This is a genomic window from Fulverythrobacter fulvus, from assembly GCF_037154085.1.
Classification (GTDB): domain Bacteria; phylum Pseudomonadota; class Alphaproteobacteria; order Sphingomonadales; family Sphingomonadaceae; genus Andeanibacterium; species Andeanibacterium fulvum.
The window spans coordinates 1017582-1073011 of the sequence record NZ_JBANRM010000001.1 but is presented as its reverse complement, the minus strand read 5'-3'; the positions used below and the strand labels follow the sequence as shown (position 1 = coordinate 1073011).

The 55430-nt window shown below is 64.0% G+C and carries 56 protein-coding genes and 1 pseudogene (1 of these 57 only partly in view); 26 read left to right on the top strand and 31 right to left on the bottom strand.

The features are described 5' to 3' along the window. Both WFP36_RS05255 and WFP36_RS05250 read right to left on the bottom strand, forming a co-directional pair. Positions 1-1237, bottom strand: partial view of an amidohydrolase family protein gene (locus WFP36_RS05255; RefSeq protein WP_336978480.1) — the 5' portion only. Its footprint begins 173 nt before the window's first position; only the first 1237 of its 1410 coding nucleotides appear in the window; the start codon lies at positions 1235-1237; the stop codon falls past the left edge of the window. Then, on the bottom strand, positions 1237-2049 hold the full coding sequence (locus WFP36_RS05250; RefSeq protein ID WP_336978478.1) for a TauD/TfdA dioxygenase family protein: 813 nt from the start codon (positions 2047-2049) through the stop codon (positions 1237-1239). Before WFP36_RS05250 ends, WFP36_RS05255 begins: the two co-directional genes overlap by 1 nt. Positions 2050-2189: 140 nt before the next feature. Here WFP36_RS05250 and WFP36_RS05245 point away from each other — a divergent pair, with 140 nt between their 5' ends. From WFP36_RS05245 to WFP36_RS05205, 9 genes are all read left to right on the top strand, one after another. After that, positions 2190-2522 (top strand): ArsR/SmtB family transcription factor, encoded by a 333-nt coding sequence (locus WFP36_RS05245; RefSeq protein ID WP_336978476.1) that lies wholly within the window; start codon positions 2190-2192, stop codon positions 2520-2522. A gap of 10 nt (positions 2523-2532) precedes the next feature. Then, positions 2533-3054 carry an arsenate reductase ArsC gene (locus tag WFP36_RS05240; RefSeq protein WP_336978474.1) on the top strand — a complete coding sequence of 174 codons (522 nt, stop codon included), beginning with the start codon at positions 2533-2535 and terminating at the stop codon, positions 3052-3054. Next, the gene (arsB, locus tag WFP36_RS05235) at positions 3051-4124 is read left to right on the top strand and encodes an ACR3 family arsenite efflux transporter (RefSeq protein ID WP_336978472.1); all 1074 of its coding nucleotides are present in this window, start codon (positions 3051-3053) and stop codon (positions 4122-4124) included. The genes WFP36_RS05240 and arsB overlap by 4 nt, the downstream gene beginning before the upstream one ends. Beyond that, positions 4121-4864 (top strand): arsenical resistance protein ArsH, encoded by a 744-nt coding sequence (arsH, locus tag WFP36_RS05230; RefSeq protein ID WP_419716611.1) that lies wholly within the window; start codon positions 4121-4123, stop codon positions 4862-4864. Before arsB ends, arsH begins: the two co-directional genes overlap by 4 nt. 176 nt (positions 4865-5040) lie before the next feature. Further along, entirely contained in the window at positions 5041-5307 is a 267-nt protein-coding gene (infA, locus tag WFP36_RS05225) for a translation initiation factor IF-1 (protein WP_336978470.1), read from the top strand. 44 nt (positions 5308-5351) lie between these two features. Then, positions 5352-5504 (top strand): hypothetical protein, encoded by a 153-nt coding sequence (locus WFP36_RS05220; RefSeq protein WP_336978468.1) that lies wholly within the window; start codon positions 5352-5354, stop codon positions 5502-5504. 110 nt (positions 5505-5614) lie between these two features. After that, entirely contained in the window at positions 5615-5995 is a 381-nt protein-coding gene (locus WFP36_RS05215) for a hypothetical protein (protein WP_336978466.1), read from the top strand. Beyond that, complete coding sequence (locus WFP36_RS05210) at positions 5964-6173, top strand: cold-shock protein (RefSeq protein ID WP_336978464.1); 210 nt, start codon at positions 5964-5966, stop codon at positions 6171-6173. Before WFP36_RS05215 ends, WFP36_RS05210 begins: the two co-directional genes overlap by 32 nt. 79 nt (positions 6174-6252) lie before the next feature. Continuing rightward, complete coding sequence (locus WFP36_RS05205; RefSeq protein ID WP_336978462.1) at positions 6253-6492, top strand: hypothetical protein; 240 nt, start codon at positions 6253-6255, stop codon at positions 6490-6492. Here the strand turns inward: WFP36_RS05205 and WFP36_RS05200 are convergent. The 11 genes and pseudogenes from WFP36_RS05200 to WFP36_RS05150 all read right to left on the bottom strand — a co-directional run bounded on the left by WFP36_RS05200 (position 6489) and on the right by WFP36_RS05150 (position 12556). Then, a complete protein-coding gene (locus WFP36_RS05200; RefSeq protein WP_336978460.1) occupies positions 6489-6851 on the bottom strand; it encodes a hypothetical protein in 363 nt (120 codons plus the stop codon). The genes WFP36_RS05205 and WFP36_RS05200 overlap by 4 nt on opposite strands. A 12-nt stretch (positions 6852-6863) precedes the next feature. Continuing rightward, positions 6864-7433, bottom strand: coding sequence for a tetratricopeptide repeat protein (locus WFP36_RS05195; RefSeq protein WP_336978458.1), 570 nt, complete (start codon positions 7431-7433; stop codon positions 6864-6866). An 11-nt stretch (positions 7434-7444) separates the two neighbouring features. Next, positions 7445-7678: pseudogene (locus WFP36_RS05190) on the bottom strand (sigma-70 family RNA polymerase sigma factor); the annotation flags it as partial. A 167-nt stretch (positions 7679-7845) separates the two neighbouring features. Further along, complete coding sequence (gene fliE / locus WFP36_RS05185) at positions 7846-8166, bottom strand: flagellar hook-basal body complex protein FliE (protein ID WP_336978456.1); 321 nt, start codon at positions 8164-8166, stop codon at positions 7846-7848. Then, positions 8163-8582: a flagellar basal body rod protein FlgC gene (flgC, locus tag WFP36_RS05180; RefSeq protein ID WP_336978454.1), complete on the bottom strand. Its 420-nt coding sequence runs from the start codon at positions 8580-8582 to the stop codon at positions 8163-8165. Before flgC ends, fliE begins: the two co-directional genes overlap by 4 nt. Next, positions 8582-8926 carry a flagellar basal body rod protein FlgB gene (locus WFP36_RS05175; RefSeq protein WP_336978452.1) on the bottom strand — a complete coding sequence of 115 codons (345 nt, stop codon included), beginning with the start codon at positions 8924-8926 and terminating at the stop codon, positions 8582-8584. The genes flgC and WFP36_RS05175 overlap by 1 nt, the downstream gene beginning before the upstream one ends. Before the next feature lie 12 nt (positions 8927-8938). Beyond that, positions 8939-10060, bottom strand: a complete 1122-nt coding sequence (gene flgI / locus WFP36_RS05170; RefSeq protein ID WP_336978450.1) for a flagellar basal body P-ring protein FlgI — start codon at positions 10058-10060, stop codon at positions 8939-8941. Further along, the gene (locus tag WFP36_RS05165) at positions 10060-10638 is read right to left on the bottom strand and encodes a flagellar basal body L-ring protein FlgH (RefSeq protein WP_336978448.1); all 579 of its coding nucleotides are present in this window, start codon (positions 10636-10638) and stop codon (positions 10060-10062) included. The genes flgI and WFP36_RS05165 overlap by 1 nt, the downstream gene beginning before the upstream one ends. Further along, complete coding sequence (locus tag WFP36_RS05160; RefSeq protein WP_336978447.1) at positions 10635-11075, bottom strand: hypothetical protein; 441 nt, start codon at positions 11073-11075, stop codon at positions 10635-10637. Before WFP36_RS05160 ends, WFP36_RS05165 begins: the two co-directional genes overlap by 4 nt. A gap of 3 nt (positions 11076-11078) precedes the next feature. After that, entirely contained in the window at positions 11079-11849 is a 771-nt protein-coding gene (locus WFP36_RS05155) for a flagellar hook-basal body protein (RefSeq protein ID WP_336978445.1), read from the bottom strand. Beyond that, a complete protein-coding gene (locus WFP36_RS05150; RefSeq protein WP_336978443.1) occupies positions 11846-12556 on the bottom strand; it encodes a flagellar hook-basal body protein in 711 nt (236 codons plus the stop codon). Before WFP36_RS05150 ends, WFP36_RS05155 begins: the two co-directional genes overlap by 4 nt. A gap of 423 nt (positions 12557-12979) precedes the next feature. Between WFP36_RS05150 and WFP36_RS05145 the strand changes: the two genes are divergently transcribed. From WFP36_RS05145 to WFP36_RS05120, 6 genes are all read left to right on the top strand, one after another. Further along, positions 12980-14344: an MFS transporter gene (locus WFP36_RS05145; protein ID WP_336978441.1), complete on the top strand. Its 1365-nt coding sequence runs from the start codon at positions 12980-12982 to the stop codon at positions 14342-14344. A 99-nt stretch (positions 14345-14443) separates the two neighbouring features. Then, the gene (locus tag WFP36_RS05140; RefSeq protein WP_336978439.1) at positions 14444-16072 is read left to right on the top strand and encodes a sensor histidine kinase; all 1629 of its coding nucleotides are present in this window, start codon (positions 14444-14446) and stop codon (positions 16070-16072) included. Beyond that, positions 16069-16695 carry a response regulator transcription factor gene (locus tag WFP36_RS05135; RefSeq protein ID WP_336978437.1) on the top strand — a complete coding sequence of 209 codons (627 nt, stop codon included), beginning with the start codon at positions 16069-16071 and terminating at the stop codon, positions 16693-16695. The genes WFP36_RS05140 and WFP36_RS05135 overlap by 4 nt, the downstream gene beginning before the upstream one ends. 46 nt (positions 16696-16741) lie before the next feature. Beyond that, positions 16742-18541 (top strand): tetratricopeptide repeat-containing sulfotransferase family protein, encoded by a 1800-nt coding sequence (locus tag WFP36_RS05130; protein WP_336978434.1) that lies wholly within the window; start codon positions 16742-16744, stop codon positions 18539-18541. A 137-nt stretch (positions 18542-18678) separates the two neighbouring features. Then, complete coding sequence (locus WFP36_RS05125) at positions 18679-21081, top strand: TonB-dependent receptor (protein WP_336978433.1); 2403 nt, start codon at positions 18679-18681, stop codon at positions 21079-21081. Between the two features lie 23 nt (positions 21082-21104). Then, entirely contained in the window at positions 21105-22391 is a 1287-nt protein-coding gene (locus tag WFP36_RS05120) for an APC family permease (RefSeq protein ID WP_336978431.1), read from the top strand. 145 nt (positions 22392-22536) lie between these two features. On the opposite strand, the gene WFP36_RS05115 is transcribed toward WFP36_RS05120, so the two are convergent. Continuing rightward, positions 22537-23136: a TetR family transcriptional regulator C-terminal domain-containing protein gene (locus WFP36_RS05115; protein ID WP_336978429.1), complete on the bottom strand. Its 600-nt coding sequence runs from the start codon at positions 23134-23136 to the stop codon at positions 22537-22539. Between the two features lie 36 nt (positions 23137-23172). Here WFP36_RS05115 and WFP36_RS05110 point away from each other — a divergent pair, with 36 nt between their 5' ends. Together WFP36_RS05110 and WFP36_RS05105 are read left to right on the top strand one after the other, a co-directional pair. After that, positions 23173-24336 carry an aromatic ring-hydroxylating oxygenase subunit alpha gene (locus WFP36_RS05110; protein ID WP_336978427.1) on the top strand — a complete coding sequence of 388 codons (1164 nt, stop codon included), beginning with the start codon at positions 23173-23175 and terminating at the stop codon, positions 24334-24336. Between the two features lie 105 nt (positions 24337-24441). Next, entirely contained in the window at positions 24442-26037 is a 1596-nt protein-coding gene (locus WFP36_RS05105) for a phytoene desaturase family protein (protein ID WP_336978425.1), read from the top strand. Here WFP36_RS05105 and WFP36_RS05100 read toward each other — a convergent pair. Then, positions 26034-26558 (bottom strand): hypothetical protein, encoded by a 525-nt coding sequence (locus WFP36_RS05100; protein WP_336978423.1) that lies wholly within the window; start codon positions 26556-26558, stop codon positions 26034-26036. The genes WFP36_RS05105 and WFP36_RS05100 overlap by 4 nt on opposite strands. 408 nt (positions 26559-26966) lie before the next feature. Next, positions 26967-28247 carry a metal-dependent hydrolase family protein gene (locus tag WFP36_RS05095; protein WP_336978421.1) on the bottom strand — a complete coding sequence of 427 codons (1281 nt, stop codon included), beginning with the start codon at positions 28245-28247 and terminating at the stop codon, positions 26967-26969. 152 nt (positions 28248-28399) lie between these two features. Between WFP36_RS05095 and WFP36_RS05090 the strand changes: the two genes are divergently transcribed. Next, a complete protein-coding gene (locus WFP36_RS05090) occupies positions 28400-29419 on the top strand; it encodes a hypothetical protein (RefSeq protein ID WP_336978419.1) in 1020 nt (339 codons plus the stop codon). Between the two features lie 10 nt (positions 29420-29429). On the opposite strand, the gene WFP36_RS05085 is transcribed toward WFP36_RS05090, so the two are convergent. From WFP36_RS05085 to WFP36_RS05065, 5 genes are all read right to left on the bottom strand, one after another. Continuing rightward, positions 29430-30518 (bottom strand): FUSC family protein, encoded by a 1089-nt coding sequence (locus tag WFP36_RS05085; RefSeq protein WP_336978417.1) that lies wholly within the window; start codon positions 30516-30518, stop codon positions 29430-29432. Positions 30519-30779: 261 nt separating this feature from the next. Continuing rightward, positions 30780-31775, bottom strand: coding sequence for a dihydroxyacetone kinase subunit DhaK (gene dhaK / locus WFP36_RS05080; RefSeq protein ID WP_336978415.1), 996 nt, complete (start codon positions 31773-31775; stop codon positions 30780-30782). Positions 31776-31822: 47 nt separating this feature from the next. Then, entirely contained in the window at positions 31823-32488 is a 666-nt protein-coding gene (gene dhaL, locus WFP36_RS05075) for a dihydroxyacetone kinase subunit DhaL (RefSeq protein WP_336978413.1), read from the bottom strand. A gap of 14 nt (positions 32489-32502) precedes the next feature. After that, positions 32503-33228 (bottom strand): HAD-IA family hydrolase, encoded by a 726-nt coding sequence (locus WFP36_RS05070; RefSeq protein ID WP_336978411.1) that lies wholly within the window; start codon positions 33226-33228, stop codon positions 32503-32505. A gap of 12 nt (positions 33229-33240) precedes the next feature. Beyond that, on the bottom strand, positions 33241-34119 hold the full coding sequence (locus tag WFP36_RS05065) for a class II fructose-bisphosphate aldolase (RefSeq protein ID WP_054530495.1): 879 nt from the start codon (positions 34117-34119) through the stop codon (positions 33241-33243). 305 nt (positions 34120-34424) lie between these two features. Here WFP36_RS05065 and WFP36_RS05060 point away from each other — a divergent pair, with 305 nt between their 5' ends. Continuing rightward, on the top strand, positions 34425-34910 hold the full coding sequence (locus WFP36_RS05060; protein ID WP_336978408.1) for a (2Fe-2S)-binding protein: 486 nt from the start codon (positions 34425-34427) through the stop codon (positions 34908-34910). After that, a complete protein-coding gene (locus WFP36_RS05055; protein WP_336978405.1) occupies positions 34903-37113 on the top strand; it encodes a xanthine dehydrogenase family protein molybdopterin-binding subunit in 2211 nt (736 codons plus the stop codon). Before WFP36_RS05060 ends, WFP36_RS05055 begins: the two co-directional genes overlap by 8 nt. A gap of 103 nt (positions 37114-37216) precedes the next feature. On the opposite strand, the gene WFP36_RS05050 is transcribed toward WFP36_RS05055, so the two are convergent. Then, the gene (locus tag WFP36_RS05050; RefSeq protein WP_336978403.1) at positions 37217-37813 is read right to left on the bottom strand and encodes a nucleotidyltransferase family protein; all 597 of its coding nucleotides are present in this window, start codon (positions 37811-37813) and stop codon (positions 37217-37219) included. Further along, complete coding sequence (locus WFP36_RS05045; protein WP_336978401.1) at positions 37810-38685, bottom strand: XdhC family protein; 876 nt, start codon at positions 38683-38685, stop codon at positions 37810-37812. Before WFP36_RS05045 ends, WFP36_RS05050 begins: the two co-directional genes overlap by 4 nt. 86 nt (positions 38686-38771) lie before the next feature. Here WFP36_RS05045 and WFP36_RS05040 point away from each other — a divergent pair, with 86 nt between their 5' ends. Continuing rightward, entirely contained in the window at positions 38772-39767 is a 996-nt protein-coding gene (locus WFP36_RS05040) for an ABC transporter substrate-binding protein (RefSeq protein WP_336978399.1), read from the top strand. A 242-nt stretch (positions 39768-40009) separates the two neighbouring features. Here WFP36_RS05040 and WFP36_RS05035 read toward each other — a convergent pair whose 3' ends face one another. After that, on the bottom strand, positions 40010-41467 hold the full coding sequence (locus WFP36_RS05035) for an NAD-dependent succinate-semialdehyde dehydrogenase (protein ID WP_336978397.1): 1458 nt from the start codon (positions 41465-41467) through the stop codon (positions 40010-40012). A 125-nt stretch (positions 41468-41592) separates the two neighbouring features. Here WFP36_RS05035 and WFP36_RS05030 point away from each other — a divergent pair, with 125 nt between their 5' ends. Both WFP36_RS05030 and WFP36_RS05025 read left to right on the top strand, forming a co-directional pair. Then, positions 41593-42627 (top strand): amidohydrolase family protein, encoded by a 1035-nt coding sequence (locus WFP36_RS05030; protein WP_336978395.1) that lies wholly within the window; start codon positions 41593-41595, stop codon positions 42625-42627. A gap of 115 nt (positions 42628-42742) precedes the next feature. Next, positions 42743-43867, top strand: a complete 1125-nt coding sequence (locus WFP36_RS05025) for a CaiB/BaiF CoA transferase family protein (RefSeq protein ID WP_336978393.1) — start codon at positions 42743-42745, stop codon at positions 43865-43867. Positions 43868-44112: 245 nt separating this feature from the next. Here the strand turns inward: WFP36_RS05025 and WFP36_RS05020 are convergent, their stop codons facing one another. From WFP36_RS05020 to WFP36_RS04990, 7 genes are all read right to left on the bottom strand, one after another. Then, a complete protein-coding gene (locus tag WFP36_RS05020) occupies positions 44113-45009 on the bottom strand; it encodes a hypothetical protein (protein ID WP_336978391.1) in 897 nt (298 codons plus the stop codon). Positions 45010-45146: 137 nt separating this feature from the next. Beyond that, positions 45147-46187 (bottom strand): hypothetical protein, encoded by a 1041-nt coding sequence (locus WFP36_RS05015; RefSeq protein WP_336978390.1) that lies wholly within the window; start codon positions 46185-46187, stop codon positions 45147-45149. A 70-nt stretch (positions 46188-46257) separates the two neighbouring features. Next, complete coding sequence (locus WFP36_RS05010) at positions 46258-47100, bottom strand: class III extradiol dioxygenase subunit beta (protein ID WP_336978388.1); 843 nt, start codon at positions 47098-47100, stop codon at positions 46258-46260. Between the two features lie 4 nt (positions 47101-47104). After that, on the bottom strand, positions 47105-47506 hold the full coding sequence (ligA, locus tag WFP36_RS05005) for a protocatechuate 4,5-dioxygenase subunit alpha (RefSeq protein WP_336978386.1): 402 nt from the start codon (positions 47504-47506) through the stop codon (positions 47105-47107). A 69-nt stretch (positions 47507-47575) separates the two neighbouring features. Then, positions 47576-48229 (bottom strand): hypothetical protein, encoded by a 654-nt coding sequence (locus WFP36_RS05000; RefSeq protein ID WP_336978384.1) that lies wholly within the window; start codon positions 48227-48229, stop codon positions 47576-47578. Positions 48230-48248: 19 nt separating this feature from the next. Then, a complete protein-coding gene (gene acs, locus WFP36_RS04995) occupies positions 48249-50213 on the bottom strand; it encodes an acetate--CoA ligase (RefSeq protein ID WP_336978382.1) in 1965 nt (654 codons plus the stop codon). Between the two features lie 51 nt (positions 50214-50264). Next, positions 50265-50675: a MarR family winged helix-turn-helix transcriptional regulator gene (locus tag WFP36_RS04990; RefSeq protein ID WP_336978380.1), complete on the bottom strand. Its 411-nt coding sequence runs from the start codon at positions 50673-50675 to the stop codon at positions 50265-50267. Positions 50676-50779: 104 nt separating this feature from the next. Between WFP36_RS04990 and WFP36_RS04985 the strand changes: the two genes are divergently transcribed. The 3 genes from WFP36_RS04985 to WFP36_RS04975 all read left to right on the top strand — a co-directional run bounded on the left by WFP36_RS04985 (position 50780) and on the right by WFP36_RS04975 (position 55279). Further along, entirely contained in the window at positions 50780-51640 is an 861-nt protein-coding gene (locus tag WFP36_RS04985) for a p-hydroxycinnamoyl CoA hydratase/lyase (protein WP_054530481.1), read from the top strand. 127 nt (positions 51641-51767) lie between these two features. After that, on the top strand, positions 51768-53891 hold the full coding sequence (locus WFP36_RS04980; RefSeq protein ID WP_336978378.1) for an acetate--CoA ligase family protein: 2124 nt from the start codon (positions 51768-51770) through the stop codon (positions 53889-53891). 185 nt (positions 53892-54076) lie between these two features. Continuing rightward, complete coding sequence (locus WFP36_RS04975; RefSeq protein ID WP_336978376.1) at positions 54077-55279, top strand: transaldolase family protein; 1203 nt, start codon at positions 54077-54079, stop codon at positions 55277-55279. Positions 55280-55430 lie beyond the last annotated feature (151 nt).

Genomic DNA, 55430 nt, shown 5'->3' with positions numbered 1-55430 from the left:
ACCAGATCAGCTGGTTCACCACGTTGAACAGGGGCTGCCATTCGGGCCGCTGCGTGTCGTGGAGGACGAGGTCGGCCTTTTTGCCCACTTCGATCGATCCGATGCTGTCCGCCATGTTAAGCGCCTTTGCGCCGTTGAGGGTCAGCATGGTCAGCGCCTCATGCGCGGGGAAGGCGGCGGTATCGCGCCGTGCGTCCTTGAACAGGGCCGCAACGAGGTAGGAGGCGCGCATCAGGTCGGAACTGTTTGAATTATTGTTGCCGTCCGTGCCCAGGATCAGGTTCACGCCCGCGGCCTGCAATTCGGGGAACTTGCCCGCTGGGGTAAGACCATAGGCGCCTTTCAGCCCGGACATGGGGCAATGGGCGACATTGGCGCCGAAGCTGGCGAGGGCGGCCACTTCCGCATCGTCCAGATGGACGGCATGCGTGAGGCAGACTTCGGGGCCGAGCGCGCCGATTTCGGCCAGGCGGATGATCGGGCGGCGGCCCACATTGGCCAGATACCATTCGGGATCGGCCTCGACCGGGCTCATATGCGCAGCCACGCGCCCGCCCTTGGATTTGGCCAGCGCGACGGCGGCCTGCCACATCTCGTCGGTCGCGGTGACGTGGCCGACCAGCAGGGGCCATACGTCGATCCGGCCATCGCTGCCGGTCAGGGTGGCGACGGCTTCTTCCATGGCGCGGATGGCGGCGTCGGTCTTGGCACTCTGGCTTTCGGACGGGTCGAAGGCGCGGTCTTCCGTCCATTTGCCGATGCGGCCGCGAATGCCGCTGGCGTGCAGGGCCTCGGCCACCGGGCCGATATGGCGCACCGTGCCGCCTTCGAGGAAGGAGGTCGTGCCGGTGCGCATCATCTCCAGCGCGGCGAGCGTGGCGGAGGTCGCCTCCTCCTCCGGCTCCTGCGCCTGATAGAGGGGGACGAGCCATTGCCAGACATTCTCGTGCCAGCCGGTATCGTCCGGCACGAAGCCGCGCGTGATCGGCTCGCCCGTGATGTGGATATGGCCGTTGACGAAGCCCGGCGTCATGACGAAGCGGCTGCCGTCCACCACTTCCCTGGGCGTGACGAGGGGGAGGATGTCGGAGGTCTTGCCGACATGGCTGATCCGGTCCCCGGTAATGGCAATGGCGGCATCGGTGATGATTTGCCTTTCGGCATTCATCGTCACCACCATGCAGTTGCGGATGATTGTATCGACCGGGGCGGGCGTGGCGGCGGCGGTGTCGGTCATCAGAACGGCTTGTCCCCTGCGATCTGCACCCGGTAGCCGGATCGGGTTTGCGGGAAGTAATCCCAGATGGCGGAATGCTGGACGGAGCGATTGTCCCACAGGGCCACCGAATGCGGCTTCCAGCGGAAGCGGCACTGGAACTGCGGCTGCTGCACATGCTGGTAGAGATAGGCCAGGATCGCATCGCCTTCCTCGCGGGGGAGGTTGTCGATCTTGGTGGTGAAGTCGTCATTCACGAAGATCGCCTTGCGGCCCGAAACGGGATGGGTGCGCACCACCGGGTGGGACGATTTGGGCAGTTCCGATCCGGGCGGGGCAATGTCGCCGAAATTGCGGCGGGCATCGTGCGTGGCGGTCAGCCCTTCGAGATAGGCCTTCATCTTGTCTGACAGCGCATCATAGGCGGCGAACATATTGGAAAAGGCCGTGTCCCCGCCGGTGGGCGGCACGGTGTGGAGATAGAGGGCGGAGCCGAGCGGCGGCTCCGGATCGCAGCTCATGTCGCTGTGCCAGGCTTCCCCCGCGACATATTTGGAATCCGCATCGGCATGGATGGCCACAATTTCGGGATAATCCTTCATCGCCCATGCCGCCGCAGCCTTGCCGATATGCAGCGGTCCGAAAATCCGCGCGAAATCGCGATGCGCCTCGTGGCTCAGCGGCTGATCGCGGAAGAAGATCACCAGATAATCGGCCAGCGCCTGCCGCAAAGCCTCCGCCAGTTCCTCGCTCACCGGGGCAGTGATGTCCACGCCGGTGATGATGGCGCCCATGTGGGGGGTGAGCAATTCGACGTCGAAAGGCAGGTCCATCGGCAGGGTTTGCTCCGTTTTGATATGGGGCGAACCTGCCTTGTCGCCCGCGCGCATTCTTGATGGGCCACGCTCAATTTCTTTCGCTCCATGCAGAGACGAGGCTTGCATCCGGCAAATGATTCGATATTTCTCGAAATATGGATTTGTTTGCCGCTCTCGATGCCCTTTCGGCGCTTTCCCAGCAGACAAGGCTGGAGGCCTTCCGCCTGCTCGTGCGGCATGAGCCCGAGGGCCTGCCGGCAGGCGAGATTGCGCAGGCTTTGGACGTTCCGGCCAATACGCTTTCCACCCATCTTGCCCTTCTCGCGCGGGCAGGGCTGGTCACGGCCGAGCGGCAGAGCCGCACCATCCGTTACCGCGCCGATCTTGCGGGGATGCAGAAGCTGCTGTCCTTCCTGATGCAGGATTGTTGCCAGGGCGAACCCGAAATCTGTTCCGGCCTCATCGGCCAGATCGCCTGCAAAGCCTGAGGCTGAAATCATGACCGACAAGACCTACAACGTCCTGTTCCTGTGCACCGGCAACAGTGCCCGTTCGATCCTGGGCGAAGCGCTGATGAACAAGCTGGGCGAGGGCCGCTTTCACGCCTATTCCGCCGGCAGTCAGCCCAAGGGCGAAGTGCATCCCATGGCGCTCTCGGTGCTGCAGGGACTTGGTTACGAGACGTCAGGCATGCGCTCCAAGAGCTGGAGCGAGTTCGCCGGGCCGGATGCGCCGCAGTTCGATTTCATCATCACCGTGTGCGACAATGCGGCGGGAGAGAGTTGCCCGGTATGGCCCGGTAAACCGATCTCGGCCCATTGGGGCATCGAGGATCCGGCTGCGGTGGAGGGCGAGGGCCAGCGCGAGGCCTTCATGCAGGCGCTGCGTTATCTCACCCGGAGGATCGATCTGTTCCTCGCGCTGCCTCACGCCGCGATTGACGAAATGGCGATGCGCCAGAAGCTGAAGGAGATCGGCCGCTCCGAAGGCGCCAGTTCGCTCGCGGGAAGCCACGAGTGAGCACTCCAGCCGCGCGCGGGCGCTTGTCGTTTCTCGACCGTTATCTGACGCTCTGGATATTTCTCGCCATGGCGCTGGGCGTGGCGCTGGGATCGACGTTTGAAGGCTTGCCCCGCGCGATCGAGGACCTTTCCTGGGGCAGTACCAATATTCCCATCGCCATTGGCCTGATCCTGATGATGTTCCCGCCGCTGGCCAAGGTGAAATATGAAGAACTGGGCCTGGTGTTTCGCGACACAAGGATATTGGGGCTGTCTTTCGTGCTGGCTTGGATCGTCGGCCCGGCGCTGATGTTCACGCTGGCGGTCACGTTCCTCGGCAATTCGCCCGAATATATGACCGGCCTGATCCTAATCGGAATCGCCCCTTGTATCGCCATGGTGCTGGTATGGAACCAGCTGGCGGGCGGCGATCCGCAATATGTCACCGGGCTCGTGGCGTTCAATTCGCTGTTCCAGATATTCTTCTACACCCCCTACGCGTGGCTGCTGCTTACCGTTCTGCCGCCGGTCTTCGGGCTGGACGCGCATGTGGTGAACGTGGAATTCGCCACTATCGCCAAGGCAGTGCTGACCTATCTCGGCGTGCCCTTCGCGGCTGGCTATCTGGCGCGGCGCACGCTGATCGCCCGCAAGGGGCGCGATTGGTACGATCACCACTTTCTGCCCGCGATCAGCCCCGTCACGCTGATCGCGCTACTGTTCACCATCGTCGCCATGTTCAGCCTGAAGGGCGGGGAAATCCTGGCCCTGCCGATGGATGCAGTGAAGGTGGGCGTGCCGCTGGTGATCTTCTTCGTCACCATGTTCGTGCTGGGCTTCGCGCTGTCGAAACTCGCCGGGGCGGATTATCCGCGCGCCGCGGCACTGTCTTTCACGGCAGCGTCGAATAATTTCGAACTGGCCATAGCCGTTTCCATCGCTGCCTTCGGCCTTGCCTCCCCAGTGGCCTTCGCCGCCGTGATCGGTCCGCTGGTGGAGGTCCCGGTGCTGATCGGCCTCGTCAATGTCGCGCTCTGGATCGGCCGCCGCTGGTTTGCCGATACGATGCCGGAAGGAATGCACCAGTGACTAGCCGTCTGCGCGACTTGCCCGATCCGTCGAGTTTCCCGGCGCTGAAGCCCGAATATCTGCACCGCTCGCCTGCAGCAGGGCTGGGCAGCCTCGATCCGCCGCCGCGTATTTTGCTGCTCTACGGATCGCTGCGGGAACGCTCCTATTCCCGGCTGGCAGTGGAAGAGGCCGCGCGCCTGCTGCAATTCTTCGGGTGCGAAACACGGATATTCGATCCCGTCGACCTGCCTCTGCCCGATCAGGTGCCGGGGGACGATCACCCGGCAGTGCATGAATTGCGCGAGCATTCGCTATGGTCCGAAGGGCAGGTCTGGTGCAGCCCGGAACGGCACGGCCAGATTACCGGCGTCATGAAAGTCCAGATCGACCATCTGCCGCTGGCCTATAAGGGCCTGCGACCCACGCAGGGGCGGACGCTGGCGGTGATGCAGGTCTGTGCGGGATCGCAGAGCTTCAACAGCGTGAACAGCCTGCGGGTCCTCGGCCGCTGGATGCGGATGGTCACGATCCCCAATCAGTCGAGCGTGGCCAAGGCCTACGAGGAATTCGACGAGGCCGGGCGAATGAAGCCATCGAGCTATTACGACCGCATCGTGGACGTGATGGAGGAACTGGTCCGCTTCACCGTGCTGCTGCGGCCCCATGCAGGGCAGCTGGTCGATCGTTATTCCGAGCGCAAGGATCGCGGCGAGCCGGTCGAAACTCCAGTCGAGGCCGCTGGATTGGCGAGGATTTGAGCGAAGTTTTCGTTCGCCTTGCAATTTTTCAACATCACTCTATATAAAAATTGCCTCACGTCGCTTGCGACGGAATTTGATAGCCGCAGAGGCGGCTCCGCTTTCCTTTACATGCTGCATGGCTCTGCGCCGGGATACGCCCGTGTGCGGATGTTTTTCGTACGCAAGGAAATGGATTGGCGAAGGAAGAGCTCATCACGATGGTCGGCGAGATCGACGAGATCCTGCCCGATGGACGCTTTGGCGTGACCCTTGAGAATGAGCATCGGATTATTGCCTACACGGCGGGAAAGATGCGCCGTTACCGGATCCGCTCGGTCGTTGGCGACCGCGTACATGTCGAAATGACGCCTTATGATCTGTCCAAGGGCCGGATCATCTTCCGCGAACGAACACCGGGCCAGGGGTCGACAGGTGCTCGCCAACGCGGAAACCGGCGCTGACACTTTTGAAGAACCGGTGGCAAACGGCCCCCGGCAAGGAAAAAATGAACATTGTCTCTATCGGCGCTGTCACGCGCCAGAAACTCTCTTCGCGCAAGGGCGCGATGAGCCTCGGACGTAATGTGGGCCATTCGCCTGCTCCTGCAATGCTCTCAGCCATCGAATTGCGACGCCTCGTCGCGGCGATGGTCGATTGACCGAATTTCGATTTGCGGCCGTGCCCGGAGCATTCCCGCGCAAACAAGGAGATCGCAAATGGACCTCAACCGGGAATATGCCGCCCACCAGCAGGCCTTGATGAGCGCGAATGCCGCCGCCGATCGTGGCGATCGCCTTGCGCATCTTGCCCGTGCATCCTGCATTGCAGGACGGATCAGCACCTTCCAGCAAAGGCTGGGAGCGGCCGCTGCCTGCGCCTGGAGCATGGCGCAGGTTTCTGCTACTGATCGAATTTGAATTTGCGTTGCTGGCAAAAGCTGGCAGCGTGATGTTGCTCTCGTTGAATTTCGACGGGTTTCGACGAACTGGTTACGGATCAAAGCCGAGAAATCGGCCTGATCTTCACGACGACGACTTCCTTTCAATTGACGACTTGACGCACGATCCGGTCCGCAATCTCGCGGCCGGCAACTACCGTTTCTTGAAAGGAAACGCACATGACCATCGGAACCGTAAAATTTTTCAATGAAGACAAGGGCTATGGATTCATTCAGCCCGACGATGGCGGCAAGGACAGCTTCGTCCACATTTCCGCTGTCCAGGCAGCCGGCATGGCTACGCTGAACAAGGATCAGCGGCTGAATTATGAAGTCGAAACCGGCCGCAACGGCAAGGAAGCGGCTATCAATCTGAGCAGCGCCGACTGATCGAGCAGTTCTCCCCGGCAGTCGCCCTGCGGCCGTCGGGGAGATCGCCCTGTCTTATTTCCCACTTGTGGAGGTGACTGTGGCACTTACCTACGAATTCTACATCGCGCGTGCGGAAGAAGCCGCGAAAGAGGCCGAACGGGCCCAACTGGACAATGTGCGCGAGCGTGCCTTGCGGTCCGAAGCAGCATGGCGCGATATGGCCGACAAGGCCCGCAAGATCGTGATCGACCGGGAGCAGGCCCAGCGGGAAAAGGAACTGCGGCAAGCAGAGGCCGCTCTGGCTGAAACAGAGATCGCCGCTTCCCGTTTCGTCTAGCCGGGATTTCCGGCCCCTCGCACGCCCCTGATTGCGTCTGCTAGCAGCCTGCTTGCCTGCGGGTCGCTCGCGATTATGCGATGCACTTCGCCTGCCATGCGCTGGAAGGCGGGATCGTTCGCCGCCGCTTCGCCGAATTCATCGACCAGCAGCGCCGTTACCAGCGTGCGGGCTAGGTCCTCATCCGAAAGCTCGTCCGAACGCAGCACTGCCTCCACGCGCCCGGCAGCAGGCGGGCGGCGCTGCGGGCCGGTGGTGGAAGTCGCGCTGCCCTTGCGGGAGCGGGAGGATTTGTCGAGGCGCTGCAATTGCTGGCGCAGCAGCATCAGCACCTGATCGACGTTTGAGATGCGGGTCATCGCGCCTGCCCGTCAGTGCCGGGTCGGGCCGCCGGAGAACTGGCCGAGCAGCAGAGAGGTGGCCGAAAGATCGGCGTCGTCGCCGCCGGCCCCCTGTGCTTTGCCGCCCGCCATCGCCTTCTCGCACTCGGCCATCAGCAGGCGGATATCGCCGTTGAGCGGCTCGTTCTCGCGATTGAGCGCGATGCCTTCGCGCATGCGGGCAAGGGCGGGCTCGAATTCGTCACGCACCAGATGGGTCAGCCCTTCCACGAATTTGCGCAGATAGGCGTCTTCTGGCAGGCGCAGCAACGGGCCCCAACTGGACAGCGCCTGATCCACTTCGCCCGAAGTCAGTTCGAAGAAGCCCAGCTGATAGCGGGCAATGGCGAAATCGGGGGCCAGTTCCACCGCGCGGGCCAGCGCGGCATGGGCCTCGCGCGGTTCCTTGCGCCCGGCCAGGATCGATCCGCGCATGAAGTGCAGCCGCGGGTCTTGCGGAAAGCGCTTCAGCATCGCGTCCACCGCCGCCAGATCTTCCGTATCGCTGGCCTGCATCTGCCTGACCAGCCCGGCCATGTCCTCGTCGCCGCACAATTCCATTGTCTGTTCTCCTAACGCAGCTTTGCGGCCAGCCCCCGGAGCCTGTCCAGTGCTGCCTTGTGAATTTGCGAAATGCGCCCCTTGCTGACGCCCAGCAGCATGGAAATCTGCTGGAAGCTCACACCGTTGCGATAATGCTGCTGAATGACGAAGGCCTCTCGTTCCGGCAGAGTGCCCACCAGATCGCGCACCCGGCCCTGCAATTCACGCCAGGCGAGGCTTTCGTAAGGGGTGGGGGCCGGATCCCCTGCTTGTCGAGCACGCCGACGATCTCGGCTGCATCCGCCTCGCGCAGGTCTTCATAGAGCATGCCGTAGCTAGGCCTCAGGAAAGCAAACCAGACGAGTGCCAGAACAGCCAGGACGGCCGTGAAAATACCGCCGAAGACAAGGATTTGCCTGCGTTCCATGCGTCAGAGCTGCATATTCATGAGTTCGCGGTAGGTCTCGACCAGGCGGGTACGGACCTGCATGGCGAGTTCCACCGACAGCCGGGCTTCTTCCAGCGCTATGGTCACCTGATGGACCGGCACGGAATCGTCGAGCGCAAATTGCCGTACCAGGTCATCCGCATGGGCGACCTTCTGGTTGACCGTGTCGAGCCCGGCGGAAAGTACCGACTGGAAGCTCACACCCGCCGCAGTTGAGGAGGGCAGGGCAGGCAGGCCGAGCCGCAGAATCTGCGGGGCGGAATCCGAAAGGCCGAGCGCGGCCACAGGATCGAGCACGCTCATGCCTGCCGTCCGATCTTGAGCGCGCTGGAATAGATCTGCTGCGCCGCCGCCAGCGCCACGAGGTTCGCCTCATAGGCGCGCGCTGTCTTCACCATCAGAGACATTTCCTCAGCGTGGCTGATATTGGGATAGGTCACAAAGCCGCTGGCGTCGGCCTGCGGGTGGCTGGGCTCATAGACCCGGCGCAGGCCTGCGCCGCTCGGCTCCACGCCATAGACGCGCACTCCACCCGGCGTTTGCTGGCCGTCCAGCACCGTGCGGAAGCTTTCCGCCGGACCGGAACGCAGCCTTAGCGACTGGTAGGATGTGCCGTCCGCCGAGGCACCGGAATTGATATTGGCGAGGTTGAGGGCGATGATTTCCATCCGCCGCCATTCGACGTCGAGGCCGGTGCGACTGATCGCGATCGCGTCCATCACTGGCCTCCCGTCACGGCAAGGCGGGAAAGCTGCATCTGGCGGCTCAGAACATCGACCAGCGCGGCATAGCGCAGGGCAGTTTCCGAAGCGCTCGCCAGTTCCAGATCGAGCCGCATACTGCCTTGTCCGGCCCGGCTGATATCCTGCGTGAATTGCGGCTGGAGATCGCGCACGGCCTCTGGGCCCGCCTTGGCAGCATCGCGCAGTTGACCCTCGAAATTCACGCGCAAAGGCGTGTAATTCGGTGAATTGGCATTGGCGACGTTCTGCGAAATGGCCGAGGCGCGCAGGGCGAGCCCGTCCAGCGCTTTGACGACAAGCAGGGCGGAAAGCTGGTCCATCCCACGTTCCTCCTATTGAACCACGATTTCGGCATGCAGCGCGCCTGCGGCCTTGATCGCCTGCAGGATGCTGATCATGCGCCTGGTATCGACCTTCGCCCGCGCCAGCCCTTCCACCAGCGAGCCCACGGTGGTGTTGGGAAAGCTCATCACGGCGTCGTTTGCGCCCTGTTCGACTTCCAGCTTGGTATTGGTCACGATCAGGCTGGAAACGTCATTGGCGAAGCCGGAAATGAAGCTGGGCTGCGATGCGTAATTCTCGGTGACGATGGTCACCTTGATGTCCCCCTGAGAGATCACCACGCCGGAAATCCGCACGCCCGATCCGGCCACGACCGTGCCGGTACGCTCGTTGATGACGATGCGCGGGGACAGGTCAGGGGTGACCGGGATATTCTCGATACGTGAGAGGAAAGCCGCCAGTTCCGCCGGACCGCGATCATAGGCGATCACTACTTCGTCCGCATTGCGGACCGTGGCGATGGGGCGGCCGAAGCTGGCGTTGACGGCCTCGCTCACGCGTTGGGCGGTGGTGAAATCCGGCTGTGCCAGCAGGAAGGAGACAGTGCTTTGCGCGGACAGCAGGCGGGTATCCACCGGCGCTTCCACTGTTGCGCCGCCGGGCAGGACGGCGGCAGTGGGGTAATTGCGCTGCTGGCGGTTGAGGTTCGTCTCGAAATCATAGCCGCCCGCCGTCAGCGCGCCCTGTGCCAGCGCATAAGGGCGCTGGTCCGGACCCATCAGCGGGGTCATCAGCAAGGTCCCCCCGGCAAGTGAGCGGGCATCGCCGATGGAAGAGACGATAGCGTCGATCCGGTCGCCCGGATTGGCAGAGGCGGGCAAGGTAGCCGTGACGATCACCACCGCGACATTGCGGCTGTTGATCTGTTCCTCGCTGACAGCGGTACCAAGGCGGGAGAGGACGTTGCGTAGCGCCAGCCGCGTCACTTCATTGCGGCGGGTGTCGCCGGACCCGGCCAGACCGGTGACGAGGCCATATCCGATCAGTGCATTGTCCCGCCAGCCGTCGAACCGACCAAGGCCCTTCAACGGCACTTCCTGTGCTCTGAGGGGCACCGAGAGTGTGCACAAGGTGGCCAGCACGGCCATGCGGAATGCCAGACGCCAGCCCATCAGCCGATCCCCAGAAAGCTGAAGATGCGGTTGAGCAGGCCCGGTTTCGCGCTGCGGCTGACGAAGCCCTTGCCGTCATAATCGATCTGCGCGTCGGCGATGCGGGAGGAGGAGACGAGATTATCCGCGCTGATGTCCTGCGGGCGGATGCGGCCGCGCACGGCGATGGTCGTCTCCTCGCCATTGATGAGCATTTGCTGGCGGCCTTCGATCACGAAATCGCCATTGGGCGCCAGTTCCACGACATTGGCGGAGATCTGCGCCACGAATTGTTCGGCGCGTACCACTTCGCCGCGCCCGGCATAGGAGCCGCCGAACTGGATCGAGGCGTTTTCGTCGATCCCGCCTGCCTGGAAGGAGCCGCCGGTCTGCGACTTGCGCGAGGAATTGTTCTGCAAGCTGCTGCTGGCGCGGGTGGTCTCGACGATCAGGATCGTGACCGCATCGCCGATGCCCATTGCCTTGCGATCGCTGGCCACAGCTGGCCAGCCGGTGCCGCGATAGAGCTGTTCTGCCTGTGCAGGCAGGGCGGCCAGACCGGCGAGAGTGGCAAAAAGGAGGAGGGCGGGGCGGATCATTCGGCGCTGCCTGCATCCAAGAAGCGCGCGGTCAGCACTTCGCCATCTGCCGCTCGCACGAAGCCGCGCTCGCCCGCGCGCAGGGAACGGATCGGGCGCACTTCACGCTCCACGATCACTGGCCCATGGCGGATCACCAGTTGCAGTGTCTCGCCAGCCCTGGCGATACTGCCCGGCCTGAGTGCTATCTGCCCGAGATAGGTTCCGGCGGGCAGGTCTTCATTGGCGACCGGGGCGCCCGCGTCGCGGTCGAAAGCAAGGGGCAGGTCCGGCCTTTCGTCGCGGCATGGGATCGCTTGCGCCATTTCGGCAGTCAGGAATTCGCCCGCGCCGACGCCTTGGGCCAGAGCGAAGCATTCGCCTCGCGCCGCCGCGAGCGCGGACCCGCCGCTGGCGCAGGCGGCCACAGCCACCAGGAGTACCGCTGTCGACCTCATGGCCTAGCGCCTGAGCGTGTTGGTGATGGCGGCGAGTTGGTCGGCCGCCTGGACGATCTGCGCATCGGCGGCGAAGGCGCGCTGGACCATCAGCATCTCGACCATTTCGGCGGACAGTTCGACCGTGGATTGCTCCACACTGCCCTGGACGATGCGGCCTGCGCCATCCTCGCCCGGACGGGCATCGATGAGACGCGCTTCTTCACTGGCCCGGTAAAGCCCGCCATCGAGCCGTTCGAAGGCGGATTCCAGTTCCGGTCTGACGAGCGAGATCTGCCCGATTTCGATACTTTCATCCGTCGCGGTTCGCACGCTCACTACGCCGTCCTGCGCGATGGTCAGTTCTTCCGCATCGGTGGGCACAACGAGGCCTGCTTGCAGGGGAATTCCGGCAAGGGTCGCGAGCAGGCCGTCCTCATTCACGCGCAGCCGCCCACCGCGCCAATAGAGCGTCTCCCCGCCCGGTCCCGCGAGTTCCACGAAGCCGCGCCCGTCGATTGCGAGGTCCAGCGCATTGCCGCTGGGCTTCAGTGTGCCTTGCGCGAACAGCATCTCGCCCGGCACCATCCGCACGCCGCCAAAGCCAGTCAGCGCCGTAGATTTGGGAGTATTTGCCTCCACCCCTTCCGCGCTGCGTGCCAGCACCTCCGCGAAGCGCGCTTCGGTCCGCTTGAAGGAGGGCGTGTTGACGTTGGCGATATTGTTGGCGTGCACTTCCAGCGCGCGCTGCTGTGCCTGCAGCGCCGCGGCGCCCACTTCGAAAGCCCCGTTCACTGCCCGCTCCTGCTGAAAGTGGTGATCGCCTGGCCGATCAACTCGTCATAGAACTGCATCACCCGCCCGCCGCTTTCGGCCTGGCGCAGGCTGGACATCATGGCGACCATCTCGTCGCTCATCGTCACGTTGGATTTTTCGAGGAACCCCTGGCGGATCTGCGATGCTTCGGCATCCGCCATCGCGGTTTCAGGCGTGGTGAAGGCGGAGCCACCCTGTGCGTTCAAAGCCGCGGGATCGCCTGCCTCGTAAAGTCCGATCCGCGCGGCGGGCAGCCCGTCTTCCAGCACTGTGCCGTCTTCCAGTACCTCGAAGGACCCGCCCGTCAGCGCAAGGTCTCCGCCGCCTGCCTGCTGCAGCACACGCCCGGTGGGATCGGCGAGCAGCCCCTCCGCGTCGAGCGCAAAGGAGCCGCCACGAGCGTAGACGAAGCCTTCGCCGTCGCGCAGGCGCAGCAGGCCCGGCCCATCGATCGCCAGATCCAGACTGCGGCCGGTTTCGGTCAGGCGCCCCTGCGTGAAATCGACGAAATGCTTCTGCGCGGGCAGGGAACTGTCCGCCCGATCCGCGAATGCCATCGCCTCGGCAAAGCTGGCCTGCCGCTTGAAGCCCGGCGTGGACGCATTGGCGACGTTTTGCGCGGCGGCTTCGAGCCTGCGCTCCGCAGATGCGAGTATTGCGGTAGCAGAGTCGACGAGACCCGGCATATTTCCCCCCCGGAGAACCTGATTGAGGTCCCAAAGAGCCTATCGGGACATCCGTAGGAAAGGCGCGACACCTCCACTCCGGAGGTTTAGCGGCGCGGCGGTTCGGCGGTGTCGTCGCCAAATTGACAGCGGCAAGGGGCGCCCCTAGACCTCGGGCAAGCGCCGCAAACAGGTGCGCAGGGAAGGCGGCTGTCGGTGTAGGCCCGTGCCCGGATGGAAGGCGTTGATTTCTTCCCGGCCGTATCTTCCCAAACCTCGAAAACCGGCCTTTCCGGCCGCGCGATCAGGCATGGCGGCATTATGTGCGGCCGGGGCGGCCATGATGGCTCCGGAATGGATTTACCCGGCCTCGGTCGGGTCCATGTCCGTCAATCGGGGGGCAACGACAAAGCGGCCCGGGAAGGCTGCCGAAGGGGAGAAGTGATGGCCACGATTGCCACCGATGGCGTGCGAGAAACCGCGCCTGTTGCCACTGGCGCATATCCGCCTGCGCGGGAGGGCTGGTACGCGGTTGGGGTCCTTGCACTGACGACCACCTTTGCGATGCTCGACCAGGGTATTCTGGGCCTGTTGATCCAGCAGATCATTGCCGATTTCAAGCTGACAGACACGGAAGCCAGCCTGCTGCTCGGCCCGGCTTTCGTGCTGTTCTATGTCGTTCTCGGCGTGCCCTTGTCGACGCTGATCGACCGCTGGAAACGCACCTGGATCATTTCCGTCGGGATTTTCGTCTGGAGCATGGCGACGGCTGCCTGCGGGCTCGCCGCGAATTTCATGCAACTCTTCGTCGCGCGCTTCGTGGTCGGTGCGGGCGAGGCGGTGAACGGACCGGCGGCCTATTCGATCGTTGCCGACTATTTCCCGCGCGATAAGCTGCCGCGCGCGGTGGCGACCCTGCAGATCGGCTCGGTTGCAGGGTCGGGGCTTTCGCTGCTGCTGGGCGGGGCGATGATCTGGCTGGTTGCCTCTATCGGCACGCCCAGCCTGCCTTTGCTGGGCGAATTGCGGCCCTGGCAGGTGGTGTTCCTTGCCGTGGGCTTGCCCGGCGTGCTGGTGGCCTTCCTGCTGCTGACGGTGAAGGAACCGCCCCGCACTGCCATGCGCAAGGAAGTATCCAAGGTGCCGCTGGTCGGTGCTCTTTCGTTCCTGTGGCGCAATTTTGCCATTTTCGGGCCAATGTTCATCGGCCTGACGCTTGGTTCGCTCGATACGGGCGGAAGGGCCTGGGGGGCCGCCTTCTTCGAGCGAACCTATGGCTGGTCGCCTGCCACCTACGGTATGGTCTCAGGCGTCGTCTCGTTAGTGGCGATGCTCACTGGCCTTTATCTCGGGGCCAAGTGGGTCGAGTGGTTCCAGGCGCGCGGAAAGGCGGACGGCGCGTTCCGGGTAATTCTCTATACCCGCTTCATCGCGATCCCGTTTGCGATCCTGATGCCGGTCATGCCTACGCCCGAACTGGCCGTGGCCTTCAACGCGGTAAGCTATCTGACGCTCGGCATGAGCGGGCCGATGCTCAACGCGGTAATGCTGATCGTGACGCCCAGCCAGATTCGCGGGCAGGTGATGGCGCTCTATCTCTTCATCTTCACCGTGATCGGGCAGGGGCTTGGGCCCGTGGTGACCGGCGTGACTACGGACTACATCTTTACTTCGCCCGACGATCTGCGCTGGTCGATCATGCTGCTGCACATCGTGTTCCTGCCGGCCGCTCTGGCAGTGACATGGCTGGGCTGGAAACCTTGGCGCCGAGAAGTCGAACGGCTCAACGCAGAAGATGCAGCGCGGTAACAGTCTCGTGCCAACTTCCCTCGCCGACGAGCCGCGGCGTTTGACGAGCGGGGGAATTGTGGCATCCGTTTTTTCAGACGGGGCAGGGCGGCAGCGGGTGTGATCGGCAAGCTATTCGAGAACAGGTCCAGCCGTGTGATCGCGGCCGGGCGCATCGCGCTGGCACTGCTGTTCGTCCTGTGGGTCTGGCTCGATCCGGAGCAGCCGGAGCGGGGCGGGCGGTGGTGCTACATCCTGTTGGCGGCCTATCTCGCCTTCGCCGTGGCCGTGTTCCACATCGCCTGGGTCGATTGGTGGCGCGATTACCGGCTGACCGTGCCATTCTTCCTGATCGACATCGGCCTGTTCATGGCCGCGCTCTATTGCACGGAGGGTGGCTCGGCCGACTTCGTCAGCGGTTATTTCGCCTTCTTCGTCTTCATGACCATTTCGGCGGCACTGCGCTGGAACTGGCGCGCCACGCTGGCGACGGCGGCGGCGCTCAGCCTGCTCTACCTCGCCATGGGCCTGTTCCTCCATTGGGACGAGCTTGCCGGGATTCTGGCCAGATATATCCGCCGGGCCAGCTATATGCTGGTACTCTCGCTGCTCGTCACCTGGTTCACCCTGCAACGCGCCGCGCCGATGGTGGCCAAATTCTCGCCCGCTCCGGCAGCGCAGGCCATGTCGCCGTTCGATGCGGCGCTCATCTATGTGGTGGGAGCTTCGGGCGCGACCGGGGCGGCGATCGCGTGGGAAAGCGTCGAGGAGCCAGGCGCCACGCTGCATACGGCGGGCGCGCTGGCGGGCGGAGTGCGTCATCTGCCGCCCGGAATGCTCGACCTAGGCGCCGATATCGCGCCGACCCTGTTCGATTGCCTGCACAAGCGCATGCTTCGCTTGCTGCCGGGCGGGCGCTTCGAGGCGGAGCGGAATGCAACCGGGCCGGAACTGGCCCGGCATCTGGGGCTTTCCCAGGGACTTTGCTTCCCCATCGTGGGCACGACCGGCGTGGGGCAGGTGGTGCTGACCGGCATTCCAGGGTTGTGCCGGGACCATCTCGAACTGTGCCGCGCGCTCGCCCGCGAGATCGGCCATGGGATCGATGAGGAGGAAATCGCCTCGCTTGCCCGGGAAGCCGCCGCCAACCGCTTGCGCGGCAATATCGCGCGCGACCTGCATGACAGCGTCGCCCAGTCGCTCGCCGGGGCCGGTTTCCGCCTTGCCTCGCTCAAGCGCCGGGCGAAGGAAGGCAAGGACATCTCGCCCGAGTTGGAGGCCGTCTCGCTCAGCCTGCGCGACGAGCAGGCCCATATTCGCGAGATCATCGAGCGCCTGCGCAGCGACGAGGTCAATCCGGGGACGCGCAATCTGGGGACCGAGCTGGCACGACTGACCGGCGCGCTGTCGCGCCACTGGGACGTGAGCGTCCGGTTCGAGGACAGCGTGGAGGCGCTGGTGATTCCCGCGTGGCTGGCGTTCGAGATTCAGCAGCTGGTGCGCGAGAGCGTCGCCAACGCGATCCGCCATGGTGCAGCGCGGCGCTTGCTGGTGCGCACGGCCCGCAAGGGTGGTGCGATCATGCTTACCGTCGCGGATGACGGAAAAGGCTTTCCAGCGGGCGATGAAACGCGCATGCCGCGCTCTCTGGCCGAGCGGGTGGACGCGCTGGGCGGGACTATAAGGGTCGCTTCCATGAAGGGCGATACCAGGATCGAGATCGAATTGCCTGTGGGAGGGCGTAAATGACCAGGATCGTGCTGGCGGACGATCACCCGTTTCTGCGCGCCGGCGTTGAAGAAGTGCTGGGCGGCTGCGGGATCGAAATCGCCGCTTCTGTGAATAATGGAGTGGCCGCTCTGGAAGCGGTGGAGAAGGAAAACCCCGACGTGGTGATCCTCGACGTGCGCATGCCCGACATGGGCGGGGTGGAGGTTCTGGAAGCCATGCGCGCGCGGGGGGATGAACGGCCGGTGATCCTGCTCACCGCCGAAATAGCTGACGCTGCGCTGCTTTCGGCAGTGAAGGCCCGCGTGGACGGGATCGTGTTCAAGGATGGAGCCGAAGGTTCCCTCGGCGAGGCGATCGCGACCGTGCTCGGCGGCGGCCGTTATATCGATCCGCCCCTTATGGAGAGGGCCCTCGATCTGGCGATCGAACCGCCCCAGCAGCCGCAGCTTGCGCGCCTTTCTCCGCGCGAACTCAAGATTGCGGAAGCCGTGTCCGCCGGGCGGCGCAACCGCGATATCGCGGAAGAGATCGGCACGACCGAAGGATCGGTGAAGGTCTATCTCCACCGCATCTACGAGAAGCTGGGCGTCGGCTCGCGCACCGAGCTGGCAGTGCTGGTGCTGAAGGAAAAGGGCGGCTGAGCGGCAGGGCTTACCGCCTGCCATGCGTCGTGTTATCGCTTAGGGCATGACCGCCGCGCTCACTCCGGCAGAAGCCGTTCGCCTCGTGGAGCAGAACCCCGCCGAAGCGGCCCGGCGCCTGCGCGCAATGCTGGCCGCCGATCCGCGTAGTGCCGCTGCCTGGCGGCTTTTTGCACGGGCATTGAGGGCTTCCGGGCAGGAGGAAGACGCGGCCGAGGCCGAACTCGCCGGAGTGCGCGCCACTGCCTATGAACCGGAGATGGTGGCCATCGCTGCCGCCATGCTGGAAAACGACCTGCCTCAGGCCGAGGCGCGTCTGCGCCAGCGGCTGAAGGCCCAGCCCACCGATGTCGCGGCGATCAGGCTGATGGCGGAACTCGCCGCGCGGATCGGCCGCCTGCGCGATGCAGAGGCACTGCTGCGCCGGGCGCTCGAGCTTGCGCCGGGCTTCCTTGTGGCACGCGCGAACCTTGCCAGCGTGCTGAACAAGCAGCACCGCTATGCGGAAGCCATTGCCGAACTGGACGCGCTCGCCGCAGCCGGGGAAGAGACGGAGAGCCGCAATCTGCGCGCGGCCGTGTTGGGCCGCACGGGCGACTATGAAGAAGCCGCGCGGCTCTATCGGGAACTGACGCAGACCTTCCCCACTCATGCTCGGATCTGGATGAGTTACGGCCACGTTCTCAAGACGATCGGCAATCAGGAAGAGGCCATCGCTGCCTATCGCAAGGCGCTGGAATGCCAGGCGGACCTTGGCGAAGTCTGGTGGAGCCTCGCCAATCTGAAGACGGTCAGCTTCGGGGATGGCGATGTCGCGGCGATGGAGGCTGCGCTGGCCGCCAATCCGCCGCCGGCCGAAGATGACCGGCTGCACCTCCATTTCGCGCTCGGCAAGGCCTATGGCGACCGGGGCGAGGTGGAGCCGGCCTTTCGCCATTATGCGCAGGGCAATGCGCTGCAATCGGCCCGGATCGGACACGATCCGGCAAGTGTCGCCGCACAGGTGGACCGGGTTATCGAGACCTTTACGCCGGCCTTTATCGAGGCGCGGCGGCGCATGGGCGATCCCGCGCCCGATCCGGTTTTCATTCTGGGTCTGCCGCGTGCAGGCTCGACCTTGATCGAGCAGATTCTATCCAGCCATTCGCAGGTCGAAGGCACGATGGAACTGCCGGATATTCCCGCCATGGCCATGCGCGAGGCGCGCGCTGCCGGAATGGGGCCGCGTGACTGGCCCGCGGCATTGGCGGCCATGGACGATGCCAAGCTTGCCGCACTGGGTGCCGAATTCCTCGAACGCACTCGCATCCAGCGCAAGACGGACAGGCCCTTCTATATCGACAAGCTGCCGAACAATTGGGCCTATGCCGGTTTCATTCACCTCATCCTGCCCAATGCGAAGATCATCGATGCGCGGCGCCATCCGATGGATTGCTGCTTTTCCAACTTCCGCCAGCATTTCGCCAAGGGGCAGGGCTTCACCTACGATCTGGAGCATATCGGTCGCTATTACGCCGACTATGTCCGCGCGATGGATCATTACGACCGCGTGTTGCCGGGGCGAATCCACCGGGTGATTCACGAGGAATTGCTGGACGATCCGGAAGCAGTTGTGCGCGCCATGCTCGATTATCTGGGCCTCCCGTTCGAGGAAGCGTGCCTGGAGTTCCATCGCAACCGCCGGGCAGTGCGCACGGCATCGAGCGAACAGGTTCGCCGCCCGATCAATCGCGACGGTGTGGGCCAGTGGATTGCTTATGAAAAATGGCTCGATCCGCTGAAGAATTCGCTGGGTGACCTTACGGAAACCTATGCTCGGAACAGAGAGGCGATTGTTACGCCCTGAAGACCTGCTGTGGCAGAAATGTCATAGTTCCCAAAAATTGGTTTCGGCTGCGACGACCCTTCGCGATTGCACTATTGTCAATGGCTGGGAAAACTGGCGCATTCGCCCCTGCAGCATTTGCACAAGAGGGGTCTAAGATGCGCATTCTTCCGTCGTCCAATCGCCGTAATCTCGCCATCGCGCTTTTCGCCACAAGTTCGCTGGTTGCGGTGACCCCCGCTGCCGCGCAGGATGACGATAGCGGCGCCATCATCGTCACCGCGCAGAAGCGCGAACAGAACCTGCAGGACGTCGCCGCATCGGTCACCGCGCTGGGCACCGAAAAGCTCGACGAATTGCAGGTGAACGATCTCCAGGACGTGGTGAAGTTCCTCCCCTCGGTCACGGTGCAGAGCGCCGGGCCGGGCTTCTCGCAGGTCTATTTCCGCGGCGTGGCTTCGGGCGAGAACGCCAACCATTCCTCCTCGCTGCCCACCGTGGGCACTTATCTCGACGAAATGCCCATCACGACCATTCAGGGCGCGCTGGATATTCACGCCTATGACCTCGCCCGTGTCGAGGCGCTCGCCGGGCCGCAGGGCACGCTCTACGGCGCCAGTTCGATGGCCGGCACGATCAAGATGGTCACCAACAAGCCTGACTACGGCAGCACTTACGGTGCGGTCGATTTCGAGCTTAATACGGTGACCAGCGGCGGCGTGGGCGGTATCGCCGAAGGCTTCGTGAACATTCCGCTGGCCGAGAATGCCGCGGCGCGCCTGGTGGCATGGTATCGTAAGGATGCCGGCTATATCGACAACATTCCGGGCTCGCGCGTCTATCCCTCGCTTGAGGCGAATTACGGCACGGCCGCCGCGACCCAGACCAACGCAGCCTATGTGAAGGAAGACTATAACGACGCCGAAACCTATGGCGCCCGCCTGGCGCTGGGGATCGAACTCGACGATAACTGGACTATCCGCCCTACCATCATGGGCCAGGTCCAGAACACCAATGGCAGCTACGCCGAAGAGCGCAGCAGCGCGGTGACCGAGCATTATCAGACTGTGCAGTACAATCCCGAATGGAGCGAGGACAAGTGGCTCCAGGCGGCACTGACCATCGAAGGCAAGATCGGCAGCTGGGACCTTGTGGCAACCGGCGGCCATCTGTGGCGCGATGACGAGGTCGTGTCGGACTATTCCGACTACTCCTACTTCTATGACTCGCTTTATTACGCGCTGTACGGCTCGGGCTACATCGTTCCCGACAACAATGGCGATCAGGTCAGCCCGAACCAGTATATCCGGGGCGGGGACAAGTATCGCCGCCTGTTCGGCGAACTGCGCGTCGCCTCGCCGGCCGATGCGCCGCTGCGCTTCATCGGTGGCATCTTCGGCCAGCGCCAGGTTCACTACATCACCCAGCACTATATCATCGACGACATCGCCGATGACATCCAGGTGCCGGGCACGGACGACAATATCTGGCTGACCGCCCAGAAGCGCGTCGATCGCGACCTCGCCGCATTCGGCGAACTGAGCTACGACCTTACGGATCGCCTGACGCTGACCGGCGGCATGCGCGTCTATTACTACAAGAACTCGCTCGAAGGCTTCTTCGGCTACAACAATCCGGGCTTCAGCTCGAACCCGCAATATCTCTGCGCCGCTCCGTCCACCGTGCCGGGCGCGCCCTGCAACAATCTCGACAAGTCGACTTCGGATACGGACTTCATCCACAAGCTGAACGCGACCTACAAGATCAGCGACGATGTGATGGTCTATGCCACCTGGTCGCGCGGTTTCCGTCCGGGCGGGATCAACCGCCGTGGTACGCTGCCGCCTTACGGCCCGGATACGCTCGACAATTATGAAATCGGCTGGAAGACGCAGTTCGGCCCGGTCACCTTCAACGGTGCGATCTATCAGGAAGACTGGACTGACATTCAGCTCTCCTTCCTTGGCGCCAACGGCCTCACCGAAATCCGCAATGCCGGCCTTGCCCGCATTCGCGGCATCGAGGGTGACTTCACCTATTCCCAGAACGGCCTGACCATTTCGTTGAGCGGCAGCTACAACGACGCGCAGATCACGCGGGACTTCTGCAAGATCGCGAATGAGGAGTTCGACTGTACCGTGCCTGCCGGCAACGAATTGCTGGCCCCGGCCGGTACGCGCCTGCCTGTCACGCCGGAATTCAAGGGCAACGCGGTTGTCCGTTACGAATTCCCCATCGGCAGCTGGGATGGCCATGTGCAGTTCGCCGCCAGCCATCTGGGCAGCCGCCGCAACGATCTGCGCACGGCAGAGAATGCCTTCCTCGGCAATCTCGGCGCTTACACTACGGCAGACTTCAGCCTTGGCGTGAAGAACGACACTTATCGCGTCGAACTGTTCGCCACCAACCTGTTCAACGCCCATGGCGTGATCAACAGCGGCACTGCCTGTCTCGAAAGCGTCTGCGGCGATGCCCTTGGCCTGACGGCTGGCGGCGGCGTGTTCTATGACTACGTCATCAAGCCCAGGCTGGTTGGCATCAAGGTCGGCGCCGACTTCTGATCCAGCCGCGACGGGGAGGGGGAATGACGCAGGATAGCCCGGGGCCGGGCCGCAAGCTCGGCCTTATGGCAGCCATTGCGCTGGTCATGGGCAACATGATCGGCTCGGGCGTCTTCCTACTCCCCGCCAGCCTCGCGCCCTATGGCTGGAATGCCGTGGGCGGGTGGATCTTCACGATCGGCGGGGCGCTGGTCCTTGCCTATCTCCTCGCCCGGCTGACCCGCGCCGTTCCGCGCGCGGGCGGGGCGACCGGCTTTGTCGAGGAGGCTTTCGGCGAGGTGCCGGCCTTCCTGATCGGCTGGATATATCTCGTCTCGATCTGGACCACGGTTGTCGCCATCGCGGTTGCGGCGGTCAGCTACCTTTCCAGCATTTTCCCTGCCCTGTCCGCCGGAACCGGGCGCCCGGCCATTGCCGCGCTGGTCCTGCTCTGGGCGATGACGCTCATCAATTTGCGCGGAACGCGGGCGGCGGGCGGCTTCCAGATCGTCACTCTCGCGCTCAAGATCGTGCCGCTGGTGGTGGTGATCGCCATCGCGGGCGGGCTGCTGCTGTTCGGCGGCGGCGAGATCGCACCCTATCAGCCAGAGGCGATCAGCTTCGGACAGGTGAGCGGAGCGGCGACCCTGACGCTCTGGGCGCTGCTGGGCTTCGAATGCGCCAGCCTTGCCGCCGCGCGGGTGGAGGACCCGGAAGTCAACGTGCCGCGTGCCACCCTGTGGGGCACCGGGCTGACCGGCGTGCTCTATCTGCTGGTCTGTTCCGTCATTGCGCTGATGCTGCCGGCCGATGTCGCGTCGGCATCGCCTGCGCCATTCTCCACTTTCGTCGAGCGTTACTGGGCGCCGGGACCGGCTGCTGCCGTGGCGGTGTTCGCGGTGATCAGCTGTGTCGGCGCGCTCAATGGCTGGGTGCTGCTGCAGGGCGAATTGCCACGCGACATGGCCTCGCGCGGGCTGCTGCCCCGCCGCTTTGCCGCGACCGACGCGCATGGCACGCCGCGCCGCGCGCTGATCGTGTCATCCGTGCTCGCCAGCCTGTTCGTGCTGATGAATGCCAGCAAGTCCATGCAGGGCCTGTTCGAGTTCCTGCTGCTGCTGGCGACTTCGGCCACCTTGTGGCTCTACCTCGCCTGTTCGCTGGCCGCGCTCAGGCTTGGCGTTGCCCGCATCCTCGCAGTGATAGGCGTCGTCTATTCACTCTGGACCCTGTGGGGGGCGGGGGTGGAGGCGAGCGCGCTGAGCCTGGTGCTGATGCTGGCGGGGCTGCCGGTCTGGTGGTGGTCCCGGCGGGAGGGGAGGGCGAGTTAGCCCTTGATCGGGAACCCGAACCTCCGCCCATCCTGAGCTTGTCGAAGGACACGGGAAACCGCCTGCCCAACATCCCCTCCTAGGGCAAACGTCAGCGCGTGTCCTTCGACAAGCTCAGGATGAGCGGGCGTTGAGAGACAATTCCCTAACCCAGCAAACTATCCAGCCACTTCTCCGCCAGTTCCTCCGCCTCGGATCGGGTGAACGGCGCGTCGCCCAGCGAGAGTTCCAGCCATAGTCCGTCGATCAGCGCCGTCAGCGCCACGGAAGCGAGGCGCGTGTCGGGCAGGGCGGGGCGGTATTCGCCGATCAGCCCCTCCAGCCCGGTGCGGAAATCGCCATAGACCTCGGCCCGTACTGAGGCGATGGCGGGATCGCTGCGGGTGAGGCTCCAGAAGGCAATATAGGTGGCCAGCAGTTCCGGCGTGGAGATCGGCGGGCGGAAGCTGGCGGTCAGGTAAGCCAGCAGCCTTGCGCGCGGCTCGCTGCCCGCCTGCGCCACGGCCGCTTCCAGCGCCTCGCCGATCTGGCGGCCGGTCCAGCGATAGGTTTCCGCGATCGCATCGGAGACGCCCGCGAAATAATGCCGCAACAGGCCCGGCGAGACGCCAGCCTCTGCGCAGATCGTCCGCACGGAAACGCCTGCCGCGCCCTTTTCCGCCAGGCAGCGGGCGGTCGCCTCGATCAGGCTTTGCCGCCTTTCATCGGGCGCGGCGCGGGTGAATGTGGCTTGCCGGGCACTCATGGGCTTGTTATACGAGTGTATAGCAAGGAAGATCGCATGGCAACTCTGCTCCACGAACAGACCCGCAATTCCGATCCGCTGGAAGGCTGGAGCCTGCCGGCCTGGACCTATCACGATCAGGAATTCTTCGAGCTGGAGAAGGAGCGGGTGTTTGCATCGTCATGGCAGGTGGTCTGCCATGAAAGCGACATTCCGAACACCGGCGATTGGCATGGTCTCGATTATATCGGGGAAAGCGTGATCGTGGTGCGCGGCAAGGATGGGCAGGTGCGCGCCTTCACCAATGTCTGCCGCCATCGCGGATCGCGCATTGTCGATGGATCGAGCGGCTGCGCCAGGAAGCTGGTCTGCCCCTATCACGCCTGGGTTTACGAGCTGGACGGCAAGCTGACCGGCGTGCCCGACAGCCCTTCCTATCCCGGCCTCGACAAGAGCCGCCACGGCCTCGCGCCGCTGAGCATGGAGATCTGGCGCGGCTTCATTTTCGTCCGTCTTAAAGACGAGGGCCCTTCGGTCGCAAGCATGATGGCCCCCTACGAAGCGATGGTTGCGCCCTATCGTTTCGAAGAACTGAAGGCGCTGGGCCGTGTGACCCTGCGTCCGCGCGATGTGAACTGGAAGAATATCGGCGATAATTACTCCGATGGCCTGCACATCCCGGTCGCCCATCCCGGCCTGACCCGCCTGTTCGGCAAGAGCTATGGCGTGGAAGCGAGCACTCATGTGGATCGCATGTGGGGCGATATGGAGGAACGGCCTTCGGACAATTGGTCCGAACGGGCCTATCAGCGCCTGCTGCCACCCGTGCCGCACCTGCCGGAAGCGAACCAGCGCCACTGGCTCTATTTCAAGCTCTGGCCGAACGTGGCCTTCGACATCTATCCCGATCAGGTGGACTTCATGCAGTGGCTGCCGATCAGCCCCACCACCAGCCTGATCCGCGAAATCAGCTATGTGCTGGACGATGACCGCAGGGAAATGCGCGCCGCGCGCTATCTCAACTGGCGCATCAACCGGATGGTGAATGCGGAAGATACTGCCCTGATCACCCGCGTGCAGGAGGGGATGACGTCGCGCAGCTTCTCCATGGGGCCGCTGTCCGACAAGGAAGTGTGCCTGCGCCATTTCTGCGCCCGGATGCGCGAGATCATCCCCGAGGCGCGTGAAGAACAACAGCCCGCCCGCGGGTGGAGCCGGTAAGTCCTCCTCCCGCTTGCGGGAGGGGTTAGGGGTGGGCCTTGCGGCTCGCCGAGTTTTCATCGGGACAGGCCCTCCCCCGGCCCCTCCCGTAAACGGGAGGGGAGCATGAAGTACGATGCCGTCATCATCGGTGCGGGCCATAATGGCCTGACCTGCGCCTTCTATCTCGCTCAGGCGGGGCTGAAGGTGCGCATTGTGGAACGGCGCAACGTGGTGGGCGGCGCGGCAGTGACCGAGGAGTTCCACCCCGGTTTCCGCAACTCGGTGGCCAGCTACACGGTCAGCCTGCTGCAGCCCAAGGTCATCCGCGACATGCGGCTGGAAGATCATGGCTATCGCGTGATCGAGCGGCCGATCTCCAATTTCCTGCCGCAGGAAGATGGAGGATACCTCAAGCTGGGCGGCGGGCTGGAGCGGACGCAGGCGGAGTTCCGCAAGTTCTCCGCCGCCGATGCCGAGACGCTGCCCGCCTATTACGACGCGCTGGAAACGGTCGCGGAAGTGCTGCGCGGCCTTGCGCTGAAGGCGCCGCCCAATGTCGGTGAAGGGTTCCGCACCCTGATCGACGGCGCGTTGCAGGGCAGGGGGCTGGCCAAGCTTTCCCTCAGCCAGAAGCGCGACGTGCTGGACCTGTTCACCAAGTCCGCCCGCAGCTTCCTGGATAGCTGGTTCGAGAGCGAGGCAGTGAAGGCCGCCTTCGGCTTCGACGCGGTGGTGGGCAATTACGCTTCGCCCGATACGCCAGGCAGCGCCTATGTGCTGCTGCACCACGTCTTTGGCGAAGTGAACGGCAAGAAGGGCGCATGGGGCCATTCGGTGGGCGGCATGGGCCAGATCACGCAGATCATGGCCAAGGTATGCGAAGCCTGCGGCGTGGAGATCAGCCTGGAAGCCCCGGTGGCGCAGGTGCTGGTGGATGGCGACAAGGCTGTTGGCGTGAAGCTGGTAAGCGGCGAGGAAATCGCCGCATCCCGTGTGATCGCCAATGTCGGGCCCAAGCTGCTCTATGACCGGCTGATTGCGCCTGCGGACCTTTCGGAAGAATATCGCCGCCGGATGCGGGGCTTCAAGGCCGGATCGGGCACTTTCCGCATGAATGTGGCCCTGTCCGAACTGCCGAACTTCACTTGCCTGCCGGGAGTTGGCGAGCATCACCAGTCCGGCATCATCCTGGCCCCGACGCTGGATTACATGGACGAGGCCTTCCTCGATGCGAAGCGTTATGGCTGGTCGAAAAAGCCGATCGTGGAAATGCTGATCCCCTCCACCGTGGATTCCACGCTGGCGCCGGAAGGACAGCATGTGGCCAGCCTGTTCTGCCAGCAATTCGCCCCCGAACTGCCCGATGGCCGCAGCTGGGACGACGAGCGCGAGGCGGCGGCCGACTGCATCATCGACACAGTGGAAGCCCATGCGCCCGGCTTCAAGGCCAGCGTCATTGCCCGGCAGATCCATGCGCCGCTCGACCTCGAACGCAAGTTCGGCCTGATCGGCGGCGACATCATGCATGGCAATATGAGCCTCGACCAATTGTGGTCGGCCCGGCCGGTGCTGGGCCACGGTTCCTATCGCGGGCCGATCAAGGGCCTCTATATGTGCGGTGCCGGCACTCATCCCGGCGGCGGCGTGACCGGCGCGCCCGGCCACAATTGCGCTCAGGTGGTGATCGGCGACAAGGGCGGATACGGGCGGTTCCTCTAATCGTCCGCCGCCACTGGAGCGCCGGGCAGCCCGGGCAAAGGTGACGCGCAAGCACCGGCGAAACCCTGTGACCTTTCGCCTCCGTCGCGAGGCGAAAGGGACGCCCGGTCGATCCGCGCCAGATGACCGAGAAGCGCGGAATTGTCGGCTGTGCGCATGGTGCCGACATGCTCGCCGCGATAGATCACCGGCCTGAGCAGGTCGAACAGCGCACGCTGCACGCGTTCCTCACCTGTGACCTTTCGCCGGGTGGCGTCTCGGACCTTGCCCAGCACCTTGTCCCACGCCGCGGCAAAGCTGCCCGCACCGGGCTTCGCGCGCAGGCGATAGGCCGTCTCCCGCGCCATCTTCACCCGGCGCGCCGCCTTGGCGACGCAGCGAGTGATGGCCAGCGCGGCAAGGAACGCCGCCTGCCTCCGGGGCGTCCACCCATCGGCACGGGCGCGCAGGGGCACGGGAGAGAAGGCCGGTACGCGGGCGTGGCGGGCACGGCGGGGCGATGTGCGGGAATAGTGCTTCATCCGCCAGTCTAGGGCAGATTTTGGCGATGTAGGAAAATGGTTTTTGGGGGTGGGAATGGGGAGTGCGTGTCTGCCCCAATTTCCAACCTCCGCTCATCCTGAGCTTGTCGAAGGATACGCGCTGTCATTTGCCCCACGGGCACTAACGCAAGCGTGGGTTGGCTCCGCACCCAGCCCAACCCTTTCCCGTGTCCTTCGACAAGCTCAGGATGAGCGGGTGTGGGTGCGTGGGTCGGGTTGGGTGGGGTGTTGAGGCACCAAGTTGCCCTCAGTCGTCATGCTGAACTTGTTTCAGCATCCATCTATCCCAACACGCTGCTGCTCAATTCGGAGAAATGGATCCTGAAACAAGTTCAGGATGACGGGCGTTGTTGAGTCTTCCCGCCTGCGGGGGGATGACGAACCAGCCTACTTATACCGCACGCCTTCCTTGATGACCCCGCTCACGCTTTCCAGCACCCGCACATCCTTCAGCGGATCGCCTTCCACCGCGATGATATCCGCCGATTTACCGGGCGCGATCGTGCCGAACTCGCCTTCCTTGCCCATCAGCGTCGCCGCATCCAGAGTGGCGGAGCGGATGGCCTGCAGCGGACTCATCCCCCATTGGACCATATAGGCGAACTGCCGCGCATTCATGCCGTGGGGATAGACGCCCGCGTCGGTGCCATAGCCGATCTTCACTCCCATCTTCACTGCCTTGGCGAAGCGTTCGCGCTGGGCAAGGGTGGTGTCGCGGTTCTTCTGCAGGGCTTCTTCCGGCCAGCCCTCGGCCGTGCCGGTCTCGTCGATATAATCGCCGTTGAACACGTCCATCACCAGCCAGACGCCCTTGTCCTTGGCCATTTGCAGCCCTTCATCGTCGATCAGGCTGGCATGTTCGATGGAATGGGCCCCGGCGCGGATCGCGGCCTTCAGCCCCTCGGCCCCATGGGCATGGGCCGTGGCATAGGAACCGTGGGCCTTGGCCACTTCCACCGCGGCGCGCATCTGGTCCTCGGTCAGTTCCGGGGCGTTGACGTCCGTATTGAGCGCCAGCACCGCGCCGGTGGCGATCAGTTTGAGGAAATCCACCCCGTGGTCGAACAGATATTCGGCCTTCGCCCGTGTTTCCTCCGGCGTGGAGGAGACGCCCAGCCGCATGTCGGGCGGCAGTTGATCGTTCGGCATCACGCCGTTCAGCTCGCCCCCGCCGCCCGGCGTGGTGATATAGCCGCCCGCCACCAGCATGCGCGGGCCGGGCACCCAGCGTGCGGCAATCGCATCGCGCAGGGCCACATCGGTCAGCCCGCGATAGGTGCCGACGTCGCGCACGGTGGTGAAGCCCGCGCGCAGGGTGGCCCATGCGTGGTTCGCCCCCAGCAGGGCCGTGGCCTGCGGCGAGGTCTTGATCGGGGCGGCGGTGTCCGCGCTTTCGGTCACGTCCGCCAGATGGGTGTGCAGGTCGATCAGGCCGGGCAGCACCGTATAGGCGCTCCAGTCCACTTTCTCTGCCCCGGCAGGCGTTGCGCCGCAGGCTTCGATCCGCACGATCTTGCCGCCATCGGTCAGGATGCACTGGCCGGAAAGCTCCTGCCCGCTTTCGACATCGAGCAGCTTGCCCGCCGCGACATAAAGCGGCTGCGCGGCGGCAGGCGAGGCGAGGAAGGGCAGGGCGGAAGCGGCAAGGGCCAGGATGCTGTGCTTCATGCGGGGAGGCTATCGCGAAGCGACGCTAAGGGCCAGTTATTTTACGAGTGTGCAACAATGCCGGGCTGCGACCATTTTAGACTTTGTCAAATGGGCTTGGCTCCCCCCGGTTTTCGGCTAAGCTCCCCGGCAAAACAAAAGGGGAGAGTGCCATGTCTGGCAGGACATTGGTTTCGATAGCGGCATTCGCTTGCCTTGCAGCGGGCGTTCCGGCCCTTGCGCAGCAGAGCGAGGAAGAAGTGGGCGTGCCCCCGGCGAAGCAGGCGGGGTGGAAAGTGCCGCGTACATCCTGGGGCGATCCGGACCTGCGCGGCATGTGGCCGCTCGATCTCGGCCGCACGCCGATGCAGCGGCCCGCCCGCTTCGGCACGCGCAAGCTGATGACCGAGGAGGAATTCCGCCAGGCCGACGATGCCGCCACCGAAATGCGCGGCCGCGCCGATCAGGAGGATGAGGCGAACAAGCTCGGCTCCGGCAACTGGTTCGAGAGCGGGCGCAGCCTGCGCCAGACCTCGCTGATCGTGGAGCCCGCCGATGGCCGCATCCATATGAACGAGGAAGGCAGGCGCCGCGCGGCGGGGATGAAAAGCAGCTGGTCCGAAAAGGAGTTCGACGGGCTGGACGATTTCAACTCGCTCGATCACTGCATCACGCGCGGCCTGCCTTCCAGCATGATCCCATTCCCCTACAATAATGGCGTGCGCATCTTCCAGTCGCCCGGCTATGTCGTGATCAATCTGGAACTGGTGCACGAAACGCGCATCATCCCGGTGGACGGCACGCCGCAATTGCCCGGCGCGCTGCGCCCGTGGCTCGGCTCTTCGCGCGGGCATTGGGATGGCGATACGCTGGTGGTGGAAACCCGCAATTTCAACGGCAAGGTGCCGATGGTGATCGTCGGCCCTTCCAACGAGCCGATCCCCACCAGCACATCCATGAGCATGGTGGAGCGTTTCACTCCCGTCTCGCCCGACCAGATCTATTACGAGGCCTGGATCGAGGACCCGGAAGTGCTGGCCCAGCCCTTCAAGATGGGCTTCCCCTGGCGGCGGGACGAGAGCTACCAGCCGTTCGAATATGCCTGCCACGAAGGCAATACGCTGGTGCGCGGCTATATCCTGTCCACCAGCCCACGCTATGCTGAATACCGCAAGGAGCGGGGCGGGGAGTAACGCCTCCCGCTCAGCGCCTCGGCGCCAGCTTGCCCAGCATGCGGCCCAGCCAGTGGCGCAGCGGATCGCTGTGCAGGCAGGCGCCGCCCGCCACGCCGATCACTGCGCCCAGCACCGTATCGGCGAAGCGGGCGATAATCAGCGGAGTGGCGCTCGTCTGGCCCAGCGTGGATGCTTCGGCCAGCAGGATCGCCAGCGGGGTGATGAACACGGCGGCCAGCGCGTAATGGCGCACGATGATCGTCTCCACGCAGAAGGTCAGCAGCGCGATGGCCAGGGCAAGATGCCACGGCTCGGTGATGAAGTGCAGCAGCAGCCACACTGCGCCCAGCCCGGCGAAGGTGCCGACGATGCGCTGCAATTGGCGTAGCCATACGGCGCGCAGGGTCGCGCCCTGCAGCACCGCGATGCAGCTGATCGGCACCCAATAGGGCTTGTCGAACCCCAGCAGTTCCGCAAGCCCGAGGGACAGGCCTACGAAGGCCGCCACGATCACTGCGGGCACCGCCACTTCGGCCATCAGATCGTCCGGCGCGGGTTGCAGCGGCAGGGGATCGCGGTGGCGCAGGATGTGCAGCGAGTAGAAGAAGGCGATGCACACCGCCCCGATGCTGCCCAGCGCGAAGACGCCCAGATGCTCCGGCAGCTCGGCCAGCGTGCCCGGCGCATAGGCGCCGATGGCGGCAGTCATCACGAAGAACAGCGGGCCGGGCGGACCGACCCGGTAATAGCGGCAGGCCATGGTCACGAGCAGCGCCACTGCCGTAATCAGCGGCGCGCGCATGGCGGGCACCACATGGCCGATCTGCCCGAAGGCATAGCAGGCGATCATCGCGCAGGCGGCGGACATCACGGCCACCATTCGCAGGTCCAGCCGTGTGCGGGGCAGATAGACGATGGTCATCGCCCCGATGGAAGCCAGCGCACCAAAGCCGATCTGCCCGATCAGCGCCCCCACCAGCACCGGCAGGCCTGAGGCAAGCGCAATGGCGAAAGGCAGTTCCCACGGCCTGTCACTCTCCCGCCCGGCGAATACGTCCGCGAACTCACGACGCAGGAGCGAGGGGAGGGATGGGCGCTGGGTTGCAGGATCGGGCATTGGGGGTGGTTTATGCGGGAAGGGTGCCGGGGTCCATGGGCAGCCGTCCTTCTCCCGCTCGTGCTGAGCCTGTCGAAGGACGCGCGCCAGGGTTTGCCCAATCAAACGGATATTGGGCGGGCGGTTTCCTGCGTCCTTCGACAGGCTCAGGACGAACGGATGTTGGGTCCTTGCGTCATCAACCCCGCCTACCGCCCGCCCCAAACGAAAAACGCCCCGAGGTTTCCCCCGGGGCGCTTTGCTTTCAGCCTGTGGGCTGGATCAGAAGATGCGCACGGCCACTTCGGCGGGGGCGTCGAGATATTCTTCGAGCTGGCCGTCGAGCTTGAGCAGGGTCAGCGAGGCGCCGGCCATTTCGAGGCTGGTGCAATATTCGCCGACATAGTTGCGGACCACGGTCAGGCCAGCCTGCTCGGCACGCTCATGCGCGCGGGCATAGAGCACGTAGAGTTCGCTGATCGGCGTGCCGCCCAGGCCGTTGATCATCAGGGCCACGCGGTCGCCCGACTTGTAGGGCAGATCCTGCGCCACGGCGTCGAACAATTCGTCGGTGATGGCGTCGGCGTTCTTGATCTTGTCGCGGCGGCGGCCGGGTTCGCCATGGATGCCGATGCCGACTTCCATTTCATCGTCGCCGATTTCGAAGATCGCGGTGCCCTTTGCCGGGGGAATGCAGCTGGTCAGCGCAACGCCCATGGTGCGGACATTGGCGTTCACCTTTTCGGCAACGGCCAGCACGGTGTCGAGATCGGCACCGGCTTCGGCGGCGGCGCCGCAGGCCTTGATGACGAAGAAGTTGCCGGCCACGCCGCGGCGGCCCACGGTGTAGAGGCTGTCTTCCACCGAGACGTCATCGTTGATGATGAACTGCTTGACCTTGATGCCTTCGGCTTCGGCCATTTCGCAGGCCATGTCCCATGCCATGCGGTCGCCCTGGTAGTTGTTCACCAGCACCAGCACGCCCGCATCGGTGGCAACCGACTTGATCGTTTCATAGCATGCGTCCACCGGCGGAGCGGCGAAGACGGGGCCCTGGCACGCGGCCGAGAGCATGCCCGGGCCGACGGCCATGATATGCGCCGGTTCGTGGCCCGAGCCCGAACCCTGAACGACCGAAACCTTGTTTTCCGCCGGGCGGTCCGTGCGCTTGATCAGCTGGAATTCGGGGATGAATTCGAGCAGGCCCGGATTGGCCAGCAGCACGCCCTTCATGAATTCGGGCACGAAGTTGGCGGGTTCATTGACGAATTTCTTCATGAGATATTCCTCTCCGTGGAATAGACGAACAATTTGAGTGGTTTGGATCAGCGGTTCAGTTCGGCGGCGGTGGGGGTGTAGTCCACGCCGTAATGCTTGCACCAGTCCAGCAGGATGGTGGCGACGCCGACGATGCCCGGATCGGGAGTGTTGGCGCTACGCTCGCCCACCTGGCTGGCGCGGCCGCGATGGGCCACCAGATTGCGGGTTTCGTCGATCGCCTTGTCGGCCACTTCGGTCACGGCCTTGAGCGTGGCGGCTGCGTCGCCAGTGGGGGCCAGTTCCTTCATCGTCTCGGCAATCGGGATCAGCGCGTCGAGCAGGGTCTTGTCGCCCAGCTTGGCGCCGCCGCGGGCCATGATGCCTTCAACCGCTGCATTGACCATCGCGGCCAGCTCTTCCAGCGTCACGCTGGTCTTGTCCTTGCTGGCCATGCCGGCCTTCATGAAGCCGGTGCCCCAGATCGGGCCGGAGCTGCCGCCGACATGCTTGGAACAGAGCATGCTGATCTTGAGCAGCATGGCGCCGATGGCGCTCTTGTCCAGGGTCGGCAGGTCGGCCTTGATCACCTTGAAGCCAGTGGCCAGCGAGGTGCCGAAATCGCCGTCGCCGGCAAGGCCGTCGAGGTCCGAGAAATAGATTTCGTTACGGATGACCGTGTCGGACGCGACGTCGATTGCCTTTTCAATCTGCTCGATCGTGATTTCCGTCATGTTTCCTTCTCCCCTCAGGCGGCGGCCTGTGCGGCCAGCCGGCCCAGGTCTTCAATGGTGATGTTGATGTTCGGCGCGTCGCCCAGTTCGGGCACGACCTTCGCCGCTTCGGTGAAATCTTCTTCCATCGTATAGGTGCTGGTGGTGATCAGCGTGGGCAGGCCCGCGCCGGTCGCGGCCAGCAACCCGTTGCGGCTGTCTTCGATCACCACGCAATCGCCGGCCGGAAGGCCCAGCGTTTCCAGCGCCAGCAGATAGATGTCGGGCGCGGGCTTCTTCTTGGCCACTACATCGCCTGCATGGACGAATTCGAAGGCAGCCTTGCGCTCGGCCCCGAACAGGTCGAGCACCGCGTCGATGAACTTGGGGTTCGACGTGGTGCACACGCCCAGGCGCACGCCCGCTTCGATGGCTTCGTCCACGATGCGCAGGATGCCGGGGCGAACCGGCAGTTCCGTCACGATTTCGGAAGTGATGCGCGTCTTCGTCTTGTGCAGATCGATGATCAGCGCGTCCTTCGCCTCATCCGTATCGGCGCCTTCGGGCCAGCCGAATTCGTCGAAATAGGCGCGCATGCGTTCCTTGCCGCCAGCAACCAGCAGCAGGCGGCCATAGAGATCGACATCCCATTCGGCGTCGATGCCATGTTCGGCGAAAGCGCGGTTGAAGCCGACGCGGTGGGCGTCACGCTCGGTATCGACGAGAACGCCGTCGCAATCGAAAATCAGTGCCTTGACCATGTCCGACTATCCTCAGCCCAGGGTGGAGAGGAATTCGGAACCGCGGCCCTTGCCGCCGAACTTCTCGATGAAGCCGCCGAACATCGTCTTGCAGGCCTGATACTGCGCATCCATCACGCGCAGCGGTTCGAAATCGGTCGGCTTGGCGGTGTGGTAATCGACGAAGCTCTGCACCCAGACGTGCTTGAGATTGGTCGAGATGTTCACCTTGGCCGCGCCGCGTTCAATCGCCTTGGCGAAGGTTTCGTCGGACAGGCCGGTGCCGCCATGCAGCGCCATCGGGGTCTTGGTCAAGCTGTTGATCGCGGCAATGCGATCGAAGTCCACTACGGGCTCGCCCTTGTAATAGCCATGGGCGGTGCCGACGGCGCAGGCAAAGGCCGACAGGTCGAGCGCGGCGCAGAAGCGTTCCGCATCGGCGGGGTCGGTCAGGACCGAATCGGCCTCGTCCACCACCATGTCGTCTTCGACGCCCATGATCTGGCCCAGTTCGGCTTCCATGCCCACGCCGTACTTCTCGGCGATCTCGCGAACCTTGAGCGATTCTTCCAGGTTCTGTTCGAAGGGCAGTTCCGATGCGTCGATCATGATCGAGGTCCAGCCCGCCTTGGCGCAGGCTTCGATCATCGGGATGTCCTTGCAGTGATCAAGATGCAGAACCACCGGCACGGGCGAATCCTCAGCCACGGTGCGCACCCAGCTCACGATTTCCTTGTGGCTGAAATATTTGATGGTCTTGGCGGAGGTCTGGCAGATCACCGGGGCGTTCAGCTCCTCGGCGGCCTTCACCATCGCCTTGGTGGTGTTGTAGTCCACGAGATTGAAAGCGGCGACCGCATAGCCATTGTCCATCGCATGGCGGAGCAACGGCTTCATGTTCACCAGGGGCATTCGGGTGTCTCCCTACAGATTTGCAAAGCTTCTTGGCGCGCACAGACAGGCGATTCGCGCCGGCCTTGTTAGCCGGAATGGGTGCCTGCTGTCTCGTATTGCCGCCCAGTGGTTGATTGAGTCCGCTTTGTCCAGACTCTAAGGGCGGGGGCAAAGCGGCAGGCGTTCCGGATCGGCATCTTGTGTTGCAGCATCGTGGAACGTTGCTAGTCTGAATTCGTTACCGCTGTGAGGGCTTTTGCACGCCCGCGCGGCAGGGCGCTGTCCGGCTCGGGGGCCGGCCGCCGTTTCTAGGGAGAAGCAAAATGGCCGTTAAGGTCAAGATCAATGGGGAAGTGCGCGAGATCGACGCGCCCGAGGACATGCCGCTGCTGTGGGCATTGCGGCAGGAACTGGGCATGGTCGGCACCAAGTTCGGCTGCGGCAAGGCCCTGTGCGGTGCCTGCACCGTGCATGTCGACGGCGTCGCCACGCGTTCCTGCTCCACGCCCATCGGCTCCATCGGCGAAGGCGAAGTCACCACGATCGAGGCCCTGGGCCAGACCGATCTGGGCCGCGCCCTGCAGGAAGCATGGCTTGAAGAAGACGTGATGCAGTGCGGCTATTGCCAGGCCGGCCAGCTGATGAGCGCCACCGCGCTGCTGCTGCGCAATCCCGAGCCCAGCGCCCGCCAGATCGACGCGGCGATGAGCGGCAATATCTGCCGCTGCGCCTGCTACACCCGCATCAAGTCCGCGATCACCCAGGTGGCTGAGAGCGGCGTTGCCAAGAAGGGAAAAGCCAATGCCTGAGGCCATCGCTCTTTCCCGCCGCACTCTGCTGAAGGCCAGCGTCCTTTCCGGCGGCGGCCTGGCGCTGAGCGCCGCGATCCCGATGGTGGCCCGCGCGGCCGCCGTCACTGGCGAGGCGCAGGGCACCCTGAACGCCTTCGTCACCATCGCGGCTGACAACACCATCACCATTGTCGGCAAGAACCCCGAGATCGGCCAGGGCATCAAGACCATGCTGCCCATGCTGATCGCGGACGAGATGGACGCCGACTGGGATCAGGTGAAGATCGTCCAGGGCGATACGGACGCCGCCAAATACGGCCCGCAGCTGGCCGGCGGCAGCTTCGCCACGCCGATGAACTGGTTCCCGATGCGTCAGGTTGGTGCAGGGGCCCGGCAGATGCTGCTCGCGGCCGCCTCGCGCCGCTGGGGCATCGACAGTGCCAAGCTCACCACCAAGCTGGGCAAGGTGATCGATCCCGCTTCCGGCCGTTCGCTGACCTATGGCGAACTGGCGAGCGATGCGGCGACGGTCGCCGTGCCGGACCTGTCCAAGGTTCCGCTCAAGAACCCCAAGGACTTCCACATCATCGGCCGTGCTATCGGCGGGATCGACAGCCCGAAGATCGTGAAGGGGGAGCCGATCTTCGGCGTGGATACCCAGCTTCCGGGCATGGTCTATGCCGCGTTCGAGCGTTCGCCCGTCTTCGGGGCGAAGCTGGTTTCGGCGAATCTCGATGCGGTGAAGAGCCAGCCGGGCGTGATCGATGCCTTCATCGTGAAGGGCAACGGCAATGCCGAACAGCTCGTCGATGGCGTGGCGGTGATCGCCAAGAACTGGTGGCTGGCCGATCAGGCGCGCCAGAAGCTGGAGATCGAATGGGACAATGGCGAATGGGCCAGCCACTCGACCAAGGGGTATGATGCCACTGCACGCCAGCTGATGGCCGATGGCAAGCCGCAGGAAACCCTTGCCAGCCATGGCGATGTAGATGCGGCCTTCGCTTCGGCGGCCAAGGTGCTGGATGCGGAATATTCCTATCCCTTCCTTGCCCACGTGCCGATGGAGCCGATGAACTGCACCGCCCTGTGCCACGAAGACGGCGCAATGGAGATGTGGGCCCCTTCGCAAACGCCGCAGGGCGGGCAGACGGGCGTGGCCCAGATGCTGGGCCTCACTCCCGACAAGGTGAAGGTCCACATCACCCGCATGGGCGGCGGCTTTGGGCGGCGCCTGACCAATGATTACATGCATCAGGTCGCGGCCATCGCGAAGCAGATGCCCGGCAAGCCGGTGCAGCTGATCTGGAGCCGCGAGGACGACGTCCGCAGCGACTTCTATCGCCCGGCGGGCTGGCACCGCCTGCGCGCGGCGCTGGACGAGAAGGGCAAGCTGATCGGCTATGACGATCACTTCATCACCTTCGATATCCCCGGCCCGGGCGCATATAATCCCGCCGCCATGTCGAAGGACGAGTTCCCGGCGAAGTTCGTGCCCAATCTGCATTATGCGCAGACCAAGCTGCAGACCCGTGTGCCGATGGGGGCCCTGCGTGCGCCGACGTCCAACGCCATGGCCTTCGTGATGCAGAGCTTCCTCGACGAGGTGGCGCAGGCATCGGGCAAGGATCTGCCGACCCTGCTGCTGGAAATCGTCGACGGAGCCGAGAAGGAACCGGATTCGATGGGCTTCACCGGCCCGCAGCCCGGCTTCAATCCGGGCCGCCTGCGTGCGGTGACCAAGAAGGCGCTGGAAATGTCCGGCTGGGGCAAGACCATGCCTGCCGGCCATGCGCTGGGCTTCGGCTATTATTACAGCCATATGGGCTATTTCGCCGAAGTGGTGGAAGCCAGCCTCGAAGGCGGCCGTATCACCGTCCACAATGTGTGGGCGGCAGGTGACGTGGGCAGCCAGATCATCAATCCGCATGGCGCGCTGAACCAGGTGCAGGGCTCGATCATCGACGGGATCGGCCAGGCGCTGGCCCTTGCGATCGAGATCGAAGGCGGCGCGGTCAAGCAGTCCAACTTCCACGATTACCCGATCCCGCGCATGCCCGTGACGCCGAAGATCGAGGTGGAATTCGTGAAGAGCGACAATTCGCCCACCGGCCTTGGCGAACCGGCCCTGCCGCCGGTGATCCCGGCCCTGACCAATGCGCTGGCCGCCCTGACGGGCAAGCGCATCCGCAGCCTGCCGATCGACGTGAAGCAGCTGGTCTGATGAAAACACGCCTCCTCGCCCTTGCGAGGAGGCAGAGCCGACGAAGCAATCCAGGGGCCCACGCGTTGGGTTCTGGATTGCTTCGCTCCGCTCGCAATGACGACTAGCCGGGCGGGCGAGTATCCGCCGCCAGTGCCTCAAGCTCAGCCACCGTATCGACATCGCGCAATTCGTGCGGATCGATGTCCAGCACCGCAACATCGCCAGACCGCAGCAGCGCACCCGCACCCTTGTCGCCGCCAAGCGCGGCGAGGGCGGGAAAGCTGGTTGCCGGGAAACAGGCGGGAATGCCGGGGTGGCCGTCCGGATGGCGCACGCAGGCGGGGGCATTGCCACATGCCTCGATCAGTGCCGCCAGCGTTGCAGCGGTAACCAGCGGCATGTCCGCCGCGAGCAGCAGCAGCCTGTCTGCCCCGGCCTCCCTGGCATGGCCCGCCGCAAGCGCGACCGAGGTGCCGAGCCCTTCCTGAGCCAACGGATTGACGATCGGCACGGCCAGCCCTTCGGCGGCGGCTTCCCGTGCGAAAGCGGGGGCATCCTCGCTCACCACCACCAGCGGCATCCCCCGGCCCAAGGACAGCGCGGCGTCGAGCGCATGGCGGCCCAGTCGCTTGCCCGCCAGCATCGCATCCAGCTTGCCGCCGCCGAAACGCCGTGCGCTTCCGGCCGCCAGCAGCGCGATGGCAAGCTGCCCGCTCATGAGTGCGGGTGCAGCGCCTCATAGGCGCCGACCACATCCGCCAGGACGGACAAGGCCAGCACGGAGGAATCGCGCGCCCGGGGGATCAGGCCGACCGGGCTGCGCAGCCGGGCGAGTGCCTCCTCTTCCACGCCCCCGGCCTTCAATCGCTCCAGCCGGGCCATGCGCGCCGGGGCGCCGCCCTGTGCGCCGACATAGAAGGCATCGGTGGTCAGTGCCCATTTGAGCAGGGCATATTCCCACTCGTGATCGTGGAACAGCAGCAGGATCGCGGTCCACGGATCGGCGGCCCATGTGCCGTCCAGCAGGTCCGCCGGCACCTTGTCGAGCGAGAGGTGATTGCCCGCCTCGCGCCATTCCGCCTCGATCCCCTGTGTCTGCGCCAGCTTCACCAACGCGGAACATTCGGACCCCGCGCCCAGCACCAGCAGGCGCAGCGGTGGCATGTAGTGGCGGGTTCGCAGGAAGGCGGGATCAGCGTCAGCGGGCAGGGGCAGTGCCAGTTCGGCAGCCTCCCGTTCTGCCAGAGTTGCCATGCAGTCCTGCAGTGCCGCCCGGTCAGGCGCAGGCTCGATCAAGATGTCGAGGCCGGAACCGCAGGGCAGGCGGAAATCGATGAAGGGCGATCCCTTGCCATAGCGCAGCAACCGGGCGCCGCCGTTGCTGCCGCTCGCTTCCATGGCTTCGATAGCCTGATTGGCGAGTTCGGCATTCAGGCAATTGTCCGCCAGATCGCCTGCAATGGTTCCGTCCGGGGCCACGGCCAGTTGCGCCCCATTGCGGCGCGAAAAGCTGCCGTCGATTGCCACGATAGTGCACAGGGCGGCAGGCTGGTCCGCCGCGAAGGCGAGGGCATCATGATCGCTGGACATGGTGCCCAAAGCGATAGTTCCCCCAAGGGGTTCCCGCTACCGCCAATTGCATTCATAGTCCCTCGCGGGAGGAAAAGGGGGAGGTTATGAGGATGTTCACACGCAGGATTGCCCTTGCGGCAATGATGGCGGCCGCTGCTCTGGCCGCGCCGGTGCAGGCGAAGGATAATCCCGGCCCGATCGCGATCCACGGCAACAAGCAGACCTTCGAGATCGCGCCGGTGCTGCTTGCGGCGGAGAAATATTATCCGGGCGAAGCCAGTGTGAAGATGGGCGGTATCCCCAATCTGGTGGGCGAGCCGATCATTCCCGGTTTTGGCGAGGAAGGCGTGGCCGATGTCGCCACCCATGCCGAGACGCAGGCCCTGCGCTATTCCGTGCGCCACCCGGATCTGCGGATCATCCTGAATGTCAGCCAGGGGCTTTACCGGATCGTCGCCCGCCGTTCGGCCGGGATCGAGGAAGTTGCCGATTTGAAGGGCAAGCGCATCGTCACGGTCGCGCCCACTTCGGCCGGCTATTTCCTCCAGCGCATGTTGCAGACTGCCGGGCTGAGCTTCGCCGATGTCGAGATCGTGGGGCTGCAGCCCGGAACGCCGCTTTCCGCCATGCCCCTCATGCTGGACGCGGGCGAGGTCGACGCAGTGGTGATCTGGGAACCGGAAAGCGAGAACGCCGCCCTCGTGCTGGGCGATGACCTGACCGAGTTCCATGGCGACGGCGTCTATGCCGAATATTTCAATCTCAACAGCACGGCAGCCAATCTCGCCGATCCGGCCAAGCGGGCCAAAACTGTCGCTTTCGTGCGCGCGGTGATGGAGGCGGCCGGGGAAGTGCGGCGCGATCCGGCCGAGGCGAAGAAACTGGTGGAGGCAGCCAGCAGCTTTCCCGCCGATCAGGTGGAGCGTAGCTGGAAGCACCACGCCTTCACGGCAAGCTATCCCGCCGACATGCTCGACGTGCTGGTGGCGGAGGAACAATGGCTTGCCGCGCAGGACAAGCGCCCTGCGCGCAGCCGCGAGGAACTGGCGAAGCTGATCGATACGAGCGTGTATGAGGAAGCGATGGCGCTGGGGCGGTAAGGAGGCCGAATCCGGCCTCCCTTCCCCAAAACTATCGCTACTTCCGTTCGTCCTGAGCCTGTCGAAGGACAGGGGCAGCCGTTTGCCCGACGAACCGCTCCACCGCCCGCGTAACGAGGGGGGGGGGGCTCATGTTCAGTCCAAACCCAGAATATACGTCTCGCGTGTCCTTCGACAGGCTCAGGATGAACGGAGGTTGGAGGGCTGTTTATGGGACTGTGTCGGCAATCGGCCCAAGGTCCTCAAAGCCCGCCTTGCGCCACATATTTGAGGTTCAGATATTCCATCAGCCCGTGGAGTGAACCCTCGCGGCCCATGCCGGACATCTTGATCCCGCCGAAGGGCGTGCAGGGCAGGGAGATGACGGCATTGTTCACGCCCACCATGCCGGTCTGCAGGCCGCGGCTGGCGCGGGCGATGGTCGCGGCGTCCTGTGCGCAGACATAGGAACACAGGCCGAAGGGCGTGTCATTGGCCATGGCCACGCCTTCTTCCAGCGTGTCGAAGGCGATGATGCCCGCCAGCGGCCCGAAGGTTTCTTCCCGTGTCAGCAGGGCGTCGCGCGCCACGCCTGCCACCAGTGCGGGCTGGGCGAGGCGGCTGTTGGCCGTGCCGCCGCCCGCCAGCAGATGCCCGCCGCGTTCCAGCGCGTCCTGCAAATGGCGGTCCACCTTGGCCACGGCGCGTTCGTCGATCAGCGGGCCGAGATCGGTCTCCTCGGCAAAGCCGTCACCGGGGCGCAGGGCTTCGATCTTGGCCTTGAAGGCGGCCAGGAAGCGGTCGAGAATGCCGCTTTGCACATAGATGCGGTTGGCCGCGATGCAGGTCTGCCCGGAATTGCGGAACTTGGCGATCATCGCGGTTTCGATGGCGATGTCGAGGTCGGCATCGTCGAACACCAGCAGCGGGGCATTGCCGCCCAGCTCAAGGCTCATGCGCTTGACCGTGGGGGCGCAGGCGGCGGCCAGCATCGCACCCACGGCAGTGGAACCAGTGAAGGAGAGCTTGCGCACCACCGGCGATCCGGTCAGCACTTCGCCCACCTGCTGCGCATTGCCGGTCACGATGCTGAGCGCCCCCTTGGGCACGCCTGCCTCCAGCGCCAGCCGCGCGATGGCGAGGGCGGAGAAGGGCGTCAGGTCGGCGGGCTTGGCCACCACGGTGCAGCCCGCCGCCAGTGCTGGGCCGAGCTTGCGCGCCAGCATGGCGAAGGGGAAGTTCCACGGCGTGATCGCGGCGCAGACGCCTACGGGCTCGTAATCCACGGTGAAGCGCTTGCTCGGCAGGGGGGAGGGGATGATCTCGCCCAGGGCGGTATCGGCATGGTCGGCATAGAACTTGATATAGCCCGCGCCATTGTCGATCTCGGCCCGCGCCTCGCGGATGGGCTTGCCGTTCTCGCGCGTGATGATGCGGGCAAGGTCTTCGCGGTTGGCCAGGATCAGATCGTGCCAGCGGTTGAGTATCCTGCCGCGCTCCGTCGCGGGGCGGGCGGCCCAGCCGGGCAGGGCATCGGCGGCGGAATCCACGGCCTGCTGCACCTGCGCCTGATCGAGCGAGGGGACTTCGCCGATCACTTCCAGAGCATAGGGATCGTCCACCGGGATGGGCGCGGCATTGCCCCGCTGCCATTCGCCGCCGACCAGCGCCTCCTCGATCAGCAGGTCTGCATTGTCGAGTTTACCGCGCGTCGCGTTCATGGGCCTCTCCAGCTCCGTGTAGTGTCAGGCGTCGGGTCTAGCCCTTTGGCGGCAGCGCATAAAGGCCCGTTGCGCTTCGCCGTGCAGTGCCCATAAGTGGTGCGCGAAAGAGGAGAGGAAATCCAATGGCCAAGATCCGCAAGATTGCCACCGAAGAAGCATGGTCGATTCCCGAAGTCGCCGAAGAACTGAGGAAGGTCGCCAATTCGCCCACGCAGAGCCTCGACAAGCTGCTGGTGAAGGGCATCTACGACGCGCCCGCCGACACCAGCGGTTATGGCAAGCTCGATTTCCTCACCGGCCTTACGGATATCGAACAGCACCGCCTGCCGCAGATGGACGAATATGGCGTGGACATGCACCTGCTGGCGCTCACCGCGCCGGGCGTGCAGATGTTCGATGCCGATACGGCGATGGACCTAGCCCGGCTCGCGAATGACCGGCTGGCGGAAGTCTGCCGCAAATGGCCCACGCGCTTTGCGGGCCTTGCCAGCTTCGCCCCGCACAGCCCGAAGCGCGCCGCGAAGGAGATGGAGCGCGCGGTCAACGAGTTGGGCCTCAACGGCTTCATGATCAACAGCCACACCAATGGCGAATATCTCGACGATCCGAAGTTCTGGCCGATCCTCGAAGCGGCGGAGGCGCTGGATCGCTGCATCTACATCCACCCGCGCGCGGCCAGCGATACGCTGAAGGGCCCGTTGCAGGATTATGGCATGGACAGCGCCATGTGGGGCTATGGCGTGGAAGTGGGCACCCATGCGGTGCGCATGATGGCTGGCGGCGTGTTCGATGCATTCCCCAAGCTGAAGATCTGCATCGGCCATATGGGCGAAGCGGTGCCGTTCTGGATCTGGCGCATCAACTTCATGAACAGTCGCGCACAGGTGGTCGGCCGGGCGAAGAAGACCGGACGCAGCATGGCGGAATATTTCCAGGACAATTTCGTCATCACCACCAGCGGCGTGGAAGACCCGCTGGCCCTGCGCTATTCCATCGACAAGCTGGGCATCAACAATGTGATGTGGGCCATCGATTATCCCTATCAGCCGCAGCAGCCGGCCGTGGACTTCATCGACAACTTCCCCTGCACCGAGGAAGAGATGCATGCACTGTGCCACGGCAATGCGGAGCGGATTTTCCATATCGATCCGCTTTGAAGTTCCGGGCTTGCCTGAATCGTCATTGCGAGCGAAGCGAAGCAATCCAGGGCGCAACGCGTGACGCTTTGGATTGCTTCGGGGCTTCGCCCCTCGCAATGACGAGGTTTACTGAATGACCAGACCCGCGCCGCTTGAAGGCATCAAGGTAGTCGAACTCGCCCGCGTTCTTGCCGGGCCGTGGGCCGGGCAGATTTTCGCCGATCTCGGCGCGGAAGTGGTGAAAGTGGAAAGCCCGCAGGGCGACGATACGCGCGACTGGGGGCCGCCCTTCATCGAGAATGCCGATGGCACCAAGGATGCCGGCTATTTCCATTCTGCCAATCGCGGCAAGCGCTCGGTCACGGCCGATTACCACAAGGCGGAAGACCTCGAGATGGTGCTCGGCCTGATCCGCGAGGCGGATGTGGTGATCGAGAATTTCAAGCTGGGCGGGCTGAAGAAATACGGCCTCGATTACGAGAGCCTCAGCAAGATCAATCCGCGCCTCGTCTATTGCTCGATCACCGGCTTTGGCCAGACCGGCCCCTATGCTCCGCGCCCCGGCTATGATTTCATCATTCAGGGCATGAGCGGGATCATGGACCTGTCGGGCCTGCCGGACGGTCCGCCGACCAAGATCGGCGTTGCCTATGCCGATATCATGACCGGGCTCTATGCCGTGATCGGCATCCAGGCCGCGCTCCACCAGCGCCAGCATACCGGCAGGGGCCAGCATGTGGACCTTGCCCTGTTCGATGTGATGGTGGGCACCATGGCCAATCAGGCGATGAATTACCTCATCACCGGCAATGCGCCGCACCGTATCGGGATGAGCCATCCCAATATCGTGCCCTATGACGGTTTCCCCACCAGCGATGGCTGGGTGATCGTGGCCGTGGGCAACGACACGCAATTCGCGCGCTTTGCCGAAGTGCTCGGGCTGGAAGTGCGGCCGGAATGGCAGACCAATCCGGAACGCGTGGCTCACCGCGCCACTCTGGTGCCGCTGATCATCGAGAAGACCCGGCAATGGAACCGGGACGCCTTGCTGGCCGCGCTGGAACAGCACGGCATCCCGGTCGGCCCGATCCACGATGTGGGCGAAGCCCTGCGCGATCCGCAGATCGAGGCGCGCGGCATGGTGCTGGATATGGAGCGGCCTGACGGCACCCATATTCCGGGCCTGCGCACTCCGATCGTGTTTTCCGACGCGGACCTCGCGCTGGGCAAGCCTTCGCCCATGCTCGGGGAGGGGTAGGTACCTGTTCGCTCCAGACACTGCGCCTCATGGATCGTCATCCCGGACTTGTGCCGGGATCCAGCTAATCCGTTAGAAAGCTGGACCCCGGCACGAGGCCGGGGTGAGTGTTTGGGGTGAGGCTGGCCTCCGCGGTCATCCCGGCGAAAGCCGGGATCGCTGGCGGCTGGGGGCCATGCTCACAGCGATCCCGGATCAAGTCCGGGATGACGAATTGAGCAGCGAGCCCGGGACGACGTGTTGGGCTACTGCAAATTGATCCCCGGATTGCGCAGGATTGCGCCATCGTCGTCGGCCTGCGGGCCGGGGATGACGGTGAGCGTGTGGACCGCACGGATCTTGCCGTCGATGAAGCGGAATGTATGTGAATCCGGGCCGCCGTTCTTGCTGTCGCCAAAGCGGCAGAAGATGTTGATCACGCCCTTTTCCTCATCGACCAGATAATCGCGATTGGTGATGTAGAGCACACCCGGCGGCATCCCGATCTCGCAGGATGCATGGGGATCACTGGTGCGGTTGGTATAGGCGCCGCCTTCCAGCCGCGCACAGGGCGTGCCCCAGGGAATGTCAGTGAACTTGTCGGCAAAGCCATCCAGATAGGCATTGGCGCCCCTGACCATCTCGGACGGCGGGGTTTTCTGATATTTGAACAGCGGCTCCCAATCTTCCTGCTTCGAATATTTGAGGAAGGCATTGGCGTTGAACAGCCAGTCGCCCTTCTTGGTGACGAGGCTATCCACCCGGATCACCTTGCCCTGATGCATATAGAGCCGCGTGCCGATGATATATTGGACCGGCCCCTCGGTTACGACCAGCTCGGTAAAGGCCTTGCAGCGCTTGTCGTCATGGAAGCTCAGCGAATGGGCCACGGGCAGGGCGGTGTTCCACAGGCCCTTGTCCTGCTCCACCGTCTGCATGTCCTGCAGGTAATGCGCCTTGGGGTCGAGCGGCAGGCCGGCAAGGCTGCCCTTGCGCTGGCCTTCGACATAGGCGGAGGTCACGGCCTTCAGCTCATCCCGCGTGCAACTGGGCTTGTCCTGCAACGGAGCCCAGGGGCTGGGCGGCGGGCCGTTCTGGGCCATGGCGGGCGTGGCGGTGGCCGCGACCGCCAGCAGGGCGGCGGCGGAAAGAATGCGCTTCATGACTAATACCCCTTCAAATTACGCAAACCGTCACCCTGAACTCGTTTCAGGGTCCATTTCTCCCCATGCGTTGCCATCGCCCGGATCCACGATGGATGCTGAAACAAGTTCAGCATGACGAGGGGAAAACGAGAGATTTACCTGATGTCCTGGATCTCTTCCGAGCGGCCCTGTTCATAGGTGCTCCAGCCCGAATTGATGCCATATGGCCCGCGAATGAAGATCGCCTCGATCCGGCTGATCTCGCCCTTTTCGATCTTGAACAATTCGCCCAGCTGCCAGGTCCAGTTGATCGGGCGGTGATCGAAGAAGCCGAAGGCGAACACGATGCCGCGCTCCCGGTCTACCGCCACGAAGCGGCGGTCGCGAATGCCGGTGACGGTGCCCTTCAGCGCCACTTCGAACTGCTTCTTGCAGCCCATCCGCTCGCGCTTGCCGGTCTCGGGATTGGGATAGTTGGCCAGCACGTCCATGCCGTTTTCGAAGCGGATGCAATCGTCGGTGAAGGGATAGTAACCCTTGCCGTCATTGCGCTGCAGGCCTTCGAAATAGGCATTGCCCACCGCGATCAGCTCGGCGCGGCTCATGCGCTCCTTCTCGGGAATGGCCTGCGAGAAGATCGGCGCGGGCGCGCCCATTTTCTCCACCGCTTCGCCCGTGGCGGGGAAGGGGTTGCTGGATGCAGCGGCAGTGCCGCCTCCGATCGGACGATCCGGCCGGGCAGCGATTTGTTCCACTTCGGTGATCTTGCCGCCCTCGATCCGCAGGCGCAGGGCCAGCCCGACCAGCTCCGGTTCGCGCGCCGCGCCGGTGGCGGAACTGCGCGCCACTTCCTTCACCGTGCCGAGGAAGGCGACCTGCTGGGTTTCCGTGTCCGGCACATAGAGCTTGTACTGGCCCACGCCGCTCGCCGTGGCCCACAGGCCTTCATTGCCGAAAGGCAGCTCGATCCCGTTTTCGGTGAAGCGCACGTTCTGCGCGAACAGCTCCGGGTCCACCTTGTGGGCCGCCATGGCCGCCAGATAGCGGTTCACGAAGCCTTCGAGGCATTCGCGCTGGCAGGCCTGGACGGGGGTGGGGACACCCCCGACGCTGTCGGCTTGCGCGGGCGCGCCGAAGGCAATGCAACTGGCGGTAAGGGCAAGCGCGGCGAGCGCCTTGCGGACAGGCTGTTTCATGAGTTCCCCTCTTCCCGGTAGGCCCCCTCTTCGGGGGTCGTTGACTAAGTCCTACCGGAGGAGAGGTTCGCTAGTCCAGCGGTTTGAATACTACGTGGCCCACGGCCGTATTCGATGCGGGAACGTGGTAGAAACGGTGAAGTTCTTCCACCTTTTCGCCCAGTGCCGCGCGCATGATCAGCCACATGATCAGTTCGATACCTTCCGAACCGGACTCGCGCAGATAGTCGAGGCGAGTGATCTTGCGCAGATCGTCGGTCCCGTCGATCAGCTTGTCGAGGAATTCATTGTCGAAATCCGGGTTGATCAGGCCGGCGCGCGGCCCCTGCAACTGGTGGCTCATGCCGCCGGTGCCCCAGATCTGCACGTTGAGGTCTTCCGGGAAGCAGGCCACCGCATCGCGGATGGCGGCGCCCAGCTGCCAGCAACGCTCGCCCGAGGGGGTGGGGAACTGCGTGACGTTCACGGCCAGCGGGATGACCTTGCAGGGCCATTCGCTGACATGGCCGAACATCAGCGAAAGCGGCACGGTCAGCCCGTGGTCCACATCCATCTGGTTCATGATGGTGATGTCGAAATTGTCGATCACCAACTGCTCGGCAATGTGCCCGGCAAGGTCGGTGTTGTTGTAGACCATCGGCACCGGGCGGCGGCCCCAGCCTTCGTCGGCCGGTTCGAATTCCTCGGCAAAGCCCAGGGCGAAGGTGGGCACGATGTCCAGCATCATGGCCGAAGCATGATCATTATAGCACAGGATCACCACGTCGGGCGTGTTGTCCTTGATCCATTCCTTGACCCATTCATAGCCATCGAAAACCGGCTTCCAGTAGTCGTCCTGATCGCGTCCCTGATCGAAGGCCGCGCCGATGGCGGGCACGTGGCTGGTTGCGATGCCTGCGGTGATTTTCGCCATGGTTTCAGTTCCCCTCGCGGATCGAGCGCTGGCCTTCGGGACTGCGGCCCCCGGCGCGCATCATCGCGGCATATTCGTCAGCGGTCATGCCGGTCATGGAACCGACGGCCTTCTGAGTGCTCCACCCGTCGGTGTTGGAGAGCTTGACGAGGAAGTAGATATTGCCGCCCAGTTCGATGAGCTGGTTGAAATCGCGGTCCAGCACGGCCTGTTTCTGCTCCGCCGACATGCGGAACGTGTCGAGATAGGCGCGCTCGTCGGTCTTGAAGCGCTTGCGGTTTTCCGCGTCCATCAGGGACATGCAGAACTTGTGCAGGTGATAGGCCTGGCGCGAGCGCCGGGCAGTGAAGACGGTGGTACCAGGAATGTCCTCGAGATCCTCGAGGGGATAGAGCCGTTCGCGCATGGGGCCTCTCCTGTAGGGGGATAGGAAAGTTACCAGAGGCAGCCGTGCCCTGCCAGAGCACGTTCAACCTCAAGTGGATGTGGGAAGGCCGCGCCACTGGCGCAGGAGAAGGGCCATGGCAAGCGGAAAGGTCACGCCCCAGGCCGCTCCGCCCCATATCAGTGCAGGAATGAACATCTGGAAGGCCAGGAAGGGCAGGATCGCGCCATTGGCGATCATCGCCCGCCGGGTGGCGCGGGCGCCGGGTGCGTCCGGCAGGCCAAAGGCGGCGATCAGCGTCGCCGCGCTCATCAAGGAATAGCCCAGCAGATCCACCGCGAAGAGGAAGGATTTGTAGGGCACGAACAGCAGCAGCTCGATCCCCTGCGTGTCGCCCGTGGCAAGGCGTGGGCCCACGAAAGTGAGCTGCACGAAATAGACCAGCCCGGTCAGCGTGGCATAGATCACGGCGAAGGCGAGGCCGGACAGGGTGAACACCCTGCGTTCCTCCGGCGCAGCCTGATGGAGCGCCGCCATCGTCACTACGAAGGCCGGGCCGAGCAGCAGCGAGGGCGTGAGCAGCAGGGCGATGCCCAGCGGAGTGCTGGCGGCATTGGGCCCACCCGCGGAGCCGAGCAGGCCCAGCCATTCGAGCAGTTGGGCACCGATATAGGCAAGGCTCAGGGCCAGCGTCGCGCCGGTTGCCCAGATGCCGATAGTGCGGGTGGAGGGCGAAACACTCATGGCCTGCCCTCCTTCCGTCTCAGGCCTGCGGGCGGTTGGCCAGCAGATCGTCCACTACCGAAGGATCGGCCAGTGTGGAGATGTCGCCCAGATTGCCCGTGTCGTTCTCCGCGATCTTGCGCAGAATGCGGCGCATGATCTTGCCGGACCGCGTCTTGGGCAGGCCGGGTGCGAACTGGATCACGTCGGGCGTGGCGATGGGGCCGATCTCACGGCGGACCCAGGCGACCAGCGCCTTGCGCAGTTCCTCGCTGGGCTCCACGCCCGCCACGCAGGTGACATAGGCATAGATGCCCTGTCCCTTGATGTCATGCGGCATGCCCACCACGGCGGCTTCGGCCACGGCATCGTGCGCCACCAGCGCGCTTTCGACCTCGGCGGTGCCCATGCGATGGCCCGAGACGTTGATTACATCGTCGATGCGGCCGGTGATCCAGTAATAGCCGTCCTCGTCGCGGCGGCAGCCGTCGCCGGTGAAGTAATAGCCACGGAAGGTGCTGAAATAGGTCTGGAAGAAGCGCTCATCGTCGCCATAGACGGTACGCATCTGGCCCGGCCAGCTATCGGTGATCACCAGCGCGCCTTCGCAGGCGCCTTCCAGGATAGTGCCGTCATTATCGACGATGGCGGGCTGTACCCCGAACATCGGCTTGGACGCACTGCCCGGCTTGAGCGCGGTCGCGCCGGGCAGGGGAGTGATCATGTGGCCGCCCGTCTCGGTCTGCCACCATGTGTCCACTATCGGGCAGCGGCGATCGCCCACCACCTGATGATACCATTCCCAGGCTTCGGGATTGATAGGTTCGCCCACCGAGCCGAGCAGGCGCAGCGAGGCACGGCTGGTCTTCGCCACCCACTCGTCTCCCTCGCGCATCAGGGCGCGCAGGGCCGTGGGGGCGGCATAGAAGATTTCCACCTGATGCTTGTCCACTACCTGCCAGAAGCGGGAGAAGTCGGGGAAATTGGGCACGCCTTCGAACATCAGCGAAGTGCCGCCGTTCAGCAGCGGACCGTAGACGACATAGGAATGGCCCGTGACCCAGCCGATATCGGCTGCGCACCAGTAGATCGGATTGCTGCCGTCTTCATGCGGCTGATAGTCGAAAGTATATTCATGGGTCATGCCTGCCCACACGGCATAGCCGCCTGTGGTGTGCAGCACGCCCTTGGGCTTGCCGGTGGAGCCGCTGGTATAGAGGATGAACAGCGGATCTTCCGCGCTCACTTCCACCGGCGGGCAGGTGTGGCTGCCTGCGGCCAGCGCATCGTGCCACCACACATCGCGGCCATGTTCCATATGAACCATCGCGCCGGTATGCTTCACCACGATCACGCGGCTGACATTCTTGGCGTGATGTTCCAGCGCCTCGTCCACATTGGCCTTGAGCGGGATTTTCTTCCCGCCGCGCAGCCCTTCGTCGGAGGTGATGACGATGGTGCTGGCGCAATCGTCGATCCTGCCGCCGAGCGCCTCGGGGCTGAAGCCGGCGAAGACGATCGAATGGATCGCCCCGATCCGCGCGCAGGCGAGCATCGCCACGGCGGCCTCGAGGATCATCGGCAGATAGATAGTGACCCGGTCGCCCTTTTCGACGCCATTGGCCTTGAGCGCATTGGCGAAGCGGCAGACCTGTTCGTGCAGCTGGCTGTAGGTGAGAGTGCGGACGGGGTTGGCCGGATCGTCCGGTTCCCAGATCAGGGCGACGGTGTCGCCCTTGGTTTCAAGGTGCCGGTCGAGGCAATTGGCGGCGAGGTTCAGCGTGCCGTCCCAGAACCAGCGGATGCCGAAGTCTTCTTCGTTGAAGCTGGTGCCCTTTACCTGAGTGAAGGGCTTGATCCAGTCGATCCGCTTGAGCGCTTCCTCGCGCCAGAAACCTTCCGGATCTTCCACGGAACGGCGGTATTTTTCCTCATAGGTCGCGGCGTCGATCAGGGCCTTTTCAGACCATTCCGCCGGAACCGGGTGGAGGGACACCTGGTGCATCATTCGCTCCCAAAGCCTAGCTTGCGGCCACGGCTTAACGAGCGATCGGGACTAGCGCCAGAGGGCGTCGAGCGCGGGAATGAAATGTTCGCGATGCTGCAAGGGAATCCGCGCCAAAAGCTCCTGTTCGAAGCGGTCGACCGTGTCGCGAACAGCCTTTACGCGGTCCTTTCCCGGCCCGGTCAGGCTGAGTCCCTGGGATTTGCCGTCAATCGGTGAGCGTTCCACCAGCCCCGAGTCTTCCAGCCGCTTGAGCAGGGGAACCATGTTCGCACGCTGGATGTCGAGCGCCCGGCCGAGGGCGCTGGCGGTGACCTGCGGGTTCTCGTCGATCCACATCAGTACCGTGGCGTCCACGATCCGCAGATCGTATTCTGCCAGCCGCTGCGTAAGCTCCGCCGTCATCGCGCTGGACGCGCGCCTGAGCGAATAGCCGGGGCGGTTTACGAGTGGATCGCGCATGATGAAACCTTCAAGATTGTTGTTGCGTATAACAATCCAGATCGTTATGGGCAATAACAATCAGCAGAGTTGGGAATTCCCCCATTCCTTGAGGAGTCTGTATCATGGCCATGCCGTCGCAACCCGATCCGCGTCCTGAAGAAGAAACCGTCAAGTATGAGATCATCGACGGTGTCGCATGGGTCTATTTCAACCGTCCCGACAAGCGCAACTGCCAGAGCCCCAAGCTCAACCGCCAGATGGGCCGCGTGCTGAACGAGCTGGAATTCCGCGACGACGTGCAGGTGCTCGTCCTCACCGGCGAGGGCTCGGCCTGGTCGGCCGGCATGGATCTTCTCGAATATTTCCGCATGAACGAAGCCGGCGGTATCGGCGCGGTCCGCAAGGCCCAGCGCGAAGCCTATAGCTGGTGGGAACGCCTGCGCTGGTATGAAAAGGCCACCATCGGCATGATCAATGGCTGGTGCTTCGGCGGTGCTTACGGCCCGCTCTTCGCCTGCGATATCGCCATTTCGTCCGACGATGCGCAGTTCGGCCTTTCGGAAATCAACTGGGCGATCCTGCCCGGCGGCGGCGCCTCCAAGGTTGCAGCCGAGCTGATGCCCTACCGCAAGGCGATGTATCACGCGATGATGGGTGAGAACCTGTCGGGCAAGCAGGCTGCCGAGCAGGGCCTCGTGACCGAAAGCGTCCCGGCCGACCAGCTGAAGGCCCGCGTTCAGGAAATCGCGGACAATCTGAAGAAGAAGGACACCCATGCCCTTCGCGCCACCAAGTGGGCGATGCGCCGCGTCATGGAAATGACCTACGATAACGCGGAAGATTACCTGATCCGCACGCAAGAAGCGCTGAACGATTTCGGCGGCTGGGAAACCCGCAAGGAAGCTACCAAGCAGTTCCTTGACGAGAAGACCTTCAAGCCCGGCCTTGGCGCTTTCGACAAGACCAAGGTCAGCAAGGACTGATCAGCCTGAAATAGCCGCGCGGGCACTTGTCCGCGCGGCGCTCCCCATTTAGGGAGCCCAACCGAAATAGGCCCCGATCCCCGCTCGTGGGGAGTCGGGGCCATTGCCTGCATGGGAGTTTCGAGCGATGAGCGGCAAGCGCTTCACCAACAAGCAGATCGACCGGCTGCTGCGCCCCAAGAGCGTCGCGGTTGTCGGTGCATCCGACCGGCACGGCGCGCTGGGCGCGACGCTGCTCAACAACCTCGTCCAGTACGAATTCGCGGGCGACATCTATCCCGTGAACCCCAAGCGGGAAGAGATTCAGGGCTTGAAGTGCTACGCTTCGGTGGATCAGCTGCCTGAGGGCATCGATTGCGCCGTGCTCGCCATTCCGCGTCCCTTCGTGCTCGATACCGTGCGCGGCCTTGCCAATCGCGGCTGCGGTGCGGTGGTGATCTACTCGGCCGGCTTCTCCGAAGCGGGCGAGGAAGGGATGAAGGAACAGCTGGAACTCGGCGCGATCGCTGCGGAATACGGCATGGTGATCGAAGGCCCCAACTGCCTTGGCTGCACCAATTATGTCGAGCGCGTACCGCTGACCTTCGTCGAAACCAACATGATCAGCCCGCCCAAGGGCGCACGCGCGGTTGGCATTGCCAGCCAGTCGGGCGCTCTGGCCGCCGTGCTGGCCACTGCGCTGCATCCGCGCGGTTGCTATGTCTCCACCTCGGTATCGACCGGCAACGAAGCCGCATCGGGCGTGGAAGACTATGTCGAATGGCTGATCGATGATGAGAATACTCACGTCATCTCGATGTATGTGGAATCGCTGCGTCGCCCCAAGGCCTTCATCGCCGCCGCCCGCCGCGCCCGCGCTGCCGGCAAGCCGATCATCATGCTGCACCCCGGCAAGTCCAACAAGGCGCAGGAATCGGCCGCGACCCACACCGGCGCCATGGCTGGCGACTATGCGCTGATGAAGGCCAAGCTCGGCCGCGAAGGCGTGATCTTCGCCGATACGCTGGAAGAGCTGGAAGACATCACCGAGATCGCCCTGCGCTGCCCCAGCCTGCCGGGCGCCAACATGGCGGTTCTGGGTGAATCGGGCGCGCTGCGCGGCCTGGCCTTCGACATTGCCGAGGATATCGGGCTCGACCTGATCGATCTCAATGACGACAACAGCCCGGCCCTGCGCGCCGTGCTGCCCGATTTCGTGCCGGTTTCGAACCCGACCGACATCACTGCCGTCGGCCTTTCCGAGCCCGAGATCTACACCAAGGTGCTGACCGCGCTGCTGGACGACGACCGTGTCGGTTCGGTGGTGGCCTCTATCATCCAGTCGGACCCGATCACCTCGAAGATCAAGTTCCCGGCGATCATCAAGGTCCTGGAAGACGGCACTTTCGCCAAGCCGCTGGTCTTCGCCGGCGTGGATGAAGGTGCGCGCGTTCCGCAGGAATATATCGATGGGCTGCGCGCCGTGGGTATCCCCTGGTTCCCGTCGACCGAGCGTGCCTATCGCGCCATCGCGCGGCTGGCCGACCTGTCCAAGCGTGACCTTGTCGATAATTCGCAGGCCCCGCTGCCGCTGCCTTCGCTCAAGGGCGTGTCGGGCGTGGTGCCGGAATACAAGGCCAAGGAACTGCTCGCTCCGCTGGGCATCCCGTTCCCCCAGAGCAAGTTCGCCGCCACGGCCGACGATGCCGCCGCCGCAGCCGAGGAAATCGGCTTCCCGGTGGTGCTCAAGGCGCAGGCTGCCGCGCTGGGTCACAAGTCTGACGCGGGCGGCGTGATCCTGAAGCTCGACAGTGCCGAAGCGGTGAAGGCTGCCTTCGACAAGATCTTCACCAATGTCGCGGCCTATGATGCCTCGATCCAGCTCGACGGCGTGCTGGTCGAGAAGATGGGCACGATGGGCCTGGAAATGATCGTGGGCGCCAAGTCCGATCCGGAATGGGGCCCGGTGGTCCTGGCGGGCTTCGGCGGTGTGACGGCCGAGATCCTCAAGGACGTGGTGCTGCTGACGACCGACCTTTCCGAAGAACAGGTCGCGGCCAAGCTCCTCACCCTCAAGCAGGCCGCCCTGCTCAAGGGCTATCGCGGTTCGCCCGAGTTGGACGTTGCGGCGCTGGCCAAGCTGATCGTGGAGATTGGCCGCGTGATGGAAGGCAACCCTTCGATTCGCGAGATCGACCTCAATCCGGTGATCGTCCACCCCAAGGGTCAGGGCGTCGTGGCGCTGGATGCGCTGATGCTGGTCCAGCACTGATCCCATTTTCCGCGCAATGCCGTTTTCCGGGGAACCGGAACGGCAGAGCGCGGTTTTCGGACATTATCAATCAATTGATCGGGACCGCGCGGCCTTTATGGCTTCGCGGTCCAGATTTTTCTCACGTCTGCAAAGCAAACCAGCCATTGCCGCGCGCGTGCAAACAGGCCTAGAGGGGCGCCACTATGACCCAGAACATTCTCGAAAAGCTCGCCGCGACCAATCCCGAAGCCGAAATCTGGTGGGATTCCTCGCCCCTGATTTACCCCAGCTGGAAGGAAGAAACCCTCGCCAAGGCGCCGGAAGGCAAGCGGGCGGAATGGGAAACCCAGCTGACCCGCCTGATGGACCATGAAACCATCGAAACCACGGGCGTGATGGGCTTCCGCGGCGTCACCACCAATCCGCCGCTGTCGCTCCAGGCGATCAAGCTGGCGCCGGAACGCTGGGCCAATCACATCCGTGACATCGCCCGCGCCAATCCGGGCATGGACGTGGAAGGCGTGTACTGGACGCTCTATCTGGAACTGGTGAAGAAGGGTGCGGAAGCGATCCTGCCGGTCTATGAAAAGTCGGGCGGCAAGTACGGCATGCTTTCCGGCCAGGTCGATCCGCGCTTCGTGCGCGATGGCGACAAGATGCTGGCCCAGGGCCTTTCGATCTACGAACAGGCACCCAACGTGATGGTGAAGCTGCCCGGCTCGAAGGAAGGCTACGAGGTTCTGGAAGAACTGACCGCGCGCGGCATTTCCACCAACAACACCACCAGCTTCACCGTGCCGCAGTACATGCGCTGCATGTCGGCCGTCAGCGCCGGCCTGCTGCGTGCTCGCGCCGCCGGTGTGGACCTGTCCAAGTGGCGTTCGGTCATCACGCATATGTCGGCTCGCCTTGGCGAACTGTCGGACTGGAAGGTTGAAGCCAAGACCCGTGGCATCGAACTGACCCTGCCGGAAATCCGCGACGGCGAGGAAGCGATCCTCAAGCGCGCCTATCACTTCGGCAAGTCGGAAAACCATCCGTCCAAGATGCTGCAGTGCTCCATGCGCGTCGAAAAGGACGAGCGCACGGGCAAGCTGGTTAGCCGTCATATCGAGGATTATGCGGGTTCGGACATGGTCTACACCTGCCCGCCGAGCTACATCGCCGGCTTGATGAATGCCGAGGACGAGCTGGCGGACTTCGATCCCAAGGCGATCGACCGCGAGCCGAACAAGGCGAGCATCGAAAAGCTGCTGAAGCTGCCCAGCTTCCGCGCCGCCTATGAATTCGACGGCATGACGCCTGACCAGTTCGCCCATTTCGGTTCGTTCAAGGCGACCGAAACGGAATTCGCCGCGGCTACCCGCCAGACGGTGGACTTCGTTGCCATGGTGATGGACAAGTAATCGCCAGCCCCTCTCCCGCCCAGCGCGGGGGAGGGGCGGCCCTTTCGGCTGACGCCGGGAGGGATTGTGGTGCCGGGCAGCCAAAATGCCCGCGCCGGGGGAGAGGGCGATGCGTTTGAAACTGGCCGCAGGCCTCGGTTCCCTTCTGCTC

Coding starts and splice junctions, on each gene's coding strand:
- WFP36_RS05250 (WP_336978478.1), bottom strand. CDS start 2,049: ATGGACCTGCCTTTCGACGTCGAATTGCTCACCCCCCACATGGGCGCC.
- WFP36_RS05245 (WP_336978476.1), top strand. CDS start 2,190: ATGGATTTGTTTGCCGCTCTCGATGCCCTTTCGGCGCTTTCCCAGCAG.
- WFP36_RS05240 (WP_336978474.1), top strand. CDS start 2,533: ATGACCGACAAGACCTACAACGTCCTGTTCCTGTGCACCGGCAACAGT.
- WFP36_RS05220 (WP_336978468.1), top strand. CDS start 5,352: ATGAACATTGTCTCTATCGGCGCTGTCACGCGCCAGAAACTCTCTTCG.
- WFP36_RS05215 (WP_336978466.1), top strand. CDS start 5,615: ATGCCGCCGCCGATCGTGGCGATCGCCTTGCGCATCTTGCCCGTGCAT.
- WFP36_RS05210 (WP_336978464.1), top strand. CDS start 5,964: ATGACCATCGGAACCGTAAAATTTTTCAATGAAGACAAGGGCTATGGA.
- WFP36_RS05200 (WP_336978460.1), bottom strand. CDS start 6,851: ATGACCCGCATCTCAAACGTCGATCAGGTGCTGATGCTGCTGCGCCAG.
- WFP36_RS05195 (WP_336978458.1), bottom strand. CDS start 7,433: ATGGAATTGTGCGGCGACGAGGACATGGCCGGGCTGGTCAGGCAGATG.
- fliE (WP_336978456.1), bottom strand. CDS start 8,166: ATGAGCGTGCTCGATCCTGTGGCCGCGCTCGGCCTTTCGGATTCCGCC.
- flgC (WP_336978454.1), bottom strand. CDS start 8,582: ATGGACGCGATCGCGATCAGTCGCACCGGCCTCGACGTCGAATGGCGG.
- WFP36_RS05175 (WP_336978452.1), bottom strand. CDS start 8,926: ATGGACCAGCTTTCCGCCCTGCTTGTCGTCAAAGCGCTGGACGGGCTC.
- flgI (WP_336978450.1), bottom strand. CDS start 10,060: ATGGGCTGGCGTCTGGCATTCCGCATGGCCGTGCTGGCCACCTTGTGC.
- WFP36_RS05165 (WP_336978448.1), bottom strand. CDS start 10,638: ATGATCCGCCCCGCCCTCCTCCTTTTTGCCACTCTCGCCGGTCTGGCC.
- WFP36_RS05160 (WP_336978447.1), bottom strand. CDS start 11,075: ATGAGGTCGACAGCGGTACTCCTGGTGGCTGTGGCCGCCTGCGCCAGC.
- WFP36_RS05150 (WP_336978443.1), bottom strand. CDS start 12,556: ATGCCGGGTCTCGTCGACTCTGCTACCGCAATACTCGCATCTGCGGAG.
- WFP36_RS05145 (WP_336978441.1), top strand. CDS start 12,980: ATGGCCACGATTGCCACCGATGGCGTGCGAGAAACCGCGCCTGTTGCC.
- WFP36_RS05135 (WP_336978437.1), top strand. CDS start 16,069: ATGACCAGGATCGTGCTGGCGGACGATCACCCGTTTCTGCGCGCCGGC.
- WFP36_RS05130 (WP_336978434.1), top strand. CDS start 16,742: ATGACCGCCGCGCTCACTCCGGCAGAAGCCGTTCGCCTCGTGGAGCAG.
- WFP36_RS05125 (WP_336978433.1), top strand. CDS start 18,679: ATGCGCATTCTTCCGTCGTCCAATCGCCGTAATCTCGCCATCGCGCTT.
- WFP36_RS05120 (WP_336978431.1), top strand. CDS start 21,105: ATGACGCAGGATAGCCCGGGGCCGGGCCGCAAGCTCGGCCTTATGGCA.
- WFP36_RS05115 (WP_336978429.1), bottom strand. CDS start 23,136: ATGAGTGCCCGGCAAGCCACATTCACCCGCGCCGCGCCCGATGAAAGG.
- WFP36_RS05110 (WP_336978427.1), top strand. CDS start 23,173: ATGGCAACTCTGCTCCACGAACAGACCCGCAATTCCGATCCGCTGGAA.
- WFP36_RS05105 (WP_336978425.1), top strand. CDS start 24,442: ATGAAGTACGATGCCGTCATCATCGGTGCGGGCCATAATGGCCTGACC.
- WFP36_RS05100 (WP_336978423.1), bottom strand. CDS start 26,558: ATGAAGCACTATTCCCGCACATCGCCCCGCCGTGCCCGCCACGCCCGC.
- WFP36_RS05095 (WP_336978421.1), bottom strand. CDS start 28,247: ATGAAGCACAGCATCCTGGCCCTTGCCGCTTCCGCCCTGCCCTTCCTC.
- WFP36_RS05090 (WP_336978419.1), top strand. CDS start 28,400: ATGTCTGGCAGGACATTGGTTTCGATAGCGGCATTCGCTTGCCTTGCA.
- WFP36_RS05085 (WP_336978417.1), bottom strand. CDS start 30,518: ATGCCCGATCCTGCAACCCAGCGCCCATCCCTCCCCTCGCTCCTGCGT.
- dhaK (WP_336978415.1), bottom strand. CDS start 31,775: ATGAAGAAATTCGTCAATGAACCCGCCAACTTCGTGCCCGAATTCATG.
- dhaL (WP_336978413.1), bottom strand. CDS start 32,488: ATGACGGAAATCACGATCGAGCAGATTGAAAAGGCAATCGACGTCGCG.
- WFP36_RS05070 (WP_336978411.1), bottom strand. CDS start 33,228: ATGGTCAAGGCACTGATTTTCGATTGCGACGGCGTTCTCGTCGATACC.
- WFP36_RS05065 (WP_054530495.1), bottom strand. CDS start 34,119: ATGCCCCTGGTGAACATGAAGCCGTTGCTCCGCCATGCGATGGACAAT.
- WFP36_RS05060 (WP_336978408.1), top strand. CDS start 34,425: ATGGCCGTTAAGGTCAAGATCAATGGGGAAGTGCGCGAGATCGACGCG.
- WFP36_RS05055 (WP_336978405.1), top strand. CDS start 34,903: ATGCCTGAGGCCATCGCTCTTTCCCGCCGCACTCTGCTGAAGGCCAGC.
- WFP36_RS05050 (WP_336978403.1), bottom strand. CDS start 37,813: ATGAGCGGGCAGCTTGCCATCGCGCTGCTGGCGGCCGGAAGCGCACGG.
- WFP36_RS05045 (WP_336978401.1), bottom strand. CDS start 38,685: ATGTCCAGCGATCATGATGCCCTCGCCTTCGCGGCGGACCAGCCTGCC.
- WFP36_RS05040 (WP_336978399.1), top strand. CDS start 38,772: ATGAGGATGTTCACACGCAGGATTGCCCTTGCGGCAATGATGGCGGCC.
- WFP36_RS05035 (WP_336978397.1), bottom strand. CDS start 41,467: ATGAACGCGACGCGCGGTAAACTCGACAATGCAGACCTGCTGATCGAG.
- WFP36_RS05030 (WP_336978395.1), top strand. CDS start 41,593: ATGGCCAAGATCCGCAAGATTGCCACCGAAGAAGCATGGTCGATTCCC.
- WFP36_RS05025 (WP_336978393.1), top strand. CDS start 42,743: ATGACCAGACCCGCGCCGCTTGAAGGCATCAAGGTAGTCGAACTCGCC.
- WFP36_RS05020 (WP_336978391.1), bottom strand. CDS start 45,009: ATGAAGCGCATTCTTTCCGCCGCCGCCCTGCTGGCGGTCGCGGCCACC.
- WFP36_RS05015 (WP_336978390.1), bottom strand. CDS start 46,187: ATGAAACAGCCTGTCCGCAAGGCGCTCGCCGCGCTTGCCCTTACCGCC.
- WFP36_RS05010 (WP_336978388.1), bottom strand. CDS start 47,100: ATGGCGAAAATCACCGCAGGCATCGCAACCAGCCACGTGCCCGCCATC.
- ligA (WP_336978386.1), bottom strand. CDS start 47,506: ATGCGCGAACGGCTCTATCCCCTCGAGGATCTCGAGGACATTCCTGGT.
- WFP36_RS05000 (WP_336978384.1), bottom strand. CDS start 48,229: ATGAGTGTTTCGCCCTCCACCCGCACTATCGGCATCTGGGCAACCGGC.
- acs (WP_336978382.1), bottom strand. CDS start 50,213: ATGCACCAGGTGTCCCTCCACCCGGTTCCGGCGGAATGGTCTGAAAAG.
- WFP36_RS04990 (WP_336978380.1), bottom strand. CDS start 50,675: ATGCGCGATCCACTCGTAAACCGCCCCGGCTATTCGCTCAGGCGCGCG.
- WFP36_RS04985 (WP_054530481.1), top strand. CDS start 50,780: ATGGCCATGCCGTCGCAACCCGATCCGCGTCCTGAAGAAGAAACCGTC.
- WFP36_RS04980 (WP_336978378.1), top strand. CDS start 51,768: ATGAGCGGCAAGCGCTTCACCAACAAGCAGATCGACCGGCTGCTGCGC.
- WFP36_RS04975 (WP_336978376.1), top strand. CDS start 54,077: ATGACCCAGAACATTCTCGAAAAGCTCGCCGCGACCAATCCCGAAGCC.